47 protein-coding genes and 1 pseudogene (1 of these 48 cut by a window edge) are annotated in these 57,046 nt (G+C 71.6%); 15 read left to right on the top strand and 33 right to left on the bottom strand.

Features of this window, described 5'->3' with window-relative positions; all coding sequences use genetic code 11:
* Window positions 1-411, top strand: partial view of a hypothetical protein gene (locus tag ACIQFZ_RS24220; RefSeq protein ID WP_402692111.1) — the final stretch only. Its footprint begins 465 nt before the window's first position; only the last 411 of its 876 coding nucleotides appear in the window; its start codon lies beyond the left edge, outside the window; its stop codon occupies window positions 409-411.
* A 566-nt stretch (window positions 412-977) separates the two neighbouring features.
* Here the strand turns inward: ACIQFZ_RS24220 and ACIQFZ_RS24215 are convergent.
* Complete coding sequence (locus ACIQFZ_RS24215; protein WP_402692110.1) at window positions 978-2,420, bottom strand: DUF4153 domain-containing protein; 1,443 nt, start codon at window positions 2,418-2,420, stop codon at window positions 978-980.
* A 1,964-nt stretch (window positions 2,421-4,384) separates the two neighbouring features.
* On the opposite strand from ACIQFZ_RS24215, the gene ACIQFZ_RS24210 reads away from it, so the two are divergent.
* Both ACIQFZ_RS24210 and ACIQFZ_RS24205 read left to right on the top strand, forming a co-directional pair.
* Window positions 4,385-4,642, top strand: a complete 258-nt coding sequence (locus tag ACIQFZ_RS24210) for a CopG family transcriptional regulator (RefSeq protein ID WP_365431014.1) — start codon at window positions 4,385-4,387, stop codon at window positions 4,640-4,642.
* The gene (locus tag ACIQFZ_RS24205) at window positions 4,639-5,052 is read left to right on the top strand and encodes a PIN domain-containing protein (protein WP_365431012.1); all 414 of its coding nucleotides are present in this window, start codon (window positions 4,639-4,641) and stop codon (window positions 5,050-5,052) included. Before ACIQFZ_RS24210 ends, ACIQFZ_RS24205 begins: the two co-directional genes overlap by 4 nt.
* A 36-nt stretch (window positions 5,053-5,088) precedes the next feature.
* Here ACIQFZ_RS24205 and sigJ read toward each other — a convergent pair whose 3' ends face one another.
* Window positions 5,089-6,024, bottom strand: coding sequence for an RNA polymerase sigma factor SigJ (gene sigJ, locus ACIQFZ_RS24200; RefSeq protein ID WP_383057710.1), 936 nt, complete (start codon window positions 6,022-6,024; stop codon window positions 5,089-5,091).
* Window positions 6,025-6,179: 155 nt separating this feature from the next.
* Here sigJ and wrbA point away from each other — a divergent pair, with 155 nt between their 5' ends.
* Window positions 6,180-6,800, top strand: a complete 621-nt coding sequence (wrbA, locus tag ACIQFZ_RS24195; RefSeq protein WP_383057709.1) for an NAD(P)H:quinone oxidoreductase — start codon at window positions 6,180-6,182, stop codon at window positions 6,798-6,800.
* Window positions 6,801-7,080: 280 nt separating this feature from the next.
* Here the strand turns inward: wrbA and ACIQFZ_RS24190 are convergent, their stop codons facing one another.
* Complete coding sequence (locus ACIQFZ_RS24190) at window positions 7,081-8,709, bottom strand: flavin monoamine oxidase family protein (RefSeq protein WP_402692109.1); 1,629 nt, start codon at window positions 8,707-8,709, stop codon at window positions 7,081-7,083.
* Window positions 8,710-8,896: 187 nt separating this feature from the next.
* Window positions 8,897-10,351 (bottom strand): APC family permease, encoded by a 1,455-nt coding sequence (locus ACIQFZ_RS24185; protein WP_376651063.1) that lies wholly within the window; start codon window positions 10,349-10,351, stop codon window positions 8,897-8,899.
* A 335-nt stretch (window positions 10,352-10,686) separates the two neighbouring features.
* Here ACIQFZ_RS24185 and ACIQFZ_RS24180 point away from each other — a divergent pair, with 335 nt between their 5' ends.
* A complete protein-coding gene (locus ACIQFZ_RS24180; protein ID WP_365431000.1) occupies window positions 10,687-12,123 on the top strand; it encodes an aldehyde dehydrogenase family protein in 1,437 nt (478 codons plus the stop codon).
* 129 nt (window positions 12,124-12,252) lie between these two features.
* Window positions 12,253-12,786, top strand: coding sequence for an Lrp/AsnC family transcriptional regulator (locus ACIQFZ_RS24175; RefSeq protein WP_365774187.1), 534 nt, complete (start codon window positions 12,253-12,255; stop codon window positions 12,784-12,786).
* Between the two features lie 66 nt (window positions 12,787-12,852).
* On the opposite strand, the gene ACIQFZ_RS24170 is transcribed toward ACIQFZ_RS24175, so the two are convergent.
* The 3 genes from ACIQFZ_RS24170 to ACIQFZ_RS24160 form a co-directional block, all read right to left on the bottom strand.
* Complete coding sequence (locus ACIQFZ_RS24170; protein ID WP_365417687.1) at window positions 12,853-13,278, bottom strand: DUF6299 family protein; 426 nt, start codon at window positions 13,276-13,278, stop codon at window positions 12,853-12,855.
* A 122-nt stretch (window positions 13,279-13,400) separates the two neighbouring features.
* On the bottom strand, window positions 13,401-13,805 hold the full coding sequence (locus tag ACIQFZ_RS24165) for a RidA family protein (RefSeq protein WP_141357373.1): 405 nt from the start codon (window positions 13,803-13,805) through the stop codon (window positions 13,401-13,403).
* A 158-nt stretch (window positions 13,806-13,963) separates the two neighbouring features.
* On the bottom strand, window positions 13,964-15,103 hold the full coding sequence (locus tag ACIQFZ_RS24160) for an acyl-CoA dehydrogenase family protein (protein WP_402692108.1): 1,140 nt from the start codon (window positions 15,101-15,103) through the stop codon (window positions 13,964-13,966).
* 60 nt (window positions 15,104-15,163) lie between these two features.
* On the opposite strand from ACIQFZ_RS24160, the gene ACIQFZ_RS24155 reads away from it, so the two are divergent.
* Window positions 15,164-16,858, top strand: a complete 1,695-nt coding sequence (locus ACIQFZ_RS24155; RefSeq protein WP_365417698.1) for an AMP-binding protein — start codon at window positions 15,164-15,166, stop codon at window positions 16,856-16,858.
* Window positions 16,859-16,967: 109 nt separating this feature from the next.
* A complete protein-coding gene (locus tag ACIQFZ_RS24150; RefSeq protein WP_365417678.1) occupies window positions 16,968-17,789 on the top strand; it encodes a PaaX family transcriptional regulator C-terminal domain-containing protein in 822 nt (273 codons plus the stop codon).
* Window positions 17,790-17,795: 6 nt separating this feature from the next.
* On the opposite strand, the gene ACIQFZ_RS24145 is transcribed toward ACIQFZ_RS24150, so the two are convergent.
* Both ACIQFZ_RS24145 and ACIQFZ_RS24140 read right to left on the bottom strand, forming a co-directional pair.
* Window positions 17,796-20,063: a bifunctional salicylyl-CoA 5-hydroxylase/oxidoreductase gene (locus ACIQFZ_RS24145; RefSeq protein ID WP_402692128.1), complete on the bottom strand. Its 2,268-nt coding sequence runs from the start codon at window positions 20,061-20,063 to the stop codon at window positions 17,796-17,798.
* 18 nt (window positions 20,064-20,081) lie between these two features.
* Window positions 20,082-20,909, bottom strand: coding sequence for an enoyl-CoA hydratase family protein (locus ACIQFZ_RS24140; protein ID WP_383057704.1), 828 nt, complete (start codon window positions 20,907-20,909; stop codon window positions 20,082-20,084).
* 339 nt (window positions 20,910-21,248) lie between these two features.
* Here ACIQFZ_RS24140 and ACIQFZ_RS24135 point away from each other — a divergent pair, with 339 nt between their 5' ends.
* Window positions 21,249-21,725, top strand: coding sequence for an ATP-binding protein (locus tag ACIQFZ_RS24135; protein WP_376400541.1), 477 nt, complete (start codon window positions 21,249-21,251; stop codon window positions 21,723-21,725).
* On the opposite strand, the gene ACIQFZ_RS24130 is transcribed toward ACIQFZ_RS24135, so the two are convergent.
* Window positions 21,685-23,136, bottom strand: coding sequence for an amino acid permease (locus tag ACIQFZ_RS24130; RefSeq protein WP_383057703.1), 1,452 nt, complete (start codon window positions 23,134-23,136; stop codon window positions 21,685-21,687). The two genes, ACIQFZ_RS24135 and ACIQFZ_RS24130, sit on opposite strands and share 41 nt — an antisense overlap.
* A gap of 131 nt (window positions 23,137-23,267) precedes the next feature.
* On the bottom strand, window positions 23,268-24,275 hold the full coding sequence (gene argF, locus ACIQFZ_RS24125) for an ornithine carbamoyltransferase (RefSeq protein ID WP_361423113.1): 1,008 nt from the start codon (window positions 24,273-24,275) through the stop codon (window positions 23,268-23,270).
* A 249-nt stretch (window positions 24,276-24,524) separates the two neighbouring features.
* Between argF and ACIQFZ_RS24120 the strand changes: the two genes are divergently transcribed.
* The 4 genes from ACIQFZ_RS24120 to ACIQFZ_RS24105 all read left to right on the top strand — a co-directional run bounded on the left by ACIQFZ_RS24120 (window position 24,525) and on the right by ACIQFZ_RS24105 (window position 30,608).
* Window positions 24,525-24,968, top strand: coding sequence for a pyridoxamine 5'-phosphate oxidase (locus ACIQFZ_RS24120; RefSeq protein WP_402692107.1), 444 nt, complete (start codon window positions 24,525-24,527; stop codon window positions 24,966-24,968).
* A gap of 61 nt (window positions 24,969-25,029) precedes the next feature.
* Window positions 25,030-28,089, top strand: coding sequence for an amino acid adenylation domain-containing protein (locus tag ACIQFZ_RS24115; protein WP_402692106.1), 3,060 nt, complete (start codon window positions 25,030-25,032; stop codon window positions 28,087-28,089).
* Between the two features lie 42 nt (window positions 28,090-28,131).
* A complete protein-coding gene (locus tag ACIQFZ_RS24110; protein WP_402692105.1) occupies window positions 28,132-29,355 on the top strand; it encodes a cytochrome P450 in 1,224 nt (407 codons plus the stop codon).
* 32 nt (window positions 29,356-29,387) lie between these two features.
* A complete protein-coding gene (locus ACIQFZ_RS24105; protein ID WP_402692104.1) occupies window positions 29,388-30,608 on the top strand; it encodes a cytochrome P450 in 1,221 nt (406 codons plus the stop codon).
* Window positions 30,609-30,645: 37 nt separating this feature from the next.
* Here the strand turns inward: ACIQFZ_RS24105 and ACIQFZ_RS24100 are convergent, their stop codons facing one another.
* The 12 genes from ACIQFZ_RS24100 to ACIQFZ_RS24045 all read right to left on the bottom strand — a co-directional run bounded on the left by ACIQFZ_RS24100 (window position 30,646) and on the right by ACIQFZ_RS24045 (window position 47,248).
* Window positions 30,646-33,030 carry a beta-N-acetylglucosaminidase domain-containing protein gene (locus ACIQFZ_RS24100; RefSeq protein ID WP_402692103.1) on the bottom strand — a complete coding sequence of 795 codons (2,385 nt, stop codon included), beginning with the start codon at window positions 33,028-33,030 and terminating at the stop codon, window positions 30,646-30,648.
* A gap of 340 nt (window positions 33,031-33,370) precedes the next feature.
* Window positions 33,371-35,017 carry an amidohydrolase gene (locus tag ACIQFZ_RS24095; RefSeq protein ID WP_402692102.1) on the bottom strand — a complete coding sequence of 549 codons (1,647 nt, stop codon included), beginning with the start codon at window positions 35,015-35,017 and terminating at the stop codon, window positions 33,371-33,373.
* A complete protein-coding gene (locus ACIQFZ_RS24090; protein ID WP_376651075.1) occupies window positions 35,014-35,424 on the bottom strand; it encodes a cupin domain-containing protein in 411 nt (136 codons plus the stop codon). The genes ACIQFZ_RS24095 and ACIQFZ_RS24090 overlap by 4 nt, the downstream gene beginning before the upstream one ends.
* A gap of 15 nt (window positions 35,425-35,439) precedes the next feature.
* Entirely contained in the window at window positions 35,440-36,843 is a 1,404-nt protein-coding gene (locus ACIQFZ_RS24085; RefSeq protein WP_376400517.1) for an NAD(P)/FAD-dependent oxidoreductase, read from the bottom strand.
* Entirely contained in the window at window positions 36,840-38,012 is a 1,173-nt protein-coding gene (locus ACIQFZ_RS24080; RefSeq protein ID WP_383057697.1) for an ABC transporter ATP-binding protein, read from the bottom strand. The genes ACIQFZ_RS24085 and ACIQFZ_RS24080 overlap by 4 nt, the downstream gene beginning before the upstream one ends.
* Window positions 38,002-38,793 (bottom strand): ABC transporter permease, encoded by a 792-nt coding sequence (locus ACIQFZ_RS24075; protein WP_365417644.1) that lies wholly within the window; start codon window positions 38,791-38,793, stop codon window positions 38,002-38,004. Before ACIQFZ_RS24075 ends, ACIQFZ_RS24080 begins: the two co-directional genes overlap by 11 nt.
* A complete protein-coding gene (locus ACIQFZ_RS24070) occupies window positions 38,790-39,668 on the bottom strand; it encodes an ABC transporter permease (protein WP_365417641.1) in 879 nt (292 codons plus the stop codon). Before ACIQFZ_RS24070 ends, ACIQFZ_RS24075 begins: the two co-directional genes overlap by 4 nt.
* 3 nt (window positions 39,669-39,671) lie before the next feature.
* Window positions 39,672-40,769 carry an ABC transporter substrate-binding protein gene (locus ACIQFZ_RS24065; RefSeq protein ID WP_402692101.1) on the bottom strand — a complete coding sequence of 366 codons (1,098 nt, stop codon included), beginning with the start codon at window positions 40,767-40,769 and terminating at the stop codon, window positions 39,672-39,674.
* A 221-nt stretch (window positions 40,770-40,990) separates the two neighbouring features.
* Window positions 40,991-41,593, bottom strand: a complete 603-nt coding sequence (locus tag ACIQFZ_RS24060) for a helix-turn-helix domain-containing protein (RefSeq protein WP_402692100.1) — start codon at window positions 41,591-41,593, stop codon at window positions 40,991-40,993.
* Window positions 41,594-41,786: 193 nt separating this feature from the next.
* Complete coding sequence (locus ACIQFZ_RS24055; protein ID WP_365417633.1) at window positions 41,787-43,016, bottom strand: arginine deiminase; 1,230 nt, start codon at window positions 43,014-43,016, stop codon at window positions 41,787-41,789.
* A gap of 162 nt (window positions 43,017-43,178) precedes the next feature.
* Window positions 43,179-45,731 (bottom strand): polynucleotide kinase-phosphatase, encoded by a 2,553-nt coding sequence (locus ACIQFZ_RS24050; RefSeq protein ID WP_365417630.1) that lies wholly within the window; start codon window positions 45,729-45,731, stop codon window positions 43,179-43,181.
* Window positions 45,728-47,248: a 3' terminal RNA ribose 2'-O-methyltransferase Hen1 gene (locus ACIQFZ_RS24045; RefSeq protein ID WP_365774163.1), complete on the bottom strand. Its 1,521-nt coding sequence runs from the start codon at window positions 47,246-47,248 to the stop codon at window positions 45,728-45,730. The genes ACIQFZ_RS24050 and ACIQFZ_RS24045 overlap by 4 nt, the downstream gene beginning before the upstream one ends.
* Window positions 47,249-47,528: 280 nt before the next feature.
* Between ACIQFZ_RS24045 and ACIQFZ_RS24040 the strand changes: the two genes are divergently transcribed.
* The gene (locus tag ACIQFZ_RS24040; RefSeq protein ID WP_365417624.1) at window positions 47,529-48,017 is read left to right on the top strand and encodes an NUDIX hydrolase; all 489 of its coding nucleotides are present in this window, start codon (window positions 47,529-47,531) and stop codon (window positions 48,015-48,017) included.
* Between the two features lie 11 nt (window positions 48,018-48,028).
* Here ACIQFZ_RS24040 and ACIQFZ_RS24035 read toward each other — a convergent pair whose 3' ends face one another.
* The 4 genes from ACIQFZ_RS24035 to ACIQFZ_RS24020 form a co-directional block, all read right to left on the bottom strand.
* A complete protein-coding gene (locus ACIQFZ_RS24035) occupies window positions 48,029-48,952 on the bottom strand; it encodes an LLM class F420-dependent oxidoreductase (protein ID WP_365417622.1) in 924 nt (307 codons plus the stop codon).
* A 78-nt stretch (window positions 48,953-49,030) separates the two neighbouring features.
* Entirely contained in the window at window positions 49,031-49,501 is a 471-nt protein-coding gene (locus ACIQFZ_RS24030) for a DUF6099 family protein (protein WP_365417692.1), read from the bottom strand.
* A 182-nt stretch (window positions 49,502-49,683) separates the two neighbouring features.
* A complete protein-coding gene (locus tag ACIQFZ_RS24025; protein ID WP_402692099.1) occupies window positions 49,684-50,079 on the bottom strand; it encodes a nucleotide pyrophosphohydrolase in 396 nt (131 codons plus the stop codon).
* A gap of 99 nt (window positions 50,080-50,178) precedes the next feature.
* A complete protein-coding gene (locus tag ACIQFZ_RS24020; RefSeq protein ID WP_365417616.1) occupies window positions 50,179-50,568 on the bottom strand; it encodes a cell division protein SepF in 390 nt (129 codons plus the stop codon).
* A gap of 316 nt (window positions 50,569-50,884) precedes the next feature.
* Here ACIQFZ_RS24020 and ACIQFZ_RS24015 point away from each other — a divergent pair, with 316 nt between their 5' ends.
* The gene (locus tag ACIQFZ_RS24015) at window positions 50,885-52,561 is read left to right on the top strand and encodes a hypothetical protein (RefSeq protein WP_402692098.1); all 1,677 of its coding nucleotides are present in this window, start codon (window positions 50,885-50,887) and stop codon (window positions 52,559-52,561) included.
* Window positions 52,562-52,659: 98 nt separating this feature from the next.
* Here ACIQFZ_RS24015 and ACIQFZ_RS24010 read toward each other — a convergent pair whose 3' ends face one another.
* The 6 genes and pseudogenes from ACIQFZ_RS24010 to ACIQFZ_RS23985 all read right to left on the bottom strand — a co-directional run.
* Complete coding sequence (locus ACIQFZ_RS24010) at window positions 52,660-53,661, bottom strand: polysaccharide deacetylase family protein (RefSeq protein ID WP_402692097.1); 1,002 nt, start codon at window positions 53,659-53,661, stop codon at window positions 52,660-52,662.
* A 43-nt stretch (window positions 53,662-53,704) separates the two neighbouring features.
* Window positions 53,705-54,706 (bottom strand): glycoside hydrolase family 11 protein, encoded by a 1,002-nt coding sequence (locus ACIQFZ_RS24005; protein WP_402692096.1) that lies wholly within the window; start codon window positions 54,704-54,706, stop codon window positions 53,705-53,707.
* Between the two features lie 301 nt (window positions 54,707-55,007).
* The gene (locus ACIQFZ_RS24000; protein WP_402692095.1) at window positions 55,008-55,262 is read right to left on the bottom strand and encodes a hypothetical protein; all 255 of its coding nucleotides are present in this window, start codon (window positions 55,260-55,262) and stop codon (window positions 55,008-55,010) included.
* 361 nt (window positions 55,263-55,623) lie between these two features.
* Window positions 55,624-55,971: pseudogene (locus tag ACIQFZ_RS23995) on the bottom strand (SDR family oxidoreductase); the annotation flags it as partial.
* A 76-nt stretch (window positions 55,972-56,047) separates the two neighbouring features.
* A complete protein-coding gene (locus tag ACIQFZ_RS23990; protein WP_402692094.1) occupies window positions 56,048-56,608 on the bottom strand; it encodes an SDR family oxidoreductase in 561 nt (186 codons plus the stop codon).
* The coding region (locus tag ACIQFZ_RS23985) for an RNA-guided endonuclease TnpB family protein (protein WP_402692093.1) at window positions 56,544-57,046 on the bottom strand (503 nt) is incomplete at its 5' end. The genes ACIQFZ_RS23985 and ACIQFZ_RS23990, both read right to left, overlap by 65 nt.

Here is a 57,046-nt window from a genome sequence, read left to right as displayed (position 1 = left end):
GACGGCTGGCACAACGGCAAGGACGACGACGGCAAGCACCGCGGCAACCACCACAACGGCGGCTGGCACAACGGCAGCCACCACAACAGCGACCACCACGACGACGGCAAGCACCGCGGCAACCACCACAACGACGGCTGGCACAACGGCAGCCACCACAACAGCGACCACCACGACGACGGCAAGCACCGCGGCAACCACCACAACGACGGCTGGCACAACGGCAAGGACGACGACAGCAAGCACCGCGGCAACCACCACGACGACAGCAAGCACCGCCGCGGCCACCACAACGGCGGCTGGCACAACGGCAAGGACGACGACAGCAAGCCCCGCGGCGACCACCACGACGACGGCAACAGCCAGGGCGGCAACGGCAACGACAACAGCCAGGGCGGCCCCAGGCGGTAGAAGACGCCCGCCTCATGCCACCGGCCCAGCCGGTGCCAGCGAGTGTGCCCGGAGTCGAACCCCATCTCCAATGGCGGCAGTTGCCAGCTGATGTCGAGTAGGGCACGTACGAGATGCCCTGCATGCACAGCCGGTCAGCACCGGCTTCGAGCCAGGCGCAGCGCAAAGGCCCCGGACCGATCACGGTTCGGGGCCTTTGGCGCCCACAGGTCTGCCCGGTGCCGGTACTGCTCCACTGACATCCAACGCTGACTTCAACGACCACGGACAGCCCCAGCAGTGGGCGGCCGCGAATGACTCACGTGCGCTCGGGTGACCCTGCGCCAGGCCGGGGTAGATCGAACTCCTGAAGCGGGTGTCGCAGGATCGGATCCTGCCGGGGCACAGACAGGAGGGCCAGCTCAGGAGGGGTTTCCTCCCAAGCTGGCCCTTCGTCATGTTCTGAGCCGTGCCACACCTGTGCCACTAGGGTCGCGCGGAGTCCCCATCCCCTGGGCGGGGGCGTCTCCTCCACCGTCGCGGTCTCGGCCCGCCGGCTGCCCGCCCCGGCGGAACGCGGCGTCAGGTCAGCGGTGGTACTCGAGGCTCTCCCCGCTGCTGTTGCAGGCTCCCGGGTCGGTCGTCGCCGGCGGTCGTTCCTCGAGGATCCGTCGGGCGCGAACCTCTCCCCAACTGATCTCGTACCAGGACGCCGTTGCCGGACCGAGCCCCTCCGCCAGGGGACCGAGGACGCAGGACCGCATGGGCTCTCTCAGCCTGTCCAGGGCCGGGACCGCGTCCGCCGAGAGACCACGCACGTAGTCCAGGTCGAACTTGTGGGTCTTCTCGTACCGCCGCACGTTGTTCTCGGCGATCAGCCCGTCGGGAGAGGCCAGGCCGAAGGCGAGGGCCCCGGCAGCGGCCGACGCGGCGACGGCGCGAGGCAGCCAGCGTGCGCCCCAGACTCCGGCGGCCATGATCAGCAGGATGACCAGGCCGAGCCACAGCTCCACGGTCACGACGGAGATCCGCAGCCGCGTCAGCCCGTACGCCTCGACGTACATGTCCATGCGCCGTACCGCCGAAGCGACCACGACCAGGGTGAGTGCGCAGAGGGTGCCGAGAACTCCCCGCACCAGGTTCCGGTCACCGGACCCGCCGCGCGGTGCCCAGCGCAGCGCGAAGACGATGACCAGGAGGGTGAGAAGCGTTGCGAGCAGAAGTTGCCAGAAGCCCTGCCGCGCGTACTCGGAGTAGGTCTGGCCGGTCTTGTCCAGGACGGCCTTGTATCCGCCGAAGAGGACGGCGAGTTGGATGGCGTTGAAGACGGCGAACAGCACGCACAGCACGAGCAGTGGAAGCGCCCACTCACCCCGGCCGCGCGCACGGCCCGGGCTTGTCTCGAAGGTGTCCCACCGCAGAGGGGCGGCGGCGGTGTGTGCCGCCGCGAGGGCACCGAAAAGCCCGAGGGCGAACAGCACCAGGCGCCAGGGGCCGTCGCCGACGGACGTGTCCGGTACCAGCCTGCTCAGCAGGTCGGCGAAGGCCGCGTCGGCCCCGGCGAACAGTGCGCCGAAGACGAGGAGGAGCACAGCCGTCACGGCAAGGGCGCGCAGCGCGGAGCCCACGCTGCCGGAGGCGTTGCCGGCACGGGTGCGCACTCCTCGCCAGCCCCAGAGTGCGCCCTTGGGCAGCGAATCGACCAGTCCGAAGGGGCTGAGGACGACGCCGGACCAAGTCCGCGAGCCGTGGAGGGCGAGCGATGCGAGACCGATGGCGGTGGCCACGGCGAAGAGGGAAGGCCACTGGGCGGCGCGGACCGCCGGAACCAGCAGGAGAGCAAGTCCTCCGATGCCCCAGGCGAGTGTCCACGGACGGGCTTGTACCCGGCCTGCCTGGCGCGCGGCTAAGTATGCGGTGAACGCGGCCGGCAGGGCGACGAGGAACAGATTGACGCCCACACCGTCGTTGAGCAGCACCATGCTGAGCACGCCGGTGGCGAGCGCCGCCCAGAGGACGGCGGTGTTCACGGTGGAGGGCGGTTCGCGGCGCAGGTCGGGGAACGAGGGTTTGTAGGGGTAGGCGCCCGTGTACAGAGGGCTGGGAGGAGTGGGCGGAAGGTGCGGCGGGCGTCCGGCGCTGACGGCTTCGCCGGGGCGCGTGTCCGTCGTCGCGCGCGACCTGCCCTCCGGTGGTGTTCCCGCCCGCTGTGCTCGTCCCGTGTCCGCGGCCTCTCCCCCAGGTGTTCGCCCCGACTGCCGGGACCGCTCAGGCGGTTCGGCGGGCACAGGTGGTTTCTCTGTCACGGGGACCCCCTCCCAACCGGCCCCGGAACGCACGTACTTGGGTACGTTGAGCGGGTACCGGTGTCGCTTGCGAAGCCGGCCGCCATGATCGACAGGGCGGCGTGCCCGCAAGGGTAGCGGGACCGACGGGGACGTCCGCGCTCGCGCAGCTCCCGAAGGCATGGCGGATCCGGCGGTCCGCCGTGCACCTTCGGGGCCGTCTCATGGCGGGCGCCGAGGGTGGGTCATGCCCCACCGAGCAGACCCGGCCCGCCTCTGCATCCAGTGCGGGCGCCGTCCCTCAGTTGATGGACGGCGCCCGCTGACTTTAACAAGGTCATTGACTACGCCGACCTCAGTTACTGTCTGGAGGCCCGAGAGTCGGGCGCAGTGACGGGGAGGCCGCCGCCGTGTCGATACGCGACAACTTCGCCAAGCTCTTCAAGAACACGGCCAAAGCTCCTGACGGCGACCCGTTCGCGGTAGAGCGCACGTGCCAATGCTCGCCGGAGTGGCCCGACTTGGAGACGACGGCGAACGGGCACATGCTCCCGGCTCAGCCCTCCAGCCACTACAGCGTTCTCACAAACCCCGAGGTCGGTCCGTTCGTCGCGCGCTGCACCGGTTGTCACGCTCGCTATCCCCACCCTTGGGTGATCCCGCAGGGCGCGCCGATGCCTTTCGACTGGGCTCGTGAGGCTCCGCCGACCGCGTGAGCGCCGACAGGCTGAGTATGGGGAGAACCGCACTCGCAGCCGGGGAGGCCGGAAGAAGGCCACACGTCCTTCCTGCGTGCCCGATCGGACGGCCATAGGCGGAGAACAGCGGGGACCGTCGGCAAGTCGCCCGGAAACTCTCAGGTCAGCGTCTTGCCAGGTCAGCAGCGCATGTTCGAGATCCTCGCAATCAGCAGAGCCGAAGTCAGAACAGTGCCTCCGGCGGGGGATCGGCCGGCACCAGGATGGAGGGGGCGCCGTTCCCGTCTGCCGTCGACCCAGGCAGAGCCGAGCAGACGCGGCCCCTGGCGTATAGGCCGACGGCGGAGGGGATGGGAGCTTGGGAGAGTAGCGGGTGATGCACAGAGTCGAGTCGAGCGCGGCTAGGAACCTGCCGGCCTCAGCCTCACCTGCTCAGCAGTATCGGTCTTCTGCTCGGACGAAACCGGCGCTGTACCCATCGCTGTAGCCGCGGGCGAAGTCCCTGTTGGCGTGGCTGTAACCCTGATACCCCCTGTGCATCCGGCAGTCAACGCGAGCATCCCGGTAACCATCCCGGAATCCGTCGCGGAAGCCCCGTCGGTACTCGCGCTGGCTGTCGACCGAGCTGGCGCGGGTCTGGCTCGGCGTTGCCGCTGCTGCCGCCACCGGCTGCAGGCCAAGTGGGGCAAGGGCGAGGATGAGGGCCGAACCAGCAACGGCAGATCGCTTGCAGAGCCTTGCGTTCATGACCGTACCCCTTTGCAACATAGGTCACATCGGTCACTTCTACCCTATTAGCCCATATGGGTCTCGCAACTTGCTGACATCAGCGCCAGAAGCACATCCGCTCCACGGCGCAGTGGGCCGACGACCCCGTAGCGGACGCCGCGGTACGTGGCGGTATGTCATGAGCTGTCGACGCTCGTCGTTGCCGGGACGGGAAGTGGTCGGGCAGTGTCAGAGGCACTCCCGCACAGGTCAGTGCGGAATACCAGGAGTAGGATAAGTGGCATGAGTGAGCCTACCGGCAAGTACTCGATCACCATGCCGCGCGACATCGCCGAGGCCGCCAAGGCCCGTAGCGGTCCCTCCGGTCTGTCTGCCTACGTGGCTGCCGCCGTGGCCCGGCAGGTCGAGCGTGACAACCTCAACGAACTCATCCAGGTCGCCGAGGCCGAGCACGGTCCTGTCTCCGACGAGGAGATCCAGGCGTTGCGCGAACAACTCGAACAGGCCCGTCGCGAGCAGGGCGGGACGAACGCAGCGTGACTCGCTCCCCCGCCGTTCCCGGCGGCACCCTGGTTCTCGACAGCGAGGGGCTGGCCAAGGCCGTGCTGCGGGAGCGTACGGTCACCGGCTGGCTCGCCCTGGCCCGAGCCGACGATCTCCGGGTGATCACCTCTGCGGCCACCCTGGTGGAGGTGGTCCACTCCCGGATCAGACGCCCGGCGCTGGAGTGGACGCTGTCCCGACTCGTCGTCGAACCGGTCACCGAGCCCATCGCCCGCCACGCCGCCGCCCTCCTCGCCGACGCAGGCCTGCACGGCCACAGGTACGCCATCGACGCCATGCTCGGCGCCACCGCCCTCGCCGCGCCCGGCCCGGTCACGATCCTCACCTCGGACCCCGAGGACCTGACCGCGCTGTGCGGCGGACGGGCCACCGTGATCAAGATCTGACACCGCGAGGGCCCGGACGGGATGTCCAGGCCGGTGTCAGCGCTCCGTCCAAGGGCGGAGTTTGTCGGGGTTGAGTACGGCCCAGATCCGCTGGATCCGGTCGTTCGCGATGTCGAATGCCAGGACCGACACGGTGACGCCGTCCAGTTGGGCCACCAGGCCGGGCCGGCCGTTGACCGTGCGTTCCAGGACCGTCGCGTCGGGAGCCGCGCCGGGTCGGTCGGCGAAGAAGTGGGCGATCTGTTCGGCGCCTTCCAGCGGGCGGAGTTCGGCTCGGACGAGGCCGCCGCCGTCGCCAGTCGCGGTGGCGTCGGGGGCCAGCAGGCCGATGAGGGCCTCGATGTCTTTGGCCTCCCATGCCTGCTTGAAGGCTCTGACGAGGTCGGTGCGCTGAGCTGCCGGGATCGTGACGGGACGCGACGCGCGAAGGCGGCGGCGGGCCGACGAGGCCAGTTGGCGGCAGGCCGCCGGGGTACGGCCGACGATCTCGGCCACTTCGGCGAAGGGGTAGCGGAAGACGTCGTGCAGGATGAACGCGACGCGCTCGGCCGGGGTCATCGATTCCAGTACGACGAGGAAGGCCATGTCGACCGACTCGTCCAGAGTGACCCGGTCGGCCGGGTCAGGCGAGTTGGCCTCCCACCGTCCGCTGATCCACTCCGTGCCGTCGGGCAGCGGCTCCGGGAGCCATTCGCCCACATAGCGCTCCCGCCTGGCCCGTGCCGAGCCGAGCAGGTCGAGGCAGACGCGACTCGCGACCGTCGTCAGCCAGCCGCCGGGGGATTCGATGGCTTCGCGCCGCTGAGGGGGCATGGCGTACCAGCGGGCGTACGTCTCCTGCACGACGTCCTCCGCCTCGGCCAGCGAGCCGAGGAGCCGGTACGCGAGATTGATCAGCTGGTTCCGCTCGCTCGTGATCGCGTCCAGGCCCGGATCGGGCCGGCTGGGTCCGGGCCCGGCTGGGTTGGTCATGGTGTCGTCCACTCCCTCGGTCGCTCTGCCCCTACCCGGTTCGACGAGACACCCCGTCGGAGTGTGAGGCCGGCCCGTCGCCTCACATCGCGCGGGGTCGTGTCGTCGTAACCGGTGAAGCGAACACCGCGCCGGCGGATGAGGAAAGGAATCCCATGTCGGACCCCGTGAACGTCGTGAATGTCGCGATCATCTACTACAGCGCCACAAGTACCGTGCACACCCTGGCGCGAGCCGCCGCCGAGGGCGCCGAAAAGGGCGGCGCACACGTGCGACTGCGCAAGGTCGCCGAAACGGCGTCACCGGAACAGATCAGTGCCAGGCCGGAGTGGGCCCAGCACCTCCAGGACACCGCCGACGTCGCCGAGGCCTGCCACGACGACCTGGAGTGGGCCGACGCGGTGCTGTTCGGTACCCCCACCCGCTTCGGCAACCCGGCCAGTCAGCTCAGGGCGTTCATCGACAGCACCGGTCCCCTGTGGTTCCAGGGCAGGCTCGCGGACAAGGTGTACTCGGCCTTCACCGCCTCCAACACCGCCCACGGCGGCCAGGAATCCACCCTCCTGGCGCTGGGCAACACGTTCTACCACTGGGGCGGCATCATCGTGCCTCCCGGCTACACCGATCCCATCCAGTTCCAGTCGGGCAATCCGTACGGCACCTCCCACGTGGCCGGCGACGGCCCGCCCGGTGAAGTGGCCCTGCAGACGGCCCGCCACCAGGCCCGCCGCGTCGTCGAGACCGCGGCCGCGCTCAAGGCCGGCCGGGCCGCCTGATCCGTGCGGACGCCGGACCTGCTGGTGAGGTCCGCTTCCAGGGCCGCGCAGAGTTCCGGGTCGTCGCCGGTGACTCCGTCGAAGCCCCACGAGGTCATGACGACGCTGTGGCCGGTCCAGTCGATGGCGTTCGGCTCGGCGAGCCAAGTGATTCCGTCAGACGTGCCGATCACCCCACCAGCTCCGGATCCGGATCGCTGTGGTGGAGGCCGCAGCTCCGGTCGGACCACGGTGTGGCCCCGGAGACTCCTTCCGGGCCACACCGTGGTCCATGCCGGTGTCAGGGGGCGATCTCCTTCGACACGCGCTCGCCGGAGGCGATCGCGCCGTCGAGGAAGCCGTAGTTGTCCAGGGACGTGTGCTCGCCGGCGAAGTGCACGTTGCCCTCGGATCCGGGCTGGGCTCCCCACAGGGTCGTGTGCTGGCCGACGCGGGGGCAGCTGTAGGCACCCTTGGACCAGGGGTTGAGGTACCAGACGTCGCGGTACGCCTTGCCGTTGTACGCGGCCGTGACACCGGGGAAGATCGGTTCCATCTGGGACAGGAAGGTGCTGACCTGCGCCGCCGGGGCAGTGTCGAAGGTGGCTCCCGTCCAGCCGGTGGTCACGGCGGAACCGGCCGGGAACTGGCACAGGATGCCCTGGGGCAGCGCCTGGCCCACGGTGTCGTCCCAGACCGTCTGGAGGGTGTCGGGGTTGGTGTAGGCGACGCCGCCGTACTTCTGCGCCACCCACGGCCGGCTGGTGAACTGCACGTGGAGCTTGGCGTTGGCGCCCAGGTCCAGTTGCTGGATCGCCTTCGTCTTCAGCGCGGAGAACCCGGACTTGGTGAGGTCGCAGTCGCGCAGTGTCGTGAAGGGCAGCGCCAGGACCACCTTGTCCGCGACCACGTCGGTGACGGCAAGGCCGTCGATGAAGGTACAGGTGACCGTCCCGTCGGCGTTGGAGCGGAGCGCGGTGAGCTTCTTGCCGTACTGCACCGTGCCGGCAGGCAGTTGGCTGATCATCCCCGAGACGAGTTGGTCGTTGCCGCCGACGATCGAGTACTTCTCGTCGTCGCCGGCGAGCGGGGCGAGGGAGCCCGGTGTGTTCCAGCCCAGCAGGTAGATCAGGTTGAGCGCGGGCTGCATGCTGGGGTCGAGGCCGTACTCGGAGAGCACATTGGACTGCATGAGTTTGGCGAACCGGCTGCTGAGGCCGCCCGGGACGTTGGCGGCCAGCCACTCGTCGACCGTCATCAGGTCCAGTTGCCGGCCGCGGGCGGTGTAGTTGTCGTAGGTCTGCGGGTAGGGCGCGGCGGCCAGTTCGGCGGCGAACTTCGGCTGCACCGCCTTCCAGTCGGTGTTGGCCTCCCTGGTGCTGTAGAGCGCCCCGTCGATCCAGTACTTGTCCCCGTTCGGTGGCGTGTTGCCGCCGTTGACGTTGCGCAGGGTGAGGCCGAGCGAGGCCGCCAGGTTACGGGCGGCGGTGTGGTCGGTGTTGATGAAGGCGCCGCCGTGCTCGACGACGTGGCCCGCGTCGAAGAAGCCGCGCAGGCTCCAGCACCGGCCGCCGGCACGGGTGTTGCCCTCGTAGACCGTGGCGGCGATGCCCTTCCTGCGGTACAGGTCGTGGGCGGCCCGCAGGCCGGCCAGGCCGGCTCCGACAACGACCACTCTGGGTGCGGTGGCGGCGTTGGCCGCGGGGGCCTGGAGCAGCGAGCGGACGCCGAGCCCGCCGGCCGCGGCGACCGCCAGGCCGCCCGCGGCGCCGCGCAGGAACTGCCTGCGGCTCGCGCCCTCGGCAGCGGCTGCGGTCCGCCTGCCCTGGATCTCTTCCACCGGCACGCCGGTGCGTGCCGCTTCCTGGTGTGCCGAGAACATCGCGCGCATGTGCGCGCTGAGACGGGTACGACCCTGGAAACCTGCCATGCCGAAGTCCTTGCCTGTGATGGGGAGTGGTGCCCGGCGGCTGGGGCGCACGAACCGCCGGTCTGGGGACGCGTGGGGGGTTGGGACGTGCGTGACGCCGTGCGTGCGGCACGGCTGGGAACGGGATGCGGCGGGAAGTCAGGGGAGCGAGCCACTCGGCGGCCGGACGGTCACGGCAGCGAGAGATTCAGCGGCGGGGCGTTTCCTTCGCCTCGTCGTGGGACGGGACGCCGTCGACGTGGGCGGCGGATGCGTCGGGGGGTTCCGGGGCGTCGCGGTCCTGGACGCGGCGGCGGTACTCCCACAGCACGACCGCCGCGGCCAGTACGCCCAGAGCGATGGCCAGTTCCCTGAAGCCGCCGTAGCCGGTGATGGAGAAGCCGGTGGCGCCGACGACCAGGATGACGGCCAGCAGTACGGTGAGGAACCAGGCCAGCGGCACGAAGACGTCGGGGAGCCGGATCGGGCGTGCCAGGTCGGGGCGGTCCCGGCGCAGCAGCGCGAAACCGGAGATCGCCAGGATGTGGGTCAGGATGTAGCCCAGGTTGCCGGTGACGATGATCGCCAGCGGCGTCTTGAGCACCACCAGCACGACCACGTTGATCACCAGGGCGACGGTGAGCGCGCGAGCGGGCACGCCGCGCCGGTTGAGCACCCCTACCTGGCGGATGGTCACACCCTGTCGGCCCATGTCGTAGAGCACCCGCGAGCCGTCGGCCAGCCCGGTGATCATGATGAGCAGCAGTGAGGCGATGAGGAACACGATCATCAGGTCGGCGGCGCCGCCGACCAGGTCGTGGAAGGCTCCGACGTAGAAGGCGGTGGGTTCCTCGCCGATCTTCTTCTCACCGACGTAGCCGGAGAGCGCCAGCGGCAGCACGATGAAGACGCCGAGGCAGAACAGAACTCCCGCGCGAAGCGCCCGGGATGTGTCCCGCACGGTCTCCTTGTACTCAGGGGCGAAGGTCGCGCACACCTCCACGCCGAAGGAGGTCCAGGCCATGATGTACAACCACACCAGGGCCTCGCGGAGCCCGCTCGTGCCGTGCAGGTTCCAGTGCAGGCCGGCCGTGCTCCAGTCACCGGAGAGGAACGGCCCCACGATGAAGACCGCGAGCGGGATCAGCAGGATCCCGCCGGTCACGTAGACCACCCACATCGCCGCGTGCAGGCCGTACATCGCGGCCGCGTACAGGAGTCCCATGACGACGAGTCCCACCACGATCGGCAGGCTCAGCTCCGCCACGCCCAGGTCGAGCGTCCAGGTCTGATCGGGGAACCACTGCGCCTGCACCAGGGAGCCGATGATCCCCGCGTACACCGACAGGGCGGTCGTCCAGGGAAGCCAGTAGCCGATGCCGGCCAGGGCTCCGACGACGGGGGCGCGGCTGCGCCAGCCCTCGGTGGCGTAGTGCGCGATACCGCCCGAGGAGTCGGGAAACATCGCGGCCATCTCGGTGTAGATCCAGTTGGTGGCGGTGGCCAGCACCATGGACACCGTCCACAGGGCGATCGCGCCCCATGCGCCGAGCCCTCCGATGGAGGCCCCCAGGGACGCGATGAGCGCGGCCGGCATGGTCAGCGACATGGCGAAGCCGTCGTACCAGCGCATCTTCTTGGCAAGGGCGGGTTGCTCGGACATGGGTGTCTCCTTCGGATGGAGAGCGGTGACAGAGCCGGGGAGGAGCGGAGCAGGGAGAGCCGGGAGCAGAGAGCCGGAAGCCAGGAGCAGAGAGCCGGGAGCAGAGAGCCGAGGGGAGAGCGGGGAGGCGTACCCGGGGCAGGGTCCTGGCCTATGAGCCCCGCACCGTAGGGCCACCGATTTCGCAGTGTCAATGGCTTGAGCCTGCTGATTCAGCAATCAACTGGCCTTTTAATTGCGGGTTCCGGCCTATTGACAGCCTTTCACTGCCCACCCGATGGTGTGGGCACCACTCCCCCTCTGCGCTCCCCCCGTTACGACCAGAAGGGTTCTTCATGTCTGCCGTGCACCCGTTCTTCGTCAACGGCGACTACGCCGACAGCACTGGTACCGAGACCTACGACGTCGTCAGCCCGGTCACCGGCGCGCGCATCGGTACCGTCCCGCTCCCCTCCGCCACGGACCTGGACGCCGCGGTGAAGGCCGCGAACGAGGCGCAGCAGGCCTGGGCGAGGGTCAACGTCTGGAAGCGGGCGGAGATCTGTCACCGTGTCGGCGACGCGCTGTCCGCCCGGGTGGATGAACTGGCCCGTCTGCAGACGCTGGAGCAGGGCAAGCCGCTCGCCGAGTCGGTCGCCGACGTCGAGGAGGCGGCGCAGTTGTTCCATCTGCACGCCGAGGACGCGGTGCGGCTGCACGGTGAGACGATGCCGTCCACGGACAGCACCAAGCGGATGTGGACCTTCTACCGGCCGGTCGGCACCTGGGGCATCATCACGCCCTGGAACTTCCCGCTGCTGATGCTCGCCGAGTTCGTCGCTCCCGGCCTGGCCACCGGCAACGCGCATGTCGTCAAACCGCCGGCGAACACCCCGCTGACCGTGCTGAAGGCCATGGAGGCGATGGTCGAGGCGGGAGTCCCGGCGGGCCTGGTGAACGTCCTGCCCGGCGAGGGCGCGGCCGGGGACATGCTCGTGCGCCATCCCGGTGTCGACGCCATCGGTTTCATCGGCTCCTCGGCGACCGGTGCGAAGGTCGCTGCCGCCGCCGGGCTCAAGCGCTCCCTCATGGAGTGTTCGGGCAACGGCCCGCTGGTGGTGCTCGCCGACGCCGATCTGGACGCGGCGGCCCGCGCCGCGGTGTACGGCGCGTACCTGTGCTCCGGACAGGTGTGCTGTGCCACGGAGCGGGTGGTCGTGCACGCCGACGCGCACGACGGCTTCGTCGAGGCCGTGCTCCGCGCCGCCGAGGACGTCGTGCTCGGCGACCCGTTCGACGCGGCGACGAACCTCGGCCCGCTCAACAACGAGGGGGTCGCGGCCAAGATGGACCGGCACATGGCCGACGCCCGGGAGCGTGGTGCGCGGATCCTGCTCGGCGGGCAGCGCCGCTCCGGCCAACCCACCGATCTCTACTACGAGTTCACCGTGGTGGACGGGGTACCCGAGGACAGCCTGCTGTCCCGTGAGGAGTCCTTCGGCCCGGTCGTACCGATCATCACCGGCGGCAGCGACGACGAACTGCTCAGGATCGCCAACGACGACGAACTCGGCCTCCAGGGTGCGGTGTTCACGCAGAGCATGTCCTCGGCGTACCGGTTCGTCGAGGAGTTGGCCGTCGGTCAGGTCGTCGTCAACGACAGCACCTGCTTCTGGGACGTCAACATGCCGTTCGGCGGTGCGGGCAACCGAGGTACCGGCTGGGGCCGGATCGGCGGCAAGCACACGCTGCTCGACATGTCCGACCTCCGTACGGGCGTCATGAGCCTCTGATCCGGGCTGGTGACCGGCCCGCTCCGCGGCTCCACACCCTGGACCGGCCGGACACGGTGGCCGTCCCCGCGCCGAGGGGGCTGCCACCGGTCCGGTCCACATCTTGGTCGCGACCTCAGGAGCAGCCGTATGTCCTCCCCGAGCCCGCTCGACGACATCGACCGGCGCATCATCGCCATCCTGCAGACGGACGGACGTCGCGCCTACAGCCTGATCGCCTCGGACGTGGGCATCCCGGCCTCCTCCGTGCGCTACCGAGTGCAGCGACTCAAGGACGCCGGGATCCTGCAAGTCGTCGGCATCGCCAACCCGCTGACCATCGGGTTCGACCGGCTCGCGATGATCGGCATCCGGGTACGGCCCGGTACCGCCCCCTCGGTCTGCCGGGCGCTGCGGGAACTTCCCGAGACCGCGTACGTCATCATGACGGCGGGCGGATTCGACATCATGGCCGAGGTGATCTGCCGGGACACCGCGCACTTCACCGACCTGATGACGCGACGCCTCCATCTGATCGACGGGATCGTCGCCACGGAATCCTTCTTCGTGCTGGAGGTGCACAAGCTGGCGTACGGGTGGGGCGTCGGCGAGGTGGAGACCTCCGTCCTCGACGCGCCGGGTCCTCCCGACGACGCCGGTATCGACCAGCGGGCCGACCGCTGACCTCCGGCCGTCGCCGCACGCAGGGCTGCCCGGCATCCCAGGGGTGCCGGGCAGCCGTGCGGGGGCTCAGTCCGCGATGAGTGTCACGTCCTGCCGGCGCGTGGCGTGGATGTGCGGAAGCGGCAGTCCGCTGTGCGGGCGCAGTTCCACGAGGGCGGCCTCGACGCGGGCCGGGCCGGGCATGAGCCGGTTCGGCGTCACGGTGCCGGAGTCCTGCCAGCGGTGGTAGGCGCCGTCGCACACGGCGCGGGTGCCGCCGACGCCGTAGCGGGTGGCCGACGGTTCCTGGCTGATGGCGGCTCCGACGAAGGCCAGGCCGTTGGCGTCGAGACAGCGGTAGGTGCCGGAGACGGTGACGGTGCCGTCCACCGACAGGCGGGCCGTCCGGTCGATGGTCACGTTGTCGCCCGGAGCGGCGGTGGCGGGCGCGCTCAGCACGAGCACGGCGGCCGCCGCCGCGCCCAGGGCGCCGAGTACGGGACGCAGGGGCATGGAAGAACCTCCCGGGTGGCTGGAACAGGAGCATCCACTCGTACCCGGCGCCCTCGGCGGTGAACGTGACCCTCACCCTTCGGCGGCGCGTGCCCGTCGACCACTTGGCCGACACCACCTGATCAGCCGTCGCCCAGCACCGCGAAGCCGTCGAGCTCGACCAGGGCACGCTCGTCCCACAGCCGCACGATCCCGACCACCGCCATCGCGGGATAGTCACGGCCGGCCAACCGGCGCCACACGCGGCCGAGTTCGGCGGCGTGGACGCGGTAGGCGGCAACATCCGTGGTGTACACGGTGACCCGGGCCAGGTCCGACGCGGTGCCGCCGGCCGCCGCCAGCGCGGTCAGCAGGTTGGTCAGCGCCCGCTCGAACTGCTCGGGCAGGGTCTCGCCGACCACCTTTCCGTCGGCGTCGAGTGCCGTTTGACCCGCCAGGAACACCAGTCGTGAGCCGGTGGCGACCACCGCGTGCGAGAAGCCGGTGGGCGGGGACAGTGCGGGCGGGTTGACACGGTCGGCGGTCACACTGCCTCCACGGGCGTACGCGGCTCCATGACGGTCACAAGACCTCCTCGGGCATAAGCGGCTCGACGACGGTCACAAGGCCTCCCCCGGCGGACACGGCTCGACGACAGTCACAAGGCCTCCTCCCCACGGGCGCGGCTCGACGGTCGCAAGGCCGGTCACAGGGCCTCCCCAGACTCGCGCAACCCCGCATACAGGTCCTTCGCGATGATCCCCCGCTGCACCTCGCTCGCCCCCTCGTAGACCCGCGGGGCCCGCACCTCGCGGTAGAGGTGTTCGAGCAGGTGGCCGCGGCGCAGGGCGCGGGCGCCGTGGAGTTGGACGGCGGTGTCGACGACGTACTGCGCGGTCTCGGTGGCGAGCAGCTTCGCCATGGCGGCGCGTCCGGGGACGCCGGGGGCTCCCTCGTCGTACGCCGTCGCCGCCGCGTACACCATCAGGCGGGCCGCCTCCGTGCGCAGGGCCATCTCGGCCACCTGGTGGGCGACCGTCTGGAGGTCCCTCAGCTTGCCGCCGAAGGCGTCCCGGCGGGCGGTGTGGGTGAGGGTGGCGTCCAGCGCCGCCTGCGCCATGCCCACGGCGAAGGCGCCGACGCTGGGGCGGAACAGGTTGAGGGTGCCCATGGCCACCCGGAAGCCGCGGTCGGTCTCGCCGATCACGTCCTCGGCCGTGACGGGGACACCGTCGAAGTCGAGCGCGCCGATGGGGTGCGGCGAGAGCATCTCCAGCGCGGTGCCGGTGAGGCCGGGGCGGTCGGCGGGCACCAGGAACGCGGTCACGCCACGGGAGCCGGCGTCCGGTGTCGTCCGCGCGAAGACGGTGTAGAAGTCGGCCTCGGGGGCGTTGGAGATCCAGCACTTCTCGCCGGTGAGCCGCCAGTGGGAGGGGCCGTCCGGGCGGGCCGCCAACGCCAGTGCCGCCGCGTCCGAGCCCGCGCCCGACTCGCTCAGGGCGAAGGCCGCGACCGCGCTTCCGTCCGTCACCCGCGGCAGCCAGTGGGTGCGCTGGGCGGGGGTGCCGTGGGCGTGGACGGGGTGGGCGCCGAGGCCCTGGAGGGCGAGTGCGGTCTCGGCCTCGGTGCAGGCGTGGGCCAGGGACTCCCGCATGAGGCACAGGTCGAGGGCGCCGGAGGTGAACAGGCGCTCCAGCAGGCTGAGTCGGCCCAGTTCGGCGAGGAGCGCGCGGTTGACGTGGCCCGGCTCGCCCTTCTCCGCGAGCGGGCGCAGCCGGTCGGCGGCCAGGGCGCGCAATTCGGCGCACCAGGCCGCCTGTTCCGGTTCGAGCGAGAATGCGGGCATTCGCCGGTCCCCTCTCTGCCGGCCGACCGGGGCACGATCCACCGTATCGCGTCCTGTTGACTGTCGTCACCAACACGATACGCTCCTTGTGCGAGCCCACCACGACAAGGGGGCGAACCGGCCATGGACACCTTGGACTCCGGCAGGGGCGGCACCGCGCGGCCGACGGCCTCGGCACACGTGGACACCTTTGCGCGCGACCACCTGCCGCCCCCGGACCAGTGGCCCGAGCTCCGCTTCGACCTGCCGGAGCTGCGCTACCCGGACCGGCTCAACTGCGCCGCCGAGCTGCTGGACCCCACCGACGCCGGGCGCCCGGTGTTCCGTACCGCCGCCGGGGAGGTGTGGACCTACGGCGACCTGCGCGCCCGCGTCGACCGCATCGCGCACGTGCTGACCGGCGACCTCGGGGTGGTCCCCGGCAACCGGGTGCTGCTGCGCGGCCCCACCACCCCCTGGCTGGCGGCCTGTTGGCTGGCCGTGCTCAAGGCGGGCGGGGTCGCTGTCACCGTGCTGGCCCAGCAGCGCCCGCACGAGCTGAGCACGATCTGCGAGATCGCCCGGGTCCGGCACGCGCTGTGCGACGTCCGGGCCGTGGACGACCTGGCCAAGGCGGAGGTACCGGGGCTCGCCGTCACGACGTACGGCGGTGACGCCCCCGACGACCTGCTGCGCCGTCCGGCGCCCGGTACGCCGTACCCGGCCGTGGACACCGCCGCCGACGACGTCGCGCTCATCGCATTCACCTCGGGCACCACCGGGCGGCCCAAGGGCTGCGTCCACTTCCACCGGGACGTGCTGGCCATCGCGGACACCTTCTCCCGCCATGTGCTCGGACCGCAGGCGGACGACGTGTTCGCGGGCAGTCCCCCGCTCGGTTTCACCTTCGGGCTCGGCGGGCTCGTGGTCTTCCCGATGCGCGCCGGCGCCTGCGCGCTCCTGCTCGAACAGGCCCATCCGCGGCAGTTGCTGCCCGCGATCGCCGAGCACCGGGTGTCCGTGCTGTTCACCGCCCCCACCGCGTACCGCGCGATGCTCGACGCGCTCGACTCCCACGACGTCTCCTCGCTGCGGCGCTGCGTGTCCGCCGGGGAGAACCTGCCCGCGGCCACCTGGCACGCCTGGCACGAGCGGACCGGACTGCGTATCGTCAACGGCATCGGCGCCACCGAGCTGCTGCACATCTTCATCTCGGCGGCGGACGAGGACATCCGGCCCGGCACGACCGGAGTGCCCGTACCGGGGTGGCACGCGCGCGTGCAGGACGAGCACGGCCAGCCGGTGCCGGACGGAGTGCCGGGGCTGCTCGCCGTCCAGGGGCCGGTCGGCTGCCGCTACCTCGCCGACCCGCGGCAACGCGTGTACGTGCGGGACGGCTGGAACGTCACCGGGGACACCTACGTCCGCGAGCCCGACGGCTACTTCCGTTACGTCGCCCGCGCCGACGACATGATCATCTCGGCCGGATACAACATCGCCGGTCCGGAGGTCGAGGACGCCCTGCTGCGCCACCCGGACGTGGTGGAGGCGGCGGTCGTCGGGCGGCCCGACGAGGACCGCGGACAGGTCGTGGTCGCCTACGCCGTCCTCAAGCCGGACGCGCCGCGGGACGCGGAGGCGCTGCGCGCGTACCTCAAGTCGGAGCTGGCCCCGTACAAGTGCCCGCGCGAGATCGTCTTCCTGGACGCGCTGCCGCGCACCGCCACCGGCAAGCTCCAGCGGTTCCGGCTGCGCGCCGACGGCGTACAACGGTGACGCCGCACGACGGTGACAGCGCGCACGTGACGGTGCTCGGCGGTGACCGCAGGCGGCGGCTTCGGTGACCTGCCGTGACGATGACCAGCAGTGATGCCGAAGACTTAAAATGATCAACGTGTCCGAGCAGCAGGCGCTACACGCCCCGAGGTCCCTCATCGTCACGCTCTACGGCGCCTACGGCCGCTTCGCGCCAGGCCCGGTGCCCGTCGCCGAGCTGATCCGGCTGCTGGCCGCCGTGGGGGTGGACGCGCCGTCCGTGCGCTCCTCGGTGTCGCGGCTCAAGCGGCGCGGGCTGCTGCTGCCCGCCCGCACCGCACAGGGCGCGGCGGGCTACCAGCTGTCCGCGGAGGCACGGCAGTTGCTCGACGACGGCGACCGCCGGATCTATGCCACGGCGCAACCCGGGGACGAGGAGTGGGTGCTCGCCGTGTTCTCCGTGCCGGAGTCGGAGCGCAACAAGCGGCATGTGCTGCGCTCCCGGCTGGCCGGGCTCGGCTTCGGCACGGCGGCGCCCGGCGTGTGGATCGCCCCGGCCCGCCTGTACGAGGAGACCCGGCACACGCTGCGGCGGCTGGACCTCGACCCGTACGTGGACTTCTTCCGCGGCGAGCACCTGGGCTTCACGCCGACCGCGGAGGCGGTCGGGCGGTGGTGGGACCTGGCGGCGATCGCCGCGCAGCACGAGGCGTTCCTCGACCGGCACGCGCGCGTACTGCGCGCCTGGGAGAAGCGCACGGACACCCCGCCGGAGGAGGCCTACCGCGACTACCTTCTCGCCCTGGACTCCTGGCGCCATCTGCCCTACGCCGACCCGGGCCTGCCCGCGCGGCTGCTGCCCGCCGACTGGCCCGGCGCCCGCTCGGCCGCCGTCTTCCAGGGGCTGCACGAGCGGCTGCGGGACACGGGCGCCGAGTTCGCCGGGCTCTGACGGCGGTCAACCGCCCAGTGCCAGGCGGGGCTTGGCCGCGTCCGTGCGGCCCGTCTGCGGGCGGCGGCTGCCCGCCCGGTAGGGCGCCGGCCAGACGCCGGCCGGACCCGTGTAGCCCTGCTCGGCGGCCGCGTGCAGCGTCCAGTGCGGGTCGTACAGGTGCGGGCGGGCCAGCGCGCACAGGTCCGTACGCCCGGCCAGGATCAGGGAGTTGACGTCGTCCCAGGAGGAGATCGCGCCGACCGCGATCACCGGTACGTCCACCTCGTGGCGGATCCGGTCGGCGAACGGAGTCTGGTACGAGCGCCCGAACTCGGGGCGTTCGTCGGCCACCACCTGCCCGGTCGACACATCGATCGCGTCGGCGCCGTGCGCGGCGAAGGCGCGGGCGATCTCCACGGCCTCTGCGGCGGTCGTACCGCCCTCGGCCCAGTCGGTGGCGGAGATCCGTACGGTCATCGGACGCTCCTCGGGCCACACTCCGCGTACGGCGTCGAAGACCTCCAGCGGGAAGCGCAGCCGCTTGTCCAGTGAGCCGCCGTAGGCGTCGGTGCGCCGGTTGGTCAGCGGGGAGAGGAAGCCGGAGAGCAGATAGCCGTGGGCGCAGTGCAGTTCGAGCAGGTCGAAGCCGGCCCTGGCGGCGCGCCAGGCGGCGGCGGTGAACTGCTCGCGGATGTCGGTGAGCTGGGCCCGGGTGACCTGGCCCGGGATCCGGCCGTCCGGCCGGTAGGGCAGCGGGGAGGCGGCCACCAGCGGCCAGTTGTCCCGCGGCAGCGGCTCGTCCATGCCCTCCCACATCAGCCGGGTCGAGCCCTTGCGTCCGCTGTGGCCGAGCTGTACGCCGATCGCGGTGTCCGGGGCCTGCCGGTGGACGAAGTCGGTGATCCGCCGCCAGGCGTCGGCCTGCCGTCCGGTCCACAGGCCGGCGCAGCCCGGGGTGATCCGGCCCTCGGGGCTGACGCAGACCATCTCGGTCATCACCAGGCCCGCGCCGCCGAGGGCCCGGGCGCCCAGGTGGACGAGGTGGAAGTCGCCGGGGACGCCGTCGGTGGCCGAGTACATGTCCATGGGCGAGACGACGACCCGGTTGCGCAGGGTCAGTCCGCGCAGCCGGAACGGGGTGAACATCGGCGGTGTCCCGGGCGGGCAGCCGAACTCGCGCTCCACGGCGTCGGTGAAGCGGGGGTCGCGCAGCCGGAGGTTGCCGTGGGTGACGCGGCGGCTGCGGGTGAGCAGGTTGAAGGCGAACTGGCGGGGCGGCTGGCCGAGGTAGCGGTCCAGGTTCTCGAACCACTCCAGGCTGGCCCGGGCCGCGCGCTGGGTGGAGGCGACGACCGGTTTGCGCTCCTCCTCGTAGGCGGTGAGCGCCTCGGGCAGGGACGGTTGTTCGTCCAGGCAGGCGGTGAGCGCGAGGGCGTCCTCGACGGCGAGCTTGGTGCCGGAGCCGATGGAGAAGTGTGCGGTGTGGGCGGCGTCGCCGAGCAGCACCAGGTTGCCGTGGGACCAGCGCTCGGTGACGACCGTGCGGAAGGTGGTCCACGCGGACTTGTTGGAGCGCAGCGGCCGCCCGCCGAGCGCGTCCGCGAAGATCTTGGCGCAGCGCTCGACGGACTCCTGCACGTCCATGGTGTCGAAACCGGCCGCGCGCCAGACCTCCTCGCGCATCTCGACGATGACGGTGGAGGCATCCGGCGCATATGGATAGCCGTGCAGCTGCACCACGCCGTGCTCGGTCTCGGCGATCTCGAAGCGGAAGGCGTCGAGGGCGAAGTCGGCGGCCAGCCAGATGTAGCGGCAGCGGTGGCCGGTCACCCGGGGCCGGAAGACGTGGGCGTAGGCCTCGCGGGTGGCGCTGTGCACGCCGTCGGCGGCGATGACCAGGTCGTATGTCCGCGACAGCCGCTCCGGGTGCGGCGCCTCGGTGCGAAAGCGCAGGTCGACGCCGAGCGCGCGGCAGCGTTCGTGCAGGATCCGCAGCAGGCGCCGCCTGCCGAGCGCGGCGAAGCCGTGGCCGCCGGAGGTGTGCCGGGTGCCCCGGTGCACGATGTCGATGTCGTCCCAGCGCACGAACTCCCGGCGCAGGGCCTCGTACACCACCGGGTCGGCGTGTTCGATGCCGCCGAGCGTCTCGTCGGAGAGCACGACGCCGAACCCGAAGGTGTCGTCGGGCGCGTTGCGCTCCCAGACCGTGATCTCACGGGCCGGGTCGAGCCGTTTCAGCAGGGCCGCCGCGTACAGGCCCCCGGGTCCGCCGCCGATGACCGCGACCCTCATGGCACCGGTCACCCCCGGTCACCTCCCCCGCCATTTCGGGGGGCGCTTCTCGGTGAAGGCCGCGTGGAACTCGGCGTAGTCCTCGCCGTTCATCAGCAGGGCCTGGGTGGAGGCGTCCAGTTCGACTGCGGCGGACAGGGGCATGTCGAGTTCGGCGGTGAGCAGGGCCTTGGTCTGGGCGTGGGCGAGGGCGGGGCCGTCGGCCAGCCGGCGGGCCAGGGACCGCGCGGCCTCGTCGGCGCTGCCCTCGTCGGTGAGGTGGCTGATCAGGCCGATCCGCTCGGCCTCGGCCGCCCGCACCGGCTCGCCGAGCATCAGCAGCCGGGTGGCGTGGCCGAGCCCGACCACCCGGGGCAGCAGATAGGCGGCGCCCATGTCGCCGCCGGACAGGCCGACGCGGGTGAAGAGGAAGGCGAACCGGGCGGTGGGGTCCGCGACCCGGAAGTCCGCCGCCAGGGCCAGGACCGCTCCCGCCCCGGCCGCCACCCCGTGCACCGCCGCGATCACCGGGAACGGGCACTCCCGTACGGCCCGCACGACCTGCCCGGTCATCCGGTTGAAGTCGAGCAGCTCGGACGTGTCCATGCTCAGGGTGGCGCCGATGATCTCGTCCACGTCGCCGCCGGAGCAGAAGCCACGGCCCTCGCCGGCCAGCACCAGGGCACGCACGGCCCGCTCGCGGGACAGTTCGGCGAGCAGGTCGCGCAGGTCGGCGTAGGCGCCGAAGGTGAGCGCGTTGAGCTTGTCGGGGCGGGCGAGGGTGACCGTGGCGACGCCGTCGGCGCGCTCCACGCGCAGATGGCGCCAGTGGGAGGTGCGGTCGGTGGAGCCGGTGAAGGGACTCATGACGTAGGGCCTCCTCGGGGGGACTGCCACGAACCGCTGCCGCGCCGGGCCTCTGCCTCGCCTGGCCGGCCTCCGCCTCGGCGGCTCTCCCCACCGAAGTTATCACTCATTCATGACCGCCGTCACGAGTCCGCGATACAGTCGCGCCGCTGTGACCGGTACCCGTCACTTGGTCACGGCTCGTCGATAGGGAGGTAACGACGGGAGTGGCCGCGGGAGGACGGCCGTCCCCCGGGGTAAGCCGACCGTGCCGGGCCCGGCGGCCCCGAGGACGAGGCCGCCGAAAGTCCCCGCGGACGGCCCCCGTACCATTCCCCTCGTTGAAAGCGGGACAACCTGATGGTCATCACCGGGACGCCCCCCGCCACGAACGGACACACCTTGCACGAACCTCCCTCGACAGCCTCCTGGCGCGTCGCGCTGCCGCACTCGGCGGCCGCCGTGCCGGTGGCCCGCGCCCTGGTCCGTACGGCGCTGACCGAGCTGGAGCACACGGCCGACAGCGACACCGCCGAGCTGCTCACCGCGGAACTGGTCGCGAACGCCGTGGAGCACACGGCGGGCCGGGGCCCGATAGAGCTGGTGGTGGAGCTGCTGCCGACCGGCTGCCACGTCGAGGTGCACGACCCGGATCCGGCCCCGCCCGGCGGACTGACCCGGCCGGGCCTCGCGGCCCCGGACCCCTGGCAGGAGCACGGGCGCGGCCTGCTGCTGATCCGCGCCCTCAGCTCCGCCTGCGGGCACCGCCCGACCGCGTCGGGCAAGGCGGTGTGGTTCAGGCTGTCCGCGGTTCCGCCTCGGCTGCGCCCGGCGTGACCTCCACGGCCCCGGCCCGCGCCGCCAGCCGGGAGTGCCGGCGTCCGTAGCCCACGTACACGAGCAGCCCGGCCACGAGGAAGCCGGCGAACTGGAGCCAGGTGGTCCAGCCGGTCTCGTACATCAGGTACAGGGAGCAGCCGACGCCGAGCACCGGCAGCACCGGGTAGAGCGGCACCCGGAAGGTGCGGGCGAGGCCCGGTTCGCGGCGGCGCAGCGTGATCACGGCGATGTTGACGACGGCCATGATGGCGAGCGTGCCGATGGTGCACAGGTTGACCACGACGTCCAGCGACGCGAACGCCGCGGGGATCGCGAAGACCACGCCGACGATCAGGGTGCCGGCGACGGGCACCGAGGTGCGCGGCGAGACCTTCTGGAGGATGGGCGGCACGAGCCCGTCGCGGGACATCGACATCAGGATGCGGGACTGGGCGTACGTCACGGTCAGCACCACGGAGGCGATGGCGACGACCGCGCCGAAGGCGATGACGGCGCCGCCGACGGAGGAGCCGGTGACCGTGTTGACGACGTACGACAGCGCCGCGGGCCGGCCGCCGACCTGGTCGCCGCCGATGGCGCCGATCGCGGCGAGCGCGACCGCGCAGTACAGCAGGGTGACCAGGCCGATGCAGACGAGGATCGCGACGGGGATGTCCCGGCGCGGGTTCCTCGCCTCCTCGCCGGCGGTGGTGATCGCGTCGAAGCCGATGTAGGAGAAGAACGCGGCCGTGGTGCCCGCGCCGATGCCGCCGAGGCCGGCCGGCGAGAACGGGGTGAGGTTGCCGTGCTTGAAGGCGGAGAACCCGATGGCGCAGAAGGCGACGAGGATGACGATCTTGAGCACGGCCATCGCGGCGGTCGCCCGGGCGCTCTCGCGCACTCCGCGCACCAGCAGCACGCAGGCCATGGCGATGACGAGGACGGCCGGGAGGTTGACGATCCCGCCGTCGCCGGGGCCGGCGGAGAGGGCGGCGGGGAGCTGCCATCCGGTGAGGCTGTGCAGCAGCTCGTTGACGTACTGGCTCCAGCCGACGGCGACCGCGGAGATGGAGATGCCGTACTCCAGCAGCAGGCACCAGCCGACCAGGAAGGCGGTGGTCTCGCCGAGGCCCGCGTAGGCGAAGGAGTACGAGGACCCGGAGACGGGGATCGCGCCGCCCAGCTCGGCGAAGGAGAAGGCGGTGAACACGCAGGTGATCGCGGCCAGGACGAAGGAGACGACGACGGCGGGGCCGGCCTGGGCGACCGAGTCGGACAGGCCGACGAAGATGCCGGTGCCGACGATCGCGCCGATGCCGAAGCAGACGAGCTGGAACAGGCCCATCGTGCGCTTGAGGCCGTGGCCCGCGCGGTCGGCGCCGGACTCGGCGACGAGGAGGGCCGGGGACTTGATGCGGGGAGCGGACATGCGCGGGTGGTGCTCGTTTCTGGTGGTGCGGGGCGGCCTCGGGGGTGCCCCCTGCTTGTGGGAACCGGGGGGAGGTCGCGTTGCGACGGCGGAAGGGGTGGCTCCGGGCCGCGGGTCGTGAGGGCGGCCGGTCAGGCCAGGGTGGCGACCATGATCGCCTTGATGGTGTGCAGCCGGTTCTCCGCCTCGTCGAAGACGACCGAGTGGGCCGACTCGAAGACCTCGTCGGTCACCTCCAGGAAGGTGCGGCCATGCCGCTCGTGGATCCCGCGGCCGACCTCGGTGCCGAGATCGTGGAAGGCCGGCAGGCAGTGCAGGAACCTCACGTCCGGGTTGCCGGTGGCGCGCAGCACGTCCATCGTCACGGCGTACGGGGCCAGGGCCTCGATCCGCTCGTCCCACACCTCCTTGGGCTCCCCCATGGAGACCCAGACGTCGGTGGCGACGAAGTCGGCGCCGCGCACACCCTCCTCCAGGGACTCGGTGAGGGTGATGCGCGCACCGCTGGAGGCGGCCAGCTCGCGGGCCCGGTCGACGATGCCCTGGGCGGGCCAGTAGCTCTTGGGGGCGACGAGCCGTACGTCCATGCCGAGCAGGGCGCCGGTGACCAGGTAGGAGTTGCCCATGTTGAAGCGGGCGTCGCCGAGGTAGGCGAAGGCGGTCTCCCGCAGCGGCTTGGCGCAGTGCTCGGTCATGGTGAGCACGTCGGCGAGCATCTGCGTGGGGTGCCAGTCGTCGGTGAGCCCGTTGTAGACGGGGACGCCGGCGTGCGCGGCGAGTTCCTCGACGGCGTCCTGGCTGTCACCCCGGTACTCGATCGCGTCGAACATCCGGCCGAGGACACGGGCGGTGTCCTTCACGGACTCCTTGTGCCCCATCTGCGATCCGGACGGATCGAGATACGTCGTCGAGGCGCCCTGGTCGGCGGCGGCGACCTCGAACGCGCAGCGGGTGCGCGTCGAGGTCTTCTCGAAGATCAGGGCGATGTTGCGGCCCCGCAGGTACGGCGTCTCGGTCCCGGCCCGCTTGGCGGCCTTCAGCTCGGCGGCCAGCCCGACCAGGCCGCGGAACTCCGCCTCGGTGAAGTCCAGCTCCTTGAGGAAGTGGCGGCCGGTGAAACCGGTCGGGACGTGCACCATCGGGGGGCTCCTGGAGACGGTGGGACGACTGCGGACTATGGAAGTCTATACGATGTTCCACATTTATATACAGGACCTCGCCCGGGGTCCAGGATGCGAACCGCCCGGGTCTGTTGAACTCTGGGAGTCGGGGCCCGTCTCGGCCTCCTGCGCCGGCTCAGCCGCCGGGACCCGCGCGGGTGTCCGCGTCGCCCGAGGATGCCATGCGGGATCCCCTGCCCGATCGAGGTGGTACGCGTGGATCTCAGGATGTCGGTCGAAGACCGGGAAGAGTTCCTTGCCGACCTCCACGTGGGAATCCTGGGGGTGAACGATCCTCGCGACGGCGGTGGGCCGTTGCTGGTTCCGCTCTGGTACTCCTACCGGCCCGGCGGGCTGGTGTCGATCGAGACCGGGCGGCAGGCGCTGAAGGCCCGCCTCGTCCGCGACGCCGGGCGGTTCAGCCTCTGCGTGCAGGACGAATCGGCCCCGTACCGCTATGTGAGCGTGGAGGGGCCGGTCGTGGGCGTCGAGGATCCGGTACCCCCGGCCGAGCACGAGGCGCTGGCCCACCGGTACCTGGACGCGGACGCCGCGACGGCGTACCTGGCGGCCAACCAGGAGCAACTGGCCGACGACATCCTCATCCGCATGCGGCCCGAGAGGTGGAGGACGGCCGACTTCTCCGCCTTCGCCGCGGAGTTCGACACCTAGAGTTCGACACCCAGTCCTCCGTGCGGCAGGTGCTTCACGTGCGGCACAGACGGGACATCCCATGGTCACTGACCCGATGACGCTTCCGGCGGCGCCGGCGTGGAACGCGGGGACGCTGTGGTACCCGCGCGATCGCTGTCTGCACGAGCTGTTCGACTCCCGGGCCGCGCTGCGCCCCCGGGCGACTGCCTCCGTACAGCACGGCCGCAGCATGAGCTACGGCGAGCTGAAGGACCGCTCCGACGCGCTGGCCGCGCGGCTGCTCGGCTCCGGGGTGCGGCGCGGTGACGGCGTGGGTGTGTGCGGGAGCCGGTCCCTGGAAGCGCTGGTCGCCTTTCTGGGCATCCTCAAGACCGGTGCGGCGTACGTCCCGCTCGACGACGCCTCCCCGCCCGGGCGGCTCCAGGCGATGGCGGAGGACGCCGGGGTGCACACCGTGGTGATGCTGCCCGGCAGTGTGTGCCGCATCCGGCGGGTGCGGACCCGCATCGCCCTGAACGGATCGGCGCCGGCGCCGGCCGCGCTCCCACGGACCGGGGTACTCCCCGGGGACTGCGCCTACGTGATGTTCACCTCCGGCTCGACCGGCCGTCCCAAACCCGTGGCGGTCCCGCACTGCGGCGTGGTCCGGCTGGCCGCCTCCGATCTGGTGTGGCAGCGGCCGCGGCCCGGTGAGCGGGTGCTGCACGCCTACGGCCTCTCCTCGGACGCCTCCACGATCGAGATCTGGTCCACGCTGCTCGCCGGGGCCTGCCTGGTGATCGCCGATCAGGAGGAGCTGCTGTCACCGGCCGCCCTGGAGTCCCGGCTGCTCTCCGAGCGGGTCAGCATCGCCTACCTGACCACCGGGGTGTTCCACCACATCGGGCGCACCAGGCCGTCGGCACTGCGGTCCCTGCGGTTCGCCTCGGCCGGCGGCGAGGCGATGGACCCGGAGCTGGCCCGCGCGATCCTGGCGGCCTGCCCGGACACCACCGTGGTCAACTTCTACGGTCCGACCGAGAACAGCGTGGTCTCCACCGCGCACCTGGTGGACGGTCTGCCTCCCGGGGCGACGGCGGTGCCGATCGGCCGGCCGCTGGAGAACTCCACCTGCTACGTGGTGCGGGCGGACGGCACACTCGCGGACGCCGGTGAGGAGGGCGAACTCCTCGTCGGCGGGGACGGGCTCGCGCTGGGGTACCTCGGCGACCCCGAGCTGACCGCCGAGCGCTTCGTCGACAACCGTTTCGAGCCCGGTACGCGGCTCTACCGCACCGGTGACCGGGTGGTCCGGCGCACGGACGGCGTACTGGAGTACCGGGCACGGGTGGACCGGCAGATCAAACTGCGCGGGCACCGCATCGAGCCGGACGAGATCGAGGCGCGGCTGCGGGCGGACGACGCGATCGGCGAGGCCGTCGTCGAACTGGAGGGCGACAGCCTGATCGGGTACGTGACACCGGCCCGGCCCGGCCGGGCGCTGCCGCTGGACCGCATCCGCGGCGGTCTCACGGCATGGCTGCCCGCGGCGGCGGTGCCCGCACGGCTGGTGGAGGTGGGGCGGTTCCCGGTGACCGCGGGGGGCAAGGTCGACCGCCGCCGGCTGCGCCTGCTGGCGGGCGCGGACGGGGCCGCCGCCCCGGCGTCCGGCCACCGCCCCCTGCCAGGTCCGCAGGAGTCGGCGGCGCGGGTGTGGCAGGTGGTGCTGGGTGTGCGCCCGGCGCCCGGGGACAGCTTCTTCGACATCGGCGGCGACTCCCTGCTGGCGGCCGAGGCCGTCACGCGCACCCTGGCCTTCTTCGGCCTCGACGCCCGGCACGGCCGCACCCTGATCCACAGTCTGCTGCGCTCCCCCACCTTGGAGGACTTCACCGCGGCCGTCACCGCCCTCACCTCCGTCGAGGGCCGGCGGGCTCAGGCGGCCCCCGACGCCGGCGCCGTGGACTTCCGCGCCGAGGCGCGGCTGGGCTTCACCCTGCCCCCGCCGCGCGGTCCGGAGCCGGACTGGCGGCACCCCCGGGAAGTGCTGCTGACCGGCGCCTCCGGCTTCGTCGGCGCCTTCCTGCTGGACCGGCTGCTGCGTCGCACCGGCGCCCGGGTGCACTGCCCGGTGCGCGGCCGCGACGCCGCGCACGCCCGGCAGAAGGTGATCCGGAACCTGGCCCGCTTCGGCCTCGCCACCACGGAGGCCACCGACCGCGTCGAGTGCTTCCCCGCGGACCTCGCCGAGCCCGGCCTCGGTCTGGAACCGGGCCGCGCCGAGGAACTGGCCGACACCCTCGACCTGGTGATCCACGCCGCCGCGCAGGTCAACTTCCTCTATCCGTACGAGGCGTTGCGCAGCGCCAACGTGGAGGGCACCCGGCAGCTCGTACGCCTGGCGGCCGAACGCGCCGTGCCCGTGCACTTCTTCTCCACCATCGCGGTGCTGGCCGGCTTCGGCACCGCCGGCGTACGGCACGTGGACGAGGACCTGCCGCTCGACCACGCCGACCGGCTCACCATGGGCTACGCCGAGAGCAAGTGGGTGGCCGAGGAGGTGCTGCGCGACGCCGCGGGCCAGGGCCTGCCGGTGGCGGTCCACCGGCCGTACGAGATCACCGGCGACCGGCGCACCGGCGCCTGCAACACCGACACCGCGATCTGCTCGCTGTTCAAGACGATCACCGAGACCGGGCTGGCCCCCGACATCCCGCTGCCGCTGGACTTCGTCCCGGTGGACTTCCTCACCGAGGCGGTGGTGCACATCGCCACCGCGCACCGCGCCACCCACCGGACCTACCACATGACCAACCCGCGTCCGGCGAGCCTGCGCGACATGCTCGACCGGATGGACGCGAGCGGCCACCGGATCCGGCGGCTCCCCTACGAGGAGTGGGTGGACGACCTCGTCCGCCATGTCGCGCGGCACCCCACGAGCCCCACCGCCCCGTTCGTCTCCCTGTGCGTGGACCGCTGCAAGCAGGCGGACATGTCCGTCAAGGAGATGTACTTCGAGGGCACCTTCCCGGCCGTGGGGCGGGCCAACGTCGAACGCGACCTGGCCGGCACGGGGCTGCGCTGCCCGCCCGTCGACGCCGCACTGCTGGACCGCTACCTGGAGTACTTCTACGCCACCGGCTACATCGAGCACCCGTAGCCGAGCTCCCGTAGCCGGCGCCACCTCAGCGGAGGAGCGAGCATGACCCCACCCCCACCCGGCGCGCAGGCACCCGGCCCCGAGGCGGACGTCCTGGACTTCCCTCTCCCGCCGCCGGGCACCATGGGGCCGCCCGAGACGTGCGCGCGGCTGCGCGAGAGCCGCCCCGTGGCCAGGGTCGGGCTGCAGATGGACGCGACCGCCTGGTACGTCACCCGGTACGAGGACGTCCGGGCACTGCTCGCCGACCCGCGGCTGATCAGGCCGACCATCAACGACTGGCCGCCCCGTCCCGGCCCGGCCGCCGGCGAAGTTCCCCCCCTGGTCACCATGGCGGAACTGGACGGCCCCCGGCACCTGGCGCTGCGCAGGTCCGTGGCCTCGGCGTTCAGCTCCGGAGCCGTCCGGGACCGGCTGCCGCGCATCCGCGGACTCGCCGACCGGCTGCTGGAGGAGTTCGCGGACGGCGGCCCTCCCGGCGACCTGGTGGCCGGGTTCACCGAGCCGTTCCCCCTGCTCGTGCTGTGCGACCTGGTGGGCATCCCCTCCCAGGACCGGAACTGGTTCCTGCCGGTCCTGGACGCGGCCCTCGACGGGATGGTGACCGCCGAGGAGGGACGCAGGGTCACCGACCTGCTGCGCGCGTACGTGGCCGAGCTGATCGCGCGGAAGCGGAGCCGGCCCGGCGACGACGTCCTGACCCTGCTGGTCCGTCAGTGCGAGGGCGGGACGCTGACCGACGAGGAGGTGACGGCCTTCGGGCTGTCCATGCTCACGGTCGGCTTCGGCATCAGCGGTTTCTTCCTGGCCGACTCGGTGCACACCCTGCTGCACCGGCCGGACCAGTGGGCCCGCCTGCGCGACCACCGCGACCTGATGCCGGGCGCGGTGGAGGAACTCCTGCGGTACATGCCGGTGATGAACGGCACCGTGCTGCTGCTGGCCACCGAGGACATCGAGGTGGGCGGGCAGACCATCCGCCGGGGCGACGCCGTCATCCCCGTGCTGGCCTCCGCCAACCGCGACGGGAGCGTGTTCGCCGACGCCGCCCGGCTCGACCTGTGCCGCACGGACAACCCCCACCTCGCCTTCGGCCGGGGAGCCCACAACTGCGTCGGCGCGCACCTGGCTCGCGTCGAACTGACCGCCGGGCTGGAGGCGTTGCTCGACCGCTTCCCACAACTGCGTCCGGCCGAGGGGCAGGAACCCCTCTGGGACGACCAGTCCGTCACCAAGTCACCGCTGACCCTCCCGGTCGGCTGGTGAGCCGACCCGCAGGCACCAGGGGAGGTCCACCCGTGAACACCACGCCGGAACCCGCCGTCGACGTGCCCGACACGCCCGTTATCGAACTGCCGCTCCCGCCGCCGGGCACCATGGGCCCGCCCGAGGAGTACCGCCGGCTGCGCCAGGAGTGCCCCCTGGCCAGGGTCAGGCTGCCGATCGGCGCCACCGCCTGGTACGCCACCCGCTACGAGGACGTGAAGGAACTGATCGCCGACGCCCGGCTGATCAGGCCGAGCATCACCGACTGGCCGCCCCGCCCCGGCCATGTCCCCGGTGACGAGCCGGGCCTGGTCACGATGATGGAACTGGAGGGCCCCCGGCACGCCGCCCTGCGCCGGGCTCTGAGCGAGCCGTTCAGCGTCCGGTCCGTGCGGAGCCGGCTGCCGCGCATCCGGCGGTCGGCCGACCGGCTGCTGGATCCGTTCGTCGGCAGCGACCAGCCCGGCGACCTGGTCGTCCGGTTCCTCGAGCCCTTCCCCGTGATGGTGATGTGCGATCTCGTCGGCATCCCCTACGAGGACAGCGACTACTTCCTGCCCAGGGCGGACGCCGCGCTCGGGGCCATCCTCACGCTGGAGGAGGGCCGCGAGGCCACCTCCCAACTGCGCGAGTACATCACCTCGCTGCTCGACCGGAAGCGGCACGAGCCCGGCGACGACATGCTCACCCGGCTGGTCGGCGCGTGCGAGCGCGGCGCTCTGGACCACGAGAGCGCGGTGAGTTTCGGGCTGTCCATGCTGGTCGCCGGCTACCGCACGAGCACCATGTTCCTGGCCGACGCCGTGCTGACCCTGCTGACCCTGCCCGGCGCCTACGCCCGCTTGCGCGACCACCGCGACCTCATGCCGGGCGCGGTGGAGGAACTCCTGCGCTATGTGCCGGTGATGAACGGCGTCGTCGTCCTCCAGGCCGTCGAGGACATCGAGTTGCACGGCCGGACGATCCGCGCCGGCGACGCCGTGCTGCCCGTGCTCGCCGCGGCCAACCGCGACGAGCACGTGTTCAGCGACGCCGACCGGCTCGACCTGTGCCGTGCGGACAACCCGCACCTCGCCTTCGGCCGCGGGGCGCACAACTGCATCGGCTCCCACCTGGCACGTGCCCAGATGACCGTGTGCCTGGAGGCACTGTTCGACCGCCTCCCGAATCTGCGCCTGGCCGAGGGCCACCACCCCATCTGGGAGGACGAGTCACCGAGCAAGTCACCGCTCACCCTGCCGGTCCACTGGTGAGCGGTGACTTGCCGCCGTCACCCACGGCCCGTGCGGCTCAGGCCACCGGCTTGCCGTAGACGGCCATCTCGTAGATCGAGTAGCCCCAGGTCGTGCGGCGCTTGACGCCCTGCATCCGGATGTAGGACACAGGCTCGTCGCCCGTCAGCCGGATGACGTCGGTTCCGCACTCGGCCGGGGCCATGGTCGCGGCGGTGGTCCAGTTGACACCGTCCGCGGAGGTCTCCAGCCGGTACCGCTCGGCGCACGCGGATTCCCAGGCGAGGGTCACGGCCGCGACCTTCGCGGGTGCGGCGAGCTTGACCTGCGCCCAGGCGTCGTCCTGGTAGCCGGAGGCCCAACGGGTGCCCATGTCACCGTCGTTGATGTACCGGGCGGCCAGTCGGTCGAGGTCCTGCTCCACGCTGGACGCGGTCGCGGTGCCCGCCAGTGCCAGGTTCTCCGCGCCGCCCGCCACGTCCCACAGGCCGAGGCGCACGTCGGCCTGGACGAGGAAGGCGTCCAGGACGCCGTCACCGATCTTCGGCTGGACCCTGCCCCAGGTGTTGCGGGCCGGGTCCACCCGTACGGCCGCCGCCTGGCGCTGGAGGTCACGGGAGGTGGTGAGCAGTTGCTGCGCACGGTCCGTGTCGCCCGCCTGCCGGGCCGCGAGCGCGTCGGCCATGGCGACGGTCGCCCGCCCCCACTGCTCCGTCGCCTTCAGCCAGGGCTCAGCGTCGGCCACGAAGCCCGCCTGCACCGCTCCCCCGCGGATGACGGCGGGTGCGTCGGCGATGGCGGCGGCGTACTCGCGCAACTCGGCCAGTGCCTCGGTGCGCCGGCCCGCGTCCCAGTCCTGCCAGAACCGCTTGACGCGGGCGTCGAGCCCCGGGGCCTGCGGCTGCCACGGCTTCGCGCCGAACGTCGGAGCGAGGTGGTTCAGGTCGGCGAAGACGGCCAGTGCCCCGGCGGCCGCGCGGTCGCCCCCGGCAAGGTAGGACAGGGCGCGGGGCCAGCTCGACGCCGCGTCGTAAGCCCGGTCGTTCCAGGTGAAGTCGGCCGTTCCGAACACCGCGACCTTGCTGGCGTAGGGCTGGTTCATGGGGTTGGCGACGATGCCGCTGAGGTGGTCGCCGAGTCCCGCCTCCCGCTTGTCGTACGGCGCGAGCAGGAGCCGCCCCTGGGTGTTGCCGAAGTCGTTGACGGGATAGTTGTCCCAGACGAAGACCTTCCGGCCGAACAGCTTCGACACGGCGTCCGCCTGGCTGTTGGTGATGGAGGGCGGGACGACGTCGGTCCCGGTCCACATCACGACGACCTTCGGGTCCAGGGTGGCCCGCATGGTCTGCTTGTACGCGGTGTCGGTCAGGTCGCCGTACTCGGTGGGCACCATCTGGAGGGCCTGGGTGCCCTCGTGGGTGTCCACGAAGGTGCGCTGGACGTCGTTGAGGAGGTCCACCTGCGCCCTGGCGGCGGCGGCCCGCCCGGGCGCGCCGAACTTCTGCTGGTCGCCGTCGCAGTTCCAGCGAGTGTAACTGATGTCGTCCAGCGGGATGGAGAAGGCCCGCCCGCCCAGGTCGTACACCGCCTGGAGCTTGGCCTTGAGCGCCGCGCGGTCCGCCGGGTCGGAGTAGCAGATGGACCCGCCCGGGGAGACCGCGAAGGTGAAGCGGACGTGGTTGGCGCTCGCGCGCCGCACCAGGGTCCCCAGCTCGGCGAGTTTGTCGGCCGGATACGCCTCGCGCCACTTGTCCCTGTGGTACGGGTCGTCCTTGGGCGCGTAGACGTAGGTGTTGGCCTTGACGTCGCCGTAGAAGTCCATCTGGTCCAGCCGCTCGGCGGCGGACCACGGCTGACCGTAGAAGCCCTCGATGGTGCCCCGCAGCGGCATCGACGGGTAGTCACTGGCATCGGCGCCCGCGATGCGCCACTCGTCGCCGCCGCGGACGAACAACTGCCGCAGGGTCTGTACCGCGTAGAACTGTCCGGCGGCGTCCGTGCCGCCGAGCGCGACCTGGCGCTGCGGCTCGCTCGTGTCGACCCGCAGCGCGTACCCCTCGGCATGACCGGGGACGCGGGTGTCGCCGAGCGCCTTGGCGATGTCGGGTCTGGTGGCGGGGCCGAGGCGTACGGTGAGCAGCCCCGCGGGGACGGCCCGGTCCGGGGTGACGACGTCGACACGGTCGGCGCCGTGGGCCCGCAGCTCGCGCACCAGACGGTCCCGCGCGGCGGCGTCGGTGCCGTCGTCGGCGACGACGACCACCCGCCCGGTGACGTTGGCGTCGGCCCCGGCGCGGGAGAGCGACTGCGGGACGGGTGAGACGTCGGGCAGCCCCGGCGCGGGAGCGGGTTCGGCGTGGGCCTGCGGGACCAGCGCGAGCTGCCCGGTCGTCAGGCCCACGGCCAGGAGACAGGAAGTGAGCAGCGAACGGCGTTTCTTCATGGATGCGTCCAATTCCTCGGATCGGAGCCACCGTTGACGAAGGCCCTCGGCGGCGGCGCCGGTCCTGCCGGCGCGCCGGGGGGCACGGCCTTGCCGCACGGGTGGCCTGGACGGCGTTCCCGGTGGTGCTCAACGACGCCGAGAGGACGGCGGGTTGGCCGCCGCGCCGCACTGGCGCACGGCGGATCGAGCCTCCTCACTCCTCTCCAGGGCATCAGCACTCACCGGAACCACAGTGGACGAAGACGTGCGGGCGTCACGCTCGCACAGGAACGAGATGTTGTCTAGACCACTCACCGCCCCGAGGGCCGCCCCCGACACCCCTGCGCCGCCCGCCCGTTCACTCGGCGTGGACCGTCTCCCCAGCGACCAGGGTGAGCACGGCGCGGGTGCCGGCCACCTCCGCGTCCGGGGCGAGGAGGTCCCGGTCGAGGACGGCGAGGTCGGCGGCCATGTCCTCGCGCAGCAGGCCGACTTCGTCGTCGTTGCCGTTCACCCAGGCCGAGCCGGCCGTGTAGGCGCGCAGGATGTCGGTCAGCTCCAGCCGTTCGTGCGGCACGAACGGGCGGTCGGCGCCCGGCCACCCGGTGTGCGCCGAGCCGGGCGGTTCGGTGCGGTGCACGGCGACGTGCATGGCCTGCCACGGGTCGGCCGTGGTGACCGGCCAGTCGCTGCCCCCGGCGAGCCGGGCGCCGTTGTCCAGGAGCCGGCGGAAGGGGTACTGCCGGCCGGCTCGCCCCTCGCCCAGCAGCGGGTTGGTCAGCTCGTCGGTCTGCTGGTGGTGGGTCGCCCACAGCGACTGGACGTTGGCCGTCACCCCCAGCGCGGCGAAGCGGCCGATGTCCGCGTCGTCGACCAGCTGCACATGGGCGATGTGGTGGCGCCGCTCGCGCGCTCCGTTGGCGGCGGCCGCGGCCTCGACCGCGTCCAGGCACTCGCGCACCGCCCGGTCGCCGATCGCGTGGAAGTGCACCTGGAGGCCGGCGGCGTCCAGGCGGGTCACCGCCTCGGCGAGCAGCGCGGCGGGCACGTTGGAGTGGCCGAGGTTGCCGGTGGCGCACCCGCAGGAGTCCAGGTACGGCTCCAGCAGGGCGCCGGTGCCGTTCTCCAGCACGCCGTCCTGCATCACCTTCACGGCGCCGGCCCGGAAGCGGCGGCCGGGCTCGCCGCGCCGCGCCACCAGGTCGTCGAGCTGCTCCAGGCCGCGGTCGCGGTCCCACCACAGGGCGCCGGTGACCCGGGCCTTCAGCAGTCCCTCCGCGTCGGCCCGCCGGTAGGCGGCGAGCGTGTCGCCGGCCCCGCCGTAGGCGCCGACGATGGCGTCCTGCCAGCCGGTGATGCCGTACCGGAAGAGGTGGGCCTGCGCGTGGCTCAGCGCCGCGAGCTGGTCCTCGACGGTGTCCGGCGGGAGCAGCCGGGCCACCAGGTCCATGGCGCTCTCGTGCAGCACCCCGGTGGGCCGGCCGGCCGCGTCGCGCTCGATCCTCCCGGCCGGCGGGTCCGGGGTGGCCGCGTCGATCCCGGCGTGCTCCAGTGCCGCCGAGTTGACCCACGCCGAGTGGTGGTCGGCGTTGGGCAGGAACACCGGCCGGTCCGGTACGGCCGCGTCCAGCGACTCCCGGGTGGGCCAGCCGCCGGGGAAGCAGTCCATGCTCCAGCCGCCGCCGAGGATCCACGACCGGCCCGGGTGGGCGGCCGCGTACTCCCGGACGACCGTGAGGCAGTCCTCGGCGTCGGTGGCGCCGGTGAGGTCGCAGCGCAGCGCCTCCAGGGCGCCCCAGACCGGGTGTATGTGCGCGTCCTGGAGGCCGGGCACCACGGTCCGGCCGGCCAGGTCGAACGTCTCGGACGCGCGGCCGGCGGCCCGGCGTACCTCGGCGTCGGTGCCGACGGCCGTGATCCGGCCGCGGGCCACGGCGACGGCCGTCGCGTGCGGGCGCCGCGGATCGCCGGTCCACACCCGGCCACCGTGCAGGACGAGGGTCACGCGCCGGCCCCGTGGGTGCGCACCACGTACACCTTGCGGAGGGTCTCGTGGACCTGCCAGGTGCCGCGCCAGCCGGCCGGCATCGCCAGGGTGGCTCCGGGACGCAGCTCGACGTCCTCACCGTCCTCGGTACGGACGGTGGCGGATCCGGTCAGCACCTGGCAGACCTCGTCGTAGCCGTCGCGGGTGGCGGTGAAGTGACCGGGGTCGCACTCCCAGACGCCGACCTCGACCAGCCCGTCGGGCGACTGCCACAGGGTGAGGGTGGTCTCCTGCTGGCCGGTGGTGCTGGTCGGCTTGGGCGTCGCGGGGGGCAGATCGGCGCTCGCCGCGTCGGCGAGGAAGGCGACGGCGGGAACGAGGGCGGTGGTGGCGGTGGCGCCGGCTGCGGCGGTGGCGGTTTCCATGGGGGGTTGCTCCCTTCAGCGTCCGCTGATGACGTTGGCGACGCGTGCGATGACGGAGGTGCGCTCAAGACCGGAGTTCTCGTGCCGGTCGGCGGCGCGGTAGGCGACGTAGAGGCTGCGCACGCCCAGCCAGCGCAGCGGCTCCGGCTCCCAGCCGCGCACCTTGCGGCCGACCCAGGGCAGCCGGGTGAGGTCGGTCTCACGTCCGAGGATCAGGTCGCGCAGGGTGCGTCCGGCGAGGTTGGTGGTGGTCACGCCGTGCCCGACGTAGCCGCCGGCCCAGCCGAGGCCGGTGTCCCGGTCCAGGTGGACGGTGGCGCACCAGTCGCGCGGCACGCCCAGCACTCCGGACCAGGTGTGGTCGATCGCGACGCCCTCGGTGGCCGGGAAGTGCTGCCTGAGGATGGCCTGGAGCTGCGTCTGGGTGGCGGCCCGGGTCTCGCCGCGCTGGTCGACGTGGGAGCCGAACATGTAGGGGATGCCGCGCCCGCCGATGGCGATACGGCCGTCGGTGGTGCGCTGGATGTAGCAGTACGAGTTGGCCTCGTCCCCGATCAGTTCGGCGCCGCGCCAGCCGATCTCCTCCCACACGGAGGCGGGCAGCGGCTCGGTGACGATCATGCTGCTGTTCATCGGCAGCCAGACCCGGCGGTGGCCGCGCAGCCCGGCGGTGAACCCCTCCAGCGCCCGGATGACGTAGGACGCCCGGACGGTGCCGTGGGTGGTGACCGCCTCGCGCGGGCGGATCTCGGTGACCTCGGTGCCCTCGTAGACGGCGACGCCCATCCGCTCCACCACGTCGGCCAGGCCCCGGACCAGCTTGGCGGGCTGGATGCGGGCGCAGTGCGGGCTCCACTGCGCGTAGCGGGCGCCGGCTATGCGGACCCGCTCGGCGAGCCGGTCCGCGTCGAGTTCGACCAGGTCGTCCTCGCCCCAGCCCTCGGCGCGCAGCGTCGGCAGCCCTTCGCGCAGCCGTCGCTCCTGCGCGGCGTTGGTGGCGACGTGCAGCAGTCCGTCCTTCTGGATGTCGGCCTCGATGCCCTCCTCGGCGGCGACCCGGATGACCTCGTCGACGGAGGAGAACATCTCCCGCTGCAGGGCGACGGCCGGCTCCCGGCCGTGCGACTTGGCGTAGCGGCGCATCTGGCCGGGCGGCTCGGCGCTGAGCCAGCCGCCGTTGCGGCCGGAGGCGCCGAAGCCGGCGAACTCCTTCTCCAGGACGGCGATCCTGAGGTCGGGCTGGGCCTTCTTGAGGTAGTAGGCGGTCCACAGGGAGGTGTAGCCGCCGCCGACGAGTGCGACGTCGACGTCCAGGTCGCCGGGCAGGGCGGGGCGGCGGGCGGGGACGCCGCTCTCCCGGAACCAGAAGGAGACGTCGCCGTTGACGAAGGTGGGGCTGGTGGCGGGGGTGGTGCTCATCGTCCGCTCTCTTCCGCGACGGCGACCGGGACGCGGTCGCCGGAAGTGGGTGGGTGGGTGGTGCCGGAGGGGTCGTCGAGCAGGACGCCCCGTTCGACGTCCCAGACCACGGTGACTTCGTCGCCGTGGCGGACGCCGGACAGCCGGTCGGCCTGCTCGCGGGCGAGCAGCACGGTGCCGTCGGGCAGGGCGAGTTCGAGCTTGCGGCCGGAGCCCAGGTATATCTCCTGGGTGACACGGGCGGGCAGCGTGTTGACCCCGGGCGCGACGGGCTCGGCGGCCGGCTGGACCCGCAGGTGCTCGGGGCGGACCACGACGGCGGCCGCGCCGCCCTCGGGCAGCCGTCCGGCGACGCGTACGGTGCGGTCGCCGACCCGCAGGCAGGAGTCGTCGCCGTCCGGCTCGACGCGTCCACGGACGGTGGAGGACTCGCCGAGGAACTCGGCCACGAAGAGGCTGCGGGGCCTTTCGTAGAGTTCGCTCGCGGTGCCGACCTGCTGGATGCCCCCGTCGTCGAAGACGGCGATGCGGTCCGACAGGACGAGCGCCTCCTCCTGGTCGTGGGTGACGAAGACGAAGGTGGAGCCGACCTCCTGGTGGACCCGCTTGATCTCCAGCTGGAGGGATTCGCGCAGCTTCTTGTCGAGCGCGCCGAGCGGCTCGTCCATCAGCAGCACGCTCGGCTCGTACACCACGGCCCGGGCCAGGGCGACCCGCTGCTGCTGGCCGCCGGAGAGTTCGCGCGGTCTGCGGTGGCCGTAGCCACCGAGCCGTACGGTCTCCAGGGCCGCCTCGACCATCTCGGCGCGGCGGGCTCTCGGCACCTTGCGCTGCTTGAGCGGGAAGGCGACGTTCTCCGCGACGGTCATGTGCGGGAAGAGCGCGTAGTGCTGGAAGACCATGCCGATGTCGCGCCGGTGCGGCGGCAGGTCCTGCATTTGCCTGCCGCCGATGGTCAGCGTGCCCGAGGTGGCGGCGGTGAACCCGGCGATGATGTTGAGGGTGGTGGTCTTGCCGGAGCCGCTGGGGCCCAGCAGGGTCATGAACTCACCCGGTTCGATGACCAGGGAGACGTCGTCGACGGCGACGGAGTCCGCGTACTCCTTGCGCACCTGCGCCAGTTCGATACGGGCTCCGCGCGCCTTGATGAGGCTGGTGTCAGCGGACACGGTTCCTCCTGGCGGTGGCGAAGGTGGCGGCCAGCACGAGCACCGTGGTGAAGACGATGATCAGCGTGGCGGCCGCGGCGATGGTGGGGTCGGTGTCCCGGGTCACGCTGGCGAACATCTGGACCGGCAGGGTCTGCAGGTAGGGGCTCTGGATGAACAGCGAGACCACGACCTCGTCGAAGCTGGTGACGAAGGCGAACAGGGCACCGGAGACGACGCCCGGGGCGATCAGCGGCAGGGTCACCTGCCGGATGGCGCCCCAGCGGGTGGCGCCGCAGATCAGTGCGGCGTCCTCCAGCCGCCGGTCGAAACCGCGCAGGCTCGCCGTCACCGGGATGATCACGAACGGCAGGGCCAGCACGGTGTGGGCGGTGACGAAGCCGAGCAGGGTGCCCAGCAGGTTGTACTGGAGGAAGAGCGCGTACACGCCGATGGCGACCACCACGGTCGGCACGATCATGGGGGCCAGCAGCAGCCCGTACGACGCCTTCACCCAGCGTGAGCCGGACCGGGTGAGCGCGATCGCTGCGGCGGTGCCCAGGACGGTGGCCACCACCGCGACCAGGGCGCCGACCTGAAGCGAGGAGAACAGCGCCTCGGTCCACCGGGGGTCGGTGAAGAAGTTGGTGTACCAGCGGGTGGACCAGCCGCTCGGCGGGAACACCAGGGACGCCTTGTCGGTGAAGCTCAGCGGGATCACCACGAGCGTCGGCGCGATGAGCCAGAGGCCCACCAGCGCGCTGAACGCCCACAGCGCGATCCGCGTGGGTGCGGTCCTCATCGGGCGCCTCCCCGGTTGCGGGTGAAACGCAGGACGACGCCGACCAGTCCCAGCAGGACCAGCGTCACCGCCAGCAGCACCACGCCCATCGCTCCGCCCCGGCCCCACGCGAGCAGCCCGTTGACCTGGGTGAAGATCTGCTGCGAGATCAGCGCCTGGTCGGGCGAGCCCAGGAGCGCCGGGGTGACGTAGAAGCCGAGCGAGGTGATGAACACGGTCAGCGCGCCGGCGCCCACCCCGGGCAGCGACAGCGGCACGAAGACCCGCAGGAACGCGGTGGCCGGGCGCGCCCCCATGCCCTGCGCGGCGTCGAGGAGCCGGCGGTCGATGCCGCTCATCACCGCGTACAGCGGCAGCACCATGAACGGCATCAGCACCTGCGACATGCCGATCACCACCCCGGTGGGGGTGCGGATGAGCTGGAGCGGGCCGAGACCCACGGTGCCGAGGACCTGGTTGACCACGCCGCTGTCCTGGAGCAGCACCACCCAGGCGAAGGTGCGCACCATCAGGCTGGTCCAGAACGGCAGCAGCACCAGCAGGGTGAGCCAGATCCGCGCCCGGGCGCCGACCACGGTCATCAGGTAGGCGTACGGGTAGGAGAGCAGCAGCGTCACCAGGGTGACGACGGCGCCGACGGCCAGCGTGCGCACCAGCGTGGCGAGGGCGACGTCGCTGGTGAAGAACCAGGAGTAGTTGCCGGCGCCGGGTGCGGGCTCGCTGACGCTGCGCCAGGCCATCAGGCCCAGTGGCACCAGGAAGAGCACGGCCAGCAGGACCAGCGCGGGCAGCAGCAGCCATCCCCACCGGCCGCCGGCGCCCTTGCGGGGCCGGCCGCCGGTGGCCGGGGAGGCGATCTCGATCAGGGCCGTCATGGGTTACCGGGCCAGCCAGTCGGACCACTTCTGGATGATCTGCTCCTGGTTCTTCGCCCACCAGGCGTTGTCGACCTTGAGTGCCTGGGCCTGCCGCTCGGAGGTGGTGGTCAGGTACTGCGTGGCGAGCGTGTCGAGCTTGGGCTTGGCGTCGGTGTTGATCGGGGAGTAGGAGGTCAGCTCGGTGAGCTTGGCCTGCTGGGTGGCACCCAGGTAGTAGTTGATCAGCGCCATAGACGCCTTGGGGTTCTTGGCGCCGATGGGGACGGCGAGGGAGTCGGAGACCGGCAGGAACTGGTTCCACTGGGGGGCGAAGTGAGCGCCGTTCTTGACCGCCGAGTAGGCGCGGCCGGACCACATCATGGCCATGGAGACCTCGCCGGACTCCAGCAGTTGCTGGGAGCGGGCGCCGGTGTCCCAGAAGACCAGCGAGGAGCGGACGCTCGTCAGCTTCTTGAGGGCCCGGTCGACATCGAGCGGGAAGAGCTTGTCGGGGGCGACCCCGTCCGCGATCAGCGCCGCCTCCAGCGGGCCGGGGGCCGCGTCCGACGCGAAGCCGGGAATCGCGCGCTTGCCGGGGTACTTCTTGGTGTCGAGGAAGTCCGCCCAGCCCCTCGGCGGGTTGTCGCCGAACTTCTTCTTGTCGTACATCAGGACCACGCCGTAGCTCATGGCCGGCACGGAGCACTTGTCCTCCGTGCCCTTGGGCAGCTTGGAGGTGTCGACGATCTTGCTGTCGAGCGGCATGAACATCTTGCCGCACTGGCGCTTGGCCCAGAGGGTGTCGGCGTCCACCACGTCCCAGGTGATGTTCTTGGCGTCGACCTGGGCCTTGACCTTGGTGTAGTCGGTGGGGCCGTCGGAGAGCATCCGCGCGCCGGAGTCCGTGGCGAACGGCTTGACCGCGGCCGACTCCTGACCGTCCTGGTAGATGCCGCCGTAGGAGGCGAAGGTGAGGGTGACGCCGTCGAGCGCGCCCCTCTTCACCTGGCCGGCTGCGGCCGGTCCGGGGCCGAGGTCGACGTCGGCGGCGGCCGGGCCGGTGCCGGCGCAGCCGGTGAGGGTCAGCAGCAGGGCGCCGGCGGCAGCGGCACACCCCATGATTTTACGTGATATTCCGGGCATGACTGTCTCCAAGGAGGACGGTGAAGACGCGAGGGCACCGAGAGGGCACGGCGCGGAGGCGCACGGCGGCAGGGCGCGACGGGGCGCTGCGCGGCGGGGGCACGGTGAAGGAGGGTGCGACCGCACCGCGGGCAGGAGTGGGGAGGGATTGCGGCTGGTGAGGGGTACGGGCGATGAGGGGTGCGGGTGGGGCGGGGTCAGTCCGGGGTTGGCGGACTGATGATCCAGAGGATCTCGGCGGGCTCTTCGTGGCGATTGACCACGCGGTGCGGCACCGAGGAGCGGTATTCGATGCTGTCGCCGGCCTCCAGGTCGTGGGCCCGGCCGTCGAGTTCAACCCGTACGGCGCCGCTGATCACCAGGAGGATCTCCTGGGAGTCACCATGGGTGTAGGCGTCGTCACCGGTGGAGGTCCCCGGGTCGAACTCGCCCGCGTACACCTCCAGATGACTGAGCGGGCGCTGTGAGATGAGGAATTTTCGACTGCCCGGAGCGGCGTGCAGCATCGGCCGGTCGGCCCGCCGCACCGCTCTCGGACCGGGCCGGCCGTCCTGGTCGAACAGGTCGGCCACGGTCAGACCGAGCGCCACGGCGATCCGCCGCAGCATGCCGATGGAGCAGTTCACCTGCCCGCGTTCCAGCTGGCTGAGGAACCCGGGACTGGCCTGCGCCGCCTCCCCCAGGGCGCGCAGCGACATCCGCCGCATCATCCGGTACTCCCGGATGCGGTCCCCCAGTGCCGCGTCGGCGGCACCGTCGGTGGCACCACCGGAGGGGTCCGGCAACGAACGATCAGTCATGAGCGAACACCTGATACGTCTTCAGCGAACACTTTGTTCGCTGGGGTGATACGGACCGTACGCCGAGGTGATCCGTGAGACAAGACCCTCCCCACGCCGTCACCGGAACGTGATCACCCGCGTGCGCGTCCAGTGCTGCGACCGGAAAGGCTCACCGGCTCGCGGCGCCCGGCAAACCTTTCCGGTCACATCGCTAGCCCGCCACGGCGTCCCGCTCGACCGGGCAGCTCATGCAGCGCGGGCCGCCCCGGCCCCGGCCCAGTTCGCTGCCGGGGATCTCGATGACCTCGATGCCCTGCTTGCGCAGGTGGGTGTTGGTGGTGACGTTGCGCTCGTAGGCAACAACAACGCCGGGTTCGACGGCGAGGACGTTGCAGCCGTCGTCCCACTGCTCGCGCTCGGCCGCGTGCACGTCCTGGGTGGCGGTCAGGACCCGGATCTCACTCAGCCCCAGCGCGGCAGCGATCGCGCGGTGCATATGCTCGGCCGGATGGTCGGTGACCTTCAACTCGTTGTCCTCGGAGCCCGGTTCGATGGTGTACGAGCGCAGCATGCCGAGCCCGGCGTACTGGGTGAAGGTGTCGCCGTCGATCATGGTCATCACGGTGTCGAGGTGCATCACGGCCCGCCGCTTGGGCATGTCGAGCGCGACGATCGTCCGGGCCGATCCGGCGGCGAACAGCTTGTGCGCGAGCATCTCGACGGCCTGGGGCGTGGTCCGCTCGCTCATGCCGATGAGCACGGCGCCGTTGCCGATCACGAGCACGTCCCCGCCCTCGATGGTGGACGGGTAGTCGGCCTGCCCCTCGGACCACAGATGGAACGTCTCGCCCCGGAACAGGGGGTGGTAACGGTAGATCGCCTCGAAGTGGACGGTCTCGCGCTGCCGGGCGGGCCAGCGCATGGCGTTGATCGACACGCCGTCGTAGATCCAGGCGGAGGTGTCGCGGGTGAAGAGGTGGTTGGGCAGCGGGCCGAGCAGGAAGTCGTCCAGTTCCATGGCGTGGAAGCGCACGGACGTCGGCTCCTCGTGGGCGGCCAGGAACTCCCGCTTGGTCATGCCGCCGACGAGCACCTCGACCAGTTCGACGGCGGGCAGGGTCTCGAAGACGGCCCGCAGGTGATCGGTGGCGAGCGGCCCGTACTCCTTCTCGTCGAAGACGCGGTCCAGGACGAGCGAGCGGGCCGACGGGATCTCCATCGCCTCGGTCAGCAGATCGCCGAAGAGGTGCACGGCGACCCCGCGGTCGCGCAGCACGTCGGCGAACCCGTCGTGCTCGGCACGCGCCCGGCGCACCCACAGCACATCGTCGAAGAGGAGGGCGTCCTTGTTGCTGGGGGTGAGCCTTTTGAGCTCGAGATCGGGCCGGTGCAGGATGACGCGGCGCAGCCGCCCGGCCTCGGAGTCGACATGGAATCCCATGCCTCCATCCTGGCCAACGGCGGCCGGTTTCACCCTCCGCGCACCTGTTTCCACGGCCTCCTTTTTTCGTCACCTTGACGAAAGGAAGGAACCCCCACGGCACTTGGAAGGCGGGACCGCCGGGGCCCGGGAGCGATCTCCCGGGCCCCGGCGGAAGGCCCCTCACAGGCGGGGGTCCACCGGCTCCGACTCCAGCGCGAGCACGCCGAACACCGCCTCGTGCACCCGCCACAGCGGTTCGCCGTCGGCCAGGCGATCCAGGGCCTCCAGACCGAGGACGTACTCGCGGATCGCCAGGGAGCGCTTGTGGTTGAGGAAGCGCCCACGCAGGCGGGCGAGGTTGTCCGGGCGGGTGTACTCGGGACCGTAGATGATCCGTAGGTACTCCCGGCCCCGGCACTTGATGCCGGGCTGCACCAGACGCCCCTCCTTGCCGCGTACCAGAGCGCCCAGCGGCTTGACGACCATGCCCTCGCCGCCGCGGCCGGTCATCTCCAGCCACCAGTCGACGCCCGCCCGCACCGACTCCGGGTCGGCCACGTCGACGTACAGCCGGCGGGTGGTCTGCAGCAGACCGGTGACATCGTGCTTCACGAGCCGGTCGATCAGTGCCAGTTGCCCGTCGTGCGACAGTCCGGCCAGGCTGCGGCCCCGCGCGGCGAGGATCTGGAACGGTGCCAGGCGGACGCCGTCCAGGCCGTCGGTCGGCCAGCAGTAGCGGCGGTAGGCGGCCGTGAACGCGGCTGCGTCGGCGGCCCGTTCGCGCTGGCGGTCCAGCAGGTCCGTCACGTCGACACCGCGCGCCGCGGCGCCCTCCAGGGCGGACAGCGCGTCCGGGAACACCGCGCCGGAGGCCGCGCCGACCGCCGCGTACTGCGAGCGCAGCAACCCGGAGGCCTTCAGCGACCACGGCATCAGCTCGCAGTCGAGCAGCAGCCAGTCGGTGTCGAGGTCCGCCCACAGGCCCGCCTCGGTGACCGCCGTGCGCAGCCGGCCGAGTATCTCCTCGGTGACCGACGGGTCGTCGAAGAAGGGGCGGCCGGTGCGGGTGTAGAGGGAACCGGTCGGGCCGTCCACTCCGAACCGCCCGCGCGCCGCCTCCGGGTCCCGGCAGACCAGGGCGACTGCCCGCGAGCCCATGTGCTTCTCCTCGCACACGACCCGGTCCACCCCGTCCTCCCGGTACTGGGCGAACGCCTCCTCCGGGTGCTCCAAGAAGCCGTCGACCCTCGAAGTCGCCGTCGGCGCCATGGTGGGCGGCAGATACGGAAGCAGCCGCGGGTCGACGGCGAAGCGGCTCATGACCTCAAGGGCCGCCGCCGCGTTCTCCTCGCGCACCGCGACCCGGCCGGTGTGCCGGGTCTCGACGGCCCGGCGGCCGTGCACGTCACCGAGGTCCAGCGGACGGCCGTCGTGTCCGCCGGGTGCCTCGGTGCGCAGCGGCCTGGCCGGCTCGTACCAGACCCGCTCGGCCGGCACGTCGACCAGTTCTCGCTCCGGCCAGCGCAGCGCGGTCAGCTTGCCGCCGAACACCGCGCCGGTGTCCAGGCAGATGGTGTTGTTCAGCCAGGTGGCCTCCGGGACCGGGGTGTGGCCGTAGACCACGGCCGCCCGGCCGCGATAGTCCTCCGCCCACGGATAGCGCACCGGCAGGCCGAACTCGTCCGTCTCCCCGGTGGTGTCGCCGTAGAGCGCGTGCGAGCGCACCCGCCCGGAGGTGCGGCCGTGGTACTTCTCCGGCAGACCGGCGTGGCTGACCACCAGCCGCCCGCCGTCGAGGACGTAGTGGCTGACCAGGCCGTCGATGAACTCCCGTACCCGTGCCTTGAACTCCTCGCTCTCCCCCTCCATCTGCGTGATGGTCTCGGCGAGTCCGTGGGTGGGCTGGACCTTGCGGCCCTTGAGGTGGCGCCCGTACTTGTTCTCGTGGTTGCCCGGCACGCACAGCGCGTTGCCCGCCTCGGCCATGGACATCACCCGGCGCAGCACACCCGGGCTGTCCGGGCCGCGGTCGACCAGGTCGCCGACGAAGACCGCGGTACGGCCCTCGGCGTGCGCCCCGTCGATGTAGCCCAACTTGACCAGCAGCGACTCCAGTTCGACGGAGCAGCCGTGGATGTCGCCGATGATGTCGAACGGGCCGGTGAGGTGGGTGAGGTCGTTGAAGCGCTTCTCGGTGACGACCGACGCGTTCTCGACCTCGTCGACTCCGCGCAGCACGTGCACCTTGCGGAAGCCCTCCCGCTCCAGGTGCCGCAGCGAGCGCCTCAGTTCGCGGGTGTGCCGCCGGATCACCCGGCGCGGCATGTCGGACCGGTCGGTGCGGGCCGCGTTGCGCTCGGCGCACACCTCCTCCGGTACGTCGAGCACGATGGCGATGGGCAGCACGTCGTGGCTCTTCGCCAGGTCGATCAACTGGCGCCGCGCGTCCTGCTGCACGCTGGTGGCGTCGACGACGGTACGGCGGCCGGCCGCCAGGCGCTTGCCGGCGATGTAGTGCAGCACGTCGAAGGCGTCGCGGGTGGCGCCCTGGTCGTTCTCGTCGTCGGAGACCAGGCCGCGGCAGAAGTCCGAGGAGAGGACCTCGGTGGGCTTGAAGTGGCGCCGGGCGAAGGTGGACTTGCCCGAGCCGGAGGCGCCGACGAGGACGACGAGGGAGAGGTCGGTCACGGGCAGGACGCGTCCTCGTGGTGTGGGGGTCTGTGTCTCGGTCATGCCGCCTTCGCCTCCTTCTCGGTGTCCTTGGCGTCCTTGGCGTCCTTGGCGTCCATGTTGTCCTGGGTGCCCTTGGTGGTCCCGAGGGTGAACACGGCCATCTGGGTGGGCGGTCCGACCTCGGGGTCGTCGGGGCCTATGGGACGGAACTCGACCTCGTAGCCGTGGCGTTCGGCCACGGTGTGCGCCCACTGGCCGAACTCCTCGCGGGTCCACTCGAAGCGGTGGTCGCCGTGCCGGGCGTGCCCGGCGGGGAGGGTCTCCCAGCGGACGTTGTACTCGACGTTCGGGGTGGTCACGAGGACGGTGCGGGGGCGGGCAGCGCCGAACACCGCGTACTCCAGGGCGGGCAGCCGGGGCAGGTCGAGGTGCTCGATCACCTCGCTGAGCACGGCGGCGTCGTAGCCCTTGAGCTGCTTGTCGGTGTAGACGAGCGAGCCCTGCCGGAGCGTGACGCGGGCGGCCTGCCGCTCCCCCATCCGGTCCAGCTTCAGCCGCCGGGCGGCGATGGTGAGGGCTCGTACCGACACGTCGACGCCGACGATCTCGGTGAACCGCGCGTCCCGCAGCAGTGCCTGCACCAACTGGCCCTGCCCGCAGCCGAGGTCGAGGACCCGGGCGGCACCGCTCTCGTGCAGCGCCGCGACGATCGCGTCCCGTCGCCGCACGGCCAGCGGCGTCGGCTTCTCCTCGGTCTCGGTCTCCGCCGCCACGGCGTTGTCGAGCTCATCGACCCCGCTGTCGTCGGCCTCGGCCAGCCGCACCAGCTCCAGCCGCTCCATCGCCTCCCGGGTCAGCGACCAGCGGCGCGAGAGGTAGCGACTGGTGATCAGCTTCTGCTCCGGGTGGTCGGGCAGCCAGCCCTCGCCCGCCCGGAGCAGCTTGTCGACCTCGTCGGGGGCGACCCAGTAGTGCTTGGCGTCGTCGAGGACGGGGAGCAGGACGTAGAGGTGGCGCAGGGCCTGGGCAAGGGTCATCGCCTCCGACTCCAGCACGAGCCGCACGTAGCGCGAGTCGCCCCACTCGGGGAACTCCGCGTCCAGCGCGACTGGTTCGGCCGTGACCGTCCAGCCGAGCGGCTCGAACAGGCGCTGTACGAGGGCGGGGCCGCCGCGGGCCGGAAGCGCCGGTACCTCGATGCGCAACGGGCGTGGCTGTGCCGGGAGTTCGGGCCGCGCGTGGCACACGCCGCGCAGGGCGCTGGAGAACACGGCGCTCAACGCCACGGCGAGCAGCGAAGAGGCCGCGTAAGGGCGGTCGTTGACGTACTGCGCGAGCGCCGCGTCGGGGGCGCCGCCGCGCCCCTTGCCCTTGCCCCGCCGGACCAGGGCCACCGTGTCGACCTCCAGCAGCAGCGCCGCCGTGCAGCGCTGATCGTCCGCCTCGGGGTAGAGGACGTGCGCGGTGCCGTAGGAGGTGGAGAACGCCTGGGACTTGCCCGGGTGCTTGTGCAGCAGGAATCCCAGGTCGGTCGCGGGGTGTTCGGGCGTGCCGGTGGTGGTGATGGTCAGGAACATGCGGAGGGCCTCTCCGGCTGGATGGACGGCTGCGTTGCCGTGTACGCCAAAGCCCCCGAGGACGGTGATCCCGGGGGCTCGGCAGGACGACCCCCTCACCTTCGCACAGGGGTCCGGACCTGTGCCTTCCAATATTCACCGCCCACTTCCCCACGACCGGCGCATCGTTGTCGGGAACAGGAGAAGAGGCGAGACAGCCGGCATCGGCACGGACGGGCCGAGCCCGTGCCGTGGGGGTGCCGGCGCCAGACCGTCCGGGAGGCGATCAGTGGTGGAGTGGATGCCCCGCGAGGAATGGGTGAGGACGCAGCCGCAGGCGCTCCTCGCCGCGTGTGTGGTGGTGCTGGACGGCGACGGCCGCGTCCTGCTCCTGCGCTACGGCTCCGGTCGGCCGGGGGCCGGCAGTTGGTGGCTGCCCGGCGGGATGCTGGACCACGGGGAGGACCCCTGGGCGGCGGCCCGGCGGGAGATGCGCGAGGAGACGGGCATCGAACTCGGGCCCGTGCCCCGGCTGATCGGCGTGGACCACCGTGTGGACGTACTGGGCACCGGCCCGGTCCTGGACTGCTACTTCTACGGCGGCACGCTCCCCGACGACGCGCACACGGCCGTTCGGCTCAGCGCCGAGCACGACCGGCACGGCTGGTTCGCGCCTGCCGATCTGCCCGGCGCAGGGCTCGCCGCCGGTGCGCGGACCCTCACCGCGCTGCACGAGGCGGCGCTGAGCGCCTCGGTGGTGTGCCTGCGGGAGGGCGAGCCGTGGGCGTGACGCCCGGCCCGCTAGGAGAGCTGCGACTGCACCTGGGTGGAGATCAGTTCCAGGTGGTCCAGGTCGGACAGGTCGAGGATCTGGAGGTAGATCCGGCCGGCGCCGGCCCCGGCGTAGCGGCCGATCTTGTCGACGACCTCGGCCGGGGAGCCGGCCAGGCCGTTGGCCTTCAGTTCGCCGACCTCACGGCCGATCGCGGCGGCACGTCGGGCGACCTCCTGGTCGTCCCGGCCGACGCAGACGACGAGGGCGTTGGAGTACGTCAGGTCGTCGGGGCGCCGGCCGGCCGCCTCCGCGGCGGCCCGGACCCGGCCGATCTGCCGCGCGCTGTCCTCGACGGAGGCGAACGGGACGTTGAACTCGTCGGCGTACTGGGCGGCGAGGCGCGGCGTGCGGGTCGCGCCGAGCCCGCCGACGAGCACCGGGATCTTCGCCTGTGCGGGCTTCGGCAGCGCGGGCGACCCGATGAGCTCGTAGTACGTCCCGCGGAAGTCGAAGGTCTTGCCGGCCTCCGTCGCCCACATCCCCGTGACGATGGCCAGCTGCTCCTCCAGGCGGCCGAACTTCTCCTTCGGGAAGGGGATGCCGTACGCCTTGTGCTCCTCCGCGAACCAGCCCGCCCCCAGGCCCAGTTCGACCCGGCCGCCGGACATCCGGTCCACCTGGGCGACCTGGACGGCGAGCACGCCGGGCAGCCGGAAGGTGGCGGCCGTCATCAGCGTGCCGAGCCGGATGCGCTTGGTCTCGCGGGCGAGTCCGGCCAGCGTGATCCAGGCGTCGGTGGGTCCGGGCAGGCCGTCCACGTCGCCCATGTGGAGGAAATGGTCGGAGCGGAAGAAGGCGTCGAACCCCAGGTCCTCGGTGGCCTTCGCCACGGTGAGCAAGGTGTCGTAGGTCGCGCCCTGCTGGGGCTCGGTGAAGATGCGAAGATCCATGCCCTCCATCCTGCACGCCGGCGGGCCCACCGACGCACGGGCCTCACCGGGGCCCGCCGCCCTCCGCCCCCGGTCGGGTCAAATCGCCTCCCGCTCCGGCGGCGCCTCCTCCCGCGCGGCCAGTTTCCGCACCATCTCGCGGACCCGGTCCCGGGCCTCGTCCGCCGCGTCGATCGCCTCCATGCACTGCCAGTACGTGGCCTCGTCGGCGGCCGAACTCGCGACGCCGACGAGCGCGATGCCGGCGTCGCCGAGCAGGGCGTCCAGGCACAGCAACGCCTGCCGGGCGTCGTCCAGTTCGGTGAGCCGGGCCGCCCGTAAGTCCTCCGGATCGAGGTCCGGTGTGTCGAGGACCCCGCAGCCCCGGCCCGCCAGCTCGGTCAACCCCAGTGCCTCACCCCGTAGTTCGGGTGGTCCGGAGACGGCGAGGCGGCTGCCGATCGCCTGCGCCAGGGCCTGCGCCTGCCACACCTCGGTCAGGATGGCTGGGCCCTCGCCGCTCCCCGCCAGGGCACGCCTGCTCGCCAGGATGAGCCGCACCGCGTCCATGCGCTGCCCCCGTCTGTCCCGACGTGCTGTTCGCACGTCCGCCCGAACTCCCTTGTTCACTACCCAGAGTGAAGGCGCCTGGGGCAAAACGCCAGAGGAAGACGGAAATCTGCGGACAACAAATCGGTTTCGGTCGGGTGAACGATTTCGGAGAGTGACAACGGAGGAGGGGCTTCCACCCTTCACTCCCCCGCTTCGCCCGGCTCCGCCGATTCCCGCGATCCCCCTGGTTCCCCTGATTCCCCCGGCACCGGAAACCGCCGCTCGTTCCGGTCGATCTTCACCGCCAGCGCCGCCAACGGATCGACGCCGAGCACCTCGCACAGTTGCAGCAGATACGCAAGGACGTCCGCGACCTCGTCGCGCACACGGTGCGCGGTCTCGGGGTCCGCCATGACACCGGCCGACTCCTCCGGGGTCATCCACTGGAAGATCTCGACCAGTTCGGACGCCTCCACGCTGAGCGCGGCGACCAGGTTCTTCGGCGTGTGGTACGGCTGCCAGTCGCGCGCCGCGGCGAACTCCGCCAACCGCCGCTGCAATCCGGCCAGATCGGGATGCTCGGATTCCTCAGTCACGCCACCAGGTCTACCACCCGCGGCGCCGCCACCGGCGCGGCCCCCGGCTCACGGCGCGACTCACGGGCTCACGGCACGGGCACGGCACGACCCCCGGGCTCACCCGCCCGGAACCGCCGCACCCGGCATGAGTCCGCTCACCTCGGTGCCGGGCGGCGTGAGCAGGAACACGTTGCGGTCGACGCGGTGCATCCCGTTGCCCAGTCCGAAGACGACGCCGGTACTGAAGTCCAGGATCCGCTTGGCCACCTCGCCCTCGGCGCCGGTCAGGTCGAGGAGGACCGGGATGCCCGCCATCAGGATCTCGGCGACGTCACGGGCGTCCGCGAACACATTGACCCGCAGGACGACGAAGCGGCGGCGCGCCTCCGTCGTCGCCTCCGGAGGCACACGGTGGTTCACCGCGGACGGCCAGGCGTCGCGACCGCGCAGCGGAACGACCTGGGCAAGCCCCTCCCACTGCTCATCGGTGACGTCGTAACTGTTCACCGGCTCCCCCTGCCCAAACTCGCTTCCCTCACCTGCACCAGCCAATTCTTACGCGACGTCACCCTTTCGGCCCAACAGCGACACGGTGCGCGGCTGGAGGTCGCGAGACTGCCCGAAAGAGACATCATCTCAACACATATGGATCGGCCATGACGCGCGGGTTGACCGGTTCCTGCCCGAAAGAGGCTTCTTACCGCGCTCACACCGGACTCTTCACCGCCAGCCACGCTCCACTCACCGGATCCGATTAGGTTCGCGTGTCGTGCACTTGGCAGAACAGCAGCTGGTGGCACCCGGTCGGCGGACACTGTCGGCGGTGTCCGCCCCGGAACCGCCGGCCCAGTGGCATCGCGTCCTGACGCTACTGGCCGTCGTCAGTCTCTTCATCGGTACCCGGGCGGTGTGGACGCAGGCCGCGTCCCGGCTGCTCCCCGTCGCCGGCGTCATCTGCCTGTGCTACGCCTCGATCCTGGTCTGCGCGGTGCTGACCCTGGTGGTCCACCGCACAAGGTCCCTGGCCCGCGTGGACCTGTGCGTGCTGCTGACCGCCGTGACGCTCACCCTGTGCACGTGGGTCATGAACCACGCGGGAGGCGACGAAGCCGTCCTCACCACGCAGGCGGCGAGGGAACTGGTCGCGGGGCACACGGTGTACGGGCAGCCGTGGCCCTGGCTCTTCCACGGCCCCGTGGCGCTCACGCCTACGGTGGACGGCCGCTATGACTACACCTACGGCTACCCCCCGCTGGCGGTGCTGCTGACCGCGCCTCTGCTGTGGCTCGGGCACGGCGGCGCCCCCGCGACGGCGGTGAGCACGGGCGCGCTGCTCGTCGGCACGGTCGTCCTGTGGCGGATGCTGCCGCCGCGGTGGCGCTCGGCGGCCACCATGGTGTGCCTGGGCTTCGGCCTGCTGCCGTCCTACGGGCGCCTCGGCTATCCGGCGGTCCTCGCCCTGGCGCTGCTGATCCCGGTGGTGGTGCGCTGGCCGCGGATCGGGCAGGGCGGACGGCTCGGCGCGGCCGGACTGGCCCGGGCCGCCTGCCTGGGCGCGGCGTGCGCGGCGCAGCAACTCCCCTGGTTCGTGACGCCGTTCCTGCTGGCCGGGATCTACGCGGTGCGCCGCGGCGAACTGGGCCACCGGCAGGCCCTGTCGGTGGTGCTCCGGCTGCTCGGGGCCGCCGCCACCGCATGGCTGCTGATCGACACGTACTTCATCGCGAGCGAACCGGGCGAGTGGCTGCGCGGCATCGCGCTGCCACTGACCCAGGGCGCGGTGCTGCACGGACAGGGCCTGGTGGACGTGTCGCTGTACTTCACCGACGGCAGCGACCGCCTGGACTGGTACTCGCATGCCAGTGTGCTTCTGTCCGCGGCCCTGCTGGCCGCGTTCGTGCTCTTCGTACGGCGGCTGGGCCCGGCGGCGACCGTCCTGCCCTGGTGCGCCTTCTTCCTGTCGACGCGCTCCCAGGACGGCTACTACCTGATGATGACCCCGCTGTGGGTCGCGGCCGCCGTCACCACGCCGGCCTCCGAGTTCGTGCGGGCCTGGCAACCCCGGCCGCGCCCACTGTCGGGGCCGCACCGGCGCCCGGCCCGGACCGCCGCGGTCGGGCTCCTGGTCCTCCCCGCGCTGGTCAGCGCGACCTTGGCGGTGACGGGCAGGCCGCCACTTGCCATGCGGGTCACGGCGGTGCAGCGGTCCTCCGCCACGCACGTCTCCCGGCTGACCCTCCAGGTCACCAACACCGGCGACGGCCCCCTCACGCCCCACTTCATCCTCACCACCGGCAAGGGCATGGGCCGGTTCTGGTCGCTGGCGAAAGGCCCGGCCACGATCCCCGGGCACTCCACCGCCCGCGTCGAACTGCGGGCGCCCCGCGGGGGGTACCCCGTTCCCGGGCCCCATGCCCGCATCCGTCTGCGCGCGTTCACGGCCACGCCGCAGACGCTGTCGAGCCAGGACGTCTCGCTGACGGCGCCGAAGAAGGGGTGAGCGCGCGGAGGCCCGCTTCCGGTGGCCCCCGCGCGCGCTCGCGCCGGCCGCGAACCGCCGGTGGCGCGGCGGCCGTGGTCCGCCGCGCCACCGGACGACTAACTCGTACTGCAGGAGACCGTCGGCCAGGTCCAGGTGCCATTGGTCTGTATGGTCACGCCCCAGTTGTTGCCGCTGCCGTTGGGCTTGGCCACCAGCACCTGCGAACTCGGATAACTCGCGCTGATGTTCCAGGTCGCGATGATCTTCTCCGGCGACGGAACGTTCATCGTCACCGTCCAATTACTGGAACCGCTCACCGACACATTCAGGTTGTACCGGTCACTCCACTGCTGACCCGCCGACAACGTCGCGGTACACCCACCGGTGCCACCACCACCGCCACCGCCACCACCGCCGGAGCCGCCTCCGTCGGGGGCCACGGCGCGGCCGGTCTGCGGGGAGATCATGCCGGAGCACAGGCCCTTGGAGGCCAGTGTCTGCGCGATGCGCGGGATCGCGGCGAGCGTGTTGGCCGGCCACTCGTGCATGAGGATGATCTGGCCGTTGCCGAGCCGGGAGACGGCCTGCACGATCGCGTCGGTGCTCGCGCCGTTCCAGTCCTGCGAGTCGACGTCCCAGATGATCTCGGTCAGGCCGTACTTGGCCTCGACCGACTTCAGCGTCGAGTTGGTCTCGCCGTAGGGCGGCCGGAACAGCTTCGGCGTGCCACCGCCCGCGGCGGCGATGGCCTGCTGGGTCCGGGAGAGTTCCGAATCGATCTGCGACTGGCTCTGCTGGATCAGGTGCGGGTGGGTGTAGCTGTGGTTGCCGACCCACATGCCGGCGTCGACCTGGGCCCGTACCTGGGCCGGGTAGGAGGCCGCGAACTGGCCCTCGTTGAACATCGTGGCCCGCAGCCCGTTCTGCTTCAGCGCGTTGAGCAGGGCCGGGGTGCGGTCGTTGGACGGACCGTCGTCGAAGGTGAGTCCGACGTACCCGTTGCAGGTGGCCGCGTACGACGGAGCGGCGTCGACGGTGAGGGATCCCGCCACGGCCAGCGCCGTGACGGCCAGTCCCGCGACCAGGGACCGCAGTGACGCAAGTGGTCTGGTTCTCATGCGGCTTGGGACCTTTCTGAAGAGGTCTTCGGTGTCGGCCGGGTCAGCTCGCGCTGCAGGAGACCGTCGGCCAGGTCCAGGTGCCATTGGTCTGTATGGTCACGCCCCAGTTGTTGCCGCTGCCGTTGGGCTTGGCCACCAGCACCTGCGAACTCGGATAACTCGCGCTGATGTTCCAGGTCGCGATGATCTTCTCCGGCGACGGAACGTTCATCGTCACCGTCCAATTACTGGAACCGCTCACCGACACATTCAGGTTGTACCGGTCACTCCACTGCTGACCCGCCGACAACGTCGCGGTACACCCACCGGTGCCACCACCACCGCCACCGCCACCACCGCCGGAGCCGGAGTCGCCCACGGTGATGTTGGAGTTGCCGCTGCTCTGGTAGCCCTCGGTCGCCATGATCATGTAGTTGTAGGCGCCCATGTTCATGCCGTTGCGGGCCCAGGCGTCGAAGTGGTTGCCGGTGGTGATGGTGCCGCCCGTCCGCTTCGACTGCCGGACGCTCCAGTACTGGTTGAAGGTCTTGGTGCCCTCGATGGAGGGGGCGTTGACCCGGGTCGTCTGGTAGATGTCGTACGTGCCGCCGTCAGTGGTGACCGTGCCCTTGTACGTTCCCGTGGGCCGGTAGGTGCCCCAGTTGTCGACGACGTAGTACTCGACGAGCGGGTTGGTCGTCCACCCGTAGAGGGCCAGGTAGGCGTTGCCGGACGGGTTGAAGCTGCCGGAGTAGTTCACGCTCCTGCGTCCGCCGGTGCTCCAGCCCTTGCCGGCGACGAAGTTCCCGGTGTTGCTCCATGAGGTGCTGTAGTTGCCGCCGGACCCCATGTTCATGGAGACGGTGCCCGGGCTGTCGGTCCAGAACGAGTAGTAGTACCCGTTGTTGGTGCCGGTCTGGTTCGAGGTGATGACCGTGTCGGCACTGGCGGTGCCCGGCAGCGTCATCGCGGCCATGACAACCAGCGCGGCGGCGCAGACACTCCTGATGAACCACGTGAAGCGACCGCGTCTGCGGCCGCTCGCCTGGACGAGCGTGTTCATGTCCGTGCTTCCTCCTCGTGAAGGTGGTGGGGGGCGGGCAGCACGACAGGACCTCGCGGAACGGCCGGCTGCCAGGAGGTGACGCAGCGGTGAGAAGTGTTGAGCCGGGCCCGTCGGGTGTCAACAGTTTCGGTCGGAATTTCGAAACGTTCGCCCGAACCCGGAGGCCCATGGAGACATGTTTTGCCTAGTCATAGGCATAGTCGTCAGGACCGTCCGGGCATACCCGACGAGGCACTGGACCTCTAGATCAACTTCAAGGCCGACACCTTCGAAAGTTTCGAGAACGTCGGCCTGCTCGCTATGACCCGTCCCGGTCCTCAGGCGCACCCGCCGGCAGATGGCAGGCCGTCAGATGCCGGGCCGCACCGGCCGCGCCGACTCCGCGGACCAGGATCGCGCCCCCGCGCTCCGGTCCGTCCGGGGAGGCCTCCAGGATCCTGGCCCGTACGGCGCCGGACCCGATCTCCACCAGCACGGTGCGCGTCCCGCCGGGGTCGGGGAGGGTGATCTCCAGTGAGGCGTCCGGTCGGTCCGGGCCACGGCGGCACACCACACCGCGACCGTGGCCGGGTCCCAGCCGCCGGGCACCTCGACGCGCACGGCGGCGGCCGGGCCCCGCAGCGACAGCCGGCCCGCCGGCCGCGCACCACGCTCGGCGGCCGCCCGCCACAGCGTGTCCAGGTCCGCCGCGTGCACGGTCCGGCCGACCCGGTCGCCGAGCAGGTATCCCGCGGACAGCCAGGCCCGGACCCGCAGTCCCGATCCGGGCCCCAGGAGCCGTTCGGTCCGCGCCGCGCGGGCGGCCAGGACCGAACGGCCGGGCGGGGCCAGGACGTCCTCCCAGCGCGGTACGGAACGGCCCGCGCCACAGGCTCCGCACATCGTGGCTCCCTCCTGTCAGGGGATCAGGGGCATCAGGGCATGATGTCGCCGCTGTTGGGTCCAAGGGTCTGCCCCACGTAGAGGTTGCCGCCCGGATCACTGGCCAGCAGCACGGCGGTGGGGGCGACCTCGGCCGGAACCCCGAACCGGCCGAGGGGCAGCTCGGCCTGCTTGGCCTGCTTCCAGTCCTCGCTGATCCCCTCCACCAGCGGGGTGAACACCGGGCCCGGAGCGATCGCGTTGACCAGCACCCCGTGCGGGGCGACCTCCCGGGCGAGGGCCTTGGTCAGTCCGATGACTCCGGCCTTGGCCGCCGAGTAGTGCACCAGGCCCTCGCCCCCCTTGATGCCCAGCTGGCTGGCGATGTTGACGACCCGTCTGCTGCCGCGGGCGACCCGATCCTGAAAGACTCCATGCCGTTCACCTCTCCATGTTTCCCGTGCCGCCGCCGCGCCGTCACTCCGGCCACCAGACCGTCAGACCGCCGTCCACGACCAGCTCCTGGCCGGTGATGTACGCGGCGTCGTCGCTGGTGAGGAAGCGGATCACGCGGGCGACCTCGTCGGCGCAGCCGACCCGGCCCGCCAGGATGCTCCGGCCGGCCCGCTCCAGCCCGGCGCGGCCCTTGCGCAGTTCGCGGATGCGCTTCAGGGCGACGGAGGAGGGCGACTCGCGGAGCTTGAGCCCGGCGACGAGGATGACGACGACCAGGAAGTCGGCCAGCAGGAAGATCCAGCGCCAGCCCATCAGCGGCAGCAGCACGGCAGCGAACGCCGACGCCAGGAGGGCGCCGACGGGCCAGCCGCTCTGCGTAAAGCTGAACCGAAAGCCGCGCCGCGGGCTCTTGCCGTACATCTCGTTGAGGTAGACGTTGTTGACGACCTCTTCGGATTGACATGCTCCCTGGGCTGAAGCCCGGGGATTCTGGCCTTCCACTCCGGTGCCTGTGCCGCTATGCGGCGCGGGCTCCGGTGCGGATTCCGTGGCTTCCTGCTTCGTCGCGCTGTGCCGGAACATGTTCCGGTCTTACCGACGCTCGACAGGCTGTCACCGCCAGTCCGGCGGCCTGTTTGATGTTGATGGCGGCGTTGTGGTCCCGGTCGTGGATGGTGCCGCAGGCCGTGCAGGTCCATTCCCGCACGTTGAGGGGTTTGGGCCCGTCGTGGTGACCGCAGGTGGAGCACACCTGGCTGGTGGGCTCGAACCTGCCGACCTTGACGAAGGTGCGCGCGTATCGCTGGGCCTTGTAGGCAAGCATGTTCACGAACTGGGACCAGCCCGCGTCGTGGACGCTCTTGGCCAGTCTGGTGCGCGCCAGACCCTTGACCGCCAGGTCCTCCACCGCGACCGCTTGGTTCTCAGAGGACGTTTTGAGCCGGTATGTCCGCTTCGGATGCGGGCTTGAGTTGGCCACGGCTCGGAAGGTCACGCGGTCCCTTCGGCAGCTTCTACAGT

This window comes from Streptomyces sp. NPDC093064 (assembly GCF_044754605.1).
Classification (GTDB): domain Bacteria; phylum Actinomycetota; class Actinomycetes; order Streptomycetales; family Streptomycetaceae; genus Streptomyces.
Note: the sequence above shows the minus strand (reverse complement) of the source record. Positions and strands in the feature narration are given on the sequence as shown.

Excerpts from the sequence above, each read along its gene's own strand:
- ACIQFZ_RS24150 (WP_365417678.1), top strand. The coding sequence starts at position 16,968 with ATGATCAACGTGTCCGAGCAGCAGGCGCTACACGCCCCGAGGTCCCTC.
- ACIQFZ_RS24210 (WP_365431014.1), top strand. The coding sequence starts at position 4,385 with ATGAGTGAGCCTACCGGCAAGTACTCGATCACCATGCCGCGCGACATC.
- ACIQFZ_RS24175 (WP_365774187.1), top strand. The coding sequence starts at position 12,253 with ATGTCCTCCCCGAGCCCGCTCGACGACATCGACCGGCGCATCATCGCC.
- sigJ (WP_383057710.1), bottom strand. The coding sequence starts at position 6,024 with ATGACCAACCCAGCCGGGCCCGGACCCAGCCGGCCCGATCCGGGCCTG.
- ACIQFZ_RS24065 (WP_402692101.1), bottom strand. The coding sequence starts at position 40,769 with ATGGGGTGTGCCGCTGCCGCCGGCGCCCTGCTGCTGACCCTCACCGGC.
- ACIQFZ_RS23990 (WP_402692094.1), bottom strand. The coding sequence starts at position 56,608 with ATGTTCCGGCACAGCGCGACGAAGCAGGAAGCCACGGAATCCGCACCG.
- argF (WP_361423113.1), bottom strand. The coding sequence starts at position 24,275 with ATGGTGCACGTCCCGACCGGTTTCACCGGCCGCCACTTCCTCAAGGAG.
- ACIQFZ_RS24110 (WP_402692105.1), top strand. The coding sequence starts at position 28,132 with ATGACCCCACCCCCACCCGGCGCGCAGGCACCCGGCCCCGAGGCGGAC.
- ACIQFZ_RS24180 (WP_365431000.1), top strand. The coding sequence starts at position 10,687 with ATGTCTGCCGTGCACCCGTTCTTCGTCAACGGCGACTACGCCGACAGC.
- ACIQFZ_RS24145 (WP_402692128.1), bottom strand. The coding sequence starts at position 20,063 with ATGAGGGTCGCGGTCATCGGCGGCGGACCCGGGGGCCTGTACGCGGCG.
- wrbA (WP_383057709.1), top strand. The coding sequence starts at position 6,180 with ATGTCGGACCCCGTGAACGTCGTGAATGTCGCGATCATCTACTACAGC.
- ACIQFZ_RS24120 (WP_402692107.1), top strand. The coding sequence starts at position 24,525 with ATGTCGGTCGAAGACCGGGAAGAGTTCCTTGCCGACCTCCACGTGGGA.
- ACIQFZ_RS24190 (WP_402692109.1), bottom strand. The coding sequence starts at position 8,709 with ATGGCAGGTTTCCAGGGTCGTACCCGTCTCAGCGCGCACATGCGCGCG.
- ACIQFZ_RS24070 (WP_365417641.1), bottom strand. The coding sequence starts at position 39,668 with ATGACGGCCCTGATCGAGATCGCCTCCCCGGCCACCGGCGGCCGGCCC.
- ACIQFZ_RS24170 (WP_365417687.1), bottom strand. The coding sequence starts at position 13,278 with ATGCCCCTGCGTCCCGTACTCGGCGCCCTGGGCGCGGCGGCGGCCGCC.
- ACIQFZ_RS24050 (WP_365417630.1), bottom strand. The coding sequence starts at position 45,731 with ATGACCGAGACACAGACCCCCACACCACGAGGACGCGTCCTGCCCGTG.
- ACIQFZ_RS24075 (WP_365417644.1), bottom strand. The coding sequence starts at position 38,793 with ATGAGGACCGCACCCACGCGGATCGCGCTGTGGGCGTTCAGCGCGCTG.
- ACIQFZ_RS24035 (WP_365417622.1), bottom strand. The coding sequence starts at position 48,952 with ATGGATCTTCGCATCTTCACCGAGCCCCAGCAGGGCGCGACCTACGAC.
- ACIQFZ_RS24115 (WP_402692106.1), top strand. The coding sequence starts at position 25,030 with ATGGTCACTGACCCGATGACGCTTCCGGCGGCGCCGGCGTGGAACGCG.
- ACIQFZ_RS24185 (WP_376651063.1), bottom strand. The coding sequence starts at position 10,351 with ATGTCCGAGCAACCCGCCCTTGCCAAGAAGATGCGCTGGTACGACGGC.
- ACIQFZ_RS24130 (WP_383057703.1), bottom strand. The coding sequence starts at position 23,136 with ATGTCCGCTCCCCGCATCAAGTCCCCGGCCCTCCTCGTCGCCGAGTCC.
- ACIQFZ_RS24060 (WP_402692100.1), bottom strand. The coding sequence starts at position 41,593 with ATGACTGATCGTTCGTTGCCGGACCCCTCCGGTGGTGCCACCGACGGT.
- ACIQFZ_RS24135 (WP_376400541.1), top strand. The coding sequence starts at position 21,249 with ATGGTCATCACCGGGACGCCCCCCGCCACGAACGGACACACCTTGCAC.
- ACIQFZ_RS24030 (WP_365417692.1), bottom strand. The coding sequence starts at position 49,501 with ATGGACGCGGTGCGGCTCATCCTGGCGAGCAGGCGTGCCCTGGCGGGG.
- ACIQFZ_RS24045 (WP_365774163.1), bottom strand. The coding sequence starts at position 47,248 with ATGTTCCTGACCATCACCACCACCGGCACGCCCGAACACCCCGCGACC.
- ACIQFZ_RS24140 (WP_383057704.1), bottom strand. The coding sequence starts at position 20,909 with ATGAGTCCCTTCACCGGCTCCACCGACCGCACCTCCCACTGGCGCCAT.
- ACIQFZ_RS24090 (WP_376651075.1), bottom strand. The coding sequence starts at position 35,424 with ATGGAAACCGCCACCGCCGCAGCCGGCGCCACCGCCACCACCGCCCTC.
- ACIQFZ_RS24005 (WP_402692096.1), bottom strand. The coding sequence starts at position 54,706 with ATGAACACGCTCGTCCAGGCGAGCGGCCGCAGACGCGGTCGCTTCACG.
- ACIQFZ_RS24055 (WP_365417633.1), bottom strand. The coding sequence starts at position 43,016 with ATGGGATTCCATGTCGACTCCGAGGCCGGGCGGCTGCGCCGCGTCATC.
- ACIQFZ_RS24085 (WP_376400517.1), bottom strand. The coding sequence starts at position 36,843 with ATGAGCACCACCCCCGCCACCAGCCCCACCTTCGTCAACGGCGACGTC.
- ACIQFZ_RS24040 (WP_365417624.1), top strand. The coding sequence starts at position 47,529 with ATGCCCCGCGAGGAATGGGTGAGGACGCAGCCGCAGGCGCTCCTCGCC.
- ACIQFZ_RS24010 (WP_402692097.1), bottom strand. The coding sequence starts at position 53,661 with ATGAGAACCAGACCACTTGCGTCACTGCGGTCCCTGGTCGCGGGACTG.
- ACIQFZ_RS24160 (WP_402692108.1), bottom strand. The coding sequence starts at position 15,103 with ATGCCCGCATTCTCGCTCGAACCGGAACAGGCGGCCTGGTGCGCCGAA.
- ACIQFZ_RS24100 (WP_402692103.1), bottom strand. The coding sequence starts at position 33,030 with ATGAAGAAACGCCGTTCGCTGCTCACTTCCTGTCTCCTGGCCGTGGGC.